This is a genomic window from Caulobacter sp. CCG-8, from assembly GCF_037402475.1.
In the GTDB taxonomy this organism is placed as follows: Bacteria; Pseudomonadota; Alphaproteobacteria; order Caulobacterales; family Caulobacteraceae; genus Caulobacter.
Genome location: NZ_JBBEUD010000018.1, coordinates 1 through 53814, shown reverse-complemented (window position 1 = coordinate 53814; position 53814 = coordinate 1). Strand labels below are relative to the sequence as shown.

General features: G+C 69.6%; 57 protein-coding genes (1 of these 57 only partly in view). 24 read left to right on the top strand and 33 right to left on the bottom strand.

Going from position 1 to position 53814, the window contains the following annotated elements; translation table 11 throughout:
- Positions 1–155: the 5' portion of a ribbon-helix-helix domain-containing protein gene (locus tag WAE60_RS17415; protein ID WP_337687690.1), read on the bottom strand. The gene continues 73 nt to the left of window position 1, outside the view; the window shows 155 of its 228 coding nt (coding positions 1–155); its start codon is at positions 153–155; the stop codon falls past the left edge of the window.
- A 159-nt stretch (positions 156–314) separates the two neighbouring features.
- On the opposite strand from WAE60_RS17415, the gene WAE60_RS17410 reads away from it, so the two are divergent.
- The 3 genes from WAE60_RS17410 (at position 315) to modA (ending at position 2340) form a co-directional block, all read left to right on the top strand.
- The gene (locus WAE60_RS17410; protein WP_231499533.1) at positions 315–1049 is read left to right on the top strand and encodes a ubiquinone biosynthesis protein COQ4; all 735 of its coding nucleotides are present in this window, start codon (positions 315–317) and stop codon (positions 1047–1049) included.
- Between the two features lie 8 nt (positions 1050–1057).
- Complete coding sequence (locus WAE60_RS17405; protein WP_029916153.1) at positions 1058–1450, top strand: nuclear transport factor 2 family protein; 393 nt, start codon at positions 1058–1060, stop codon at positions 1448–1450.
- A 125-nt stretch (positions 1451–1575) separates the two neighbouring features.
- On the top strand, positions 1576–2340 hold the full coding sequence (modA, locus tag WAE60_RS17400) for a molybdate ABC transporter substrate-binding protein (protein ID WP_337687689.1): 765 nt from the start codon (positions 1576–1578) through the stop codon (positions 2338–2340).
- Here modA and WAE60_RS17395 read toward each other — a convergent pair.
- A complete protein-coding gene (locus WAE60_RS17395) occupies positions 2337–3254 on the bottom strand; it encodes a LysR substrate-binding domain-containing protein (RefSeq protein WP_337687688.1) in 918 nt (305 codons plus the stop codon). The two genes, modA and WAE60_RS17395, sit on opposite strands and share 4 nt — an antisense overlap.
- A 95-nt stretch (positions 3255–3349) precedes the next feature.
- On the opposite strand from WAE60_RS17395, the gene WAE60_RS17390 reads away from it, so the two are divergent.
- Together WAE60_RS17390 and WAE60_RS17385 are read left to right on the top strand one after the other, a co-directional pair.
- Positions 3350–3511, top strand: coding sequence for a hypothetical protein (locus WAE60_RS17390; protein WP_337687687.1), 162 nt, complete (start codon positions 3350–3352; stop codon positions 3509–3511).
- A 94-nt stretch (positions 3512–3605) separates the two neighbouring features.
- Entirely contained in the window at positions 3606–4817 is a 1212-nt protein-coding gene (locus WAE60_RS17385) for a PQQ-binding-like beta-propeller repeat protein (RefSeq protein ID WP_337687686.1), read from the top strand.
- Between the two features lie 208 nt (positions 4818–5025).
- On the opposite strand, the gene WAE60_RS17380 is transcribed toward WAE60_RS17385, so the two are convergent.
- Together WAE60_RS17380 and WAE60_RS17375 are read right to left on the bottom strand one after the other, a co-directional pair.
- Positions 5026–5202, bottom strand: coding sequence for a DUF4169 family protein (locus WAE60_RS17380; protein ID WP_337687685.1), 177 nt, complete (start codon positions 5200–5202; stop codon positions 5026–5028).
- A gap of 3 nt (positions 5203–5205) precedes the next feature.
- Complete coding sequence (locus WAE60_RS17375) at positions 5206–6210, bottom strand: DUF6807 family protein (protein ID WP_337687684.1); 1005 nt, start codon at positions 6208–6210, stop codon at positions 5206–5208.
- A 178-nt stretch (positions 6211–6388) separates the two neighbouring features.
- Here WAE60_RS17375 and WAE60_RS17370 point away from each other — a divergent pair, with 178 nt between their 5' ends.
- Positions 6389–6625, top strand: coding sequence for a DUF2171 domain-containing protein (locus WAE60_RS17370; protein WP_029916167.1), 237 nt, complete (start codon positions 6389–6391; stop codon positions 6623–6625).
- A 90-nt stretch (positions 6626–6715) separates the two neighbouring features.
- Positions 6716–7357: a glutathione S-transferase family protein gene (locus tag WAE60_RS17365; RefSeq protein WP_337687683.1), complete on the top strand. Its 642-nt coding sequence runs from the start codon at positions 6716–6718 to the stop codon at positions 7355–7357.
- Positions 7358–7367: 10 nt separating this feature from the next.
- On the opposite strand, the gene WAE60_RS17360 is transcribed toward WAE60_RS17365, so the two are convergent.
- The 7 genes from WAE60_RS17360 to WAE60_RS17330 form a co-directional block, all read right to left on the bottom strand.
- Positions 7368–8864: a PepSY-associated TM helix domain-containing protein gene (locus WAE60_RS17360; RefSeq protein ID WP_337687682.1), complete on the bottom strand. Its 1497-nt coding sequence runs from the start codon at positions 8862–8864 to the stop codon at positions 7368–7370.
- A 10-nt stretch (positions 8865–8874) separates the two neighbouring features.
- Positions 8875–9465 (bottom strand): hypothetical protein, encoded by a 591-nt coding sequence (locus tag WAE60_RS17355; protein ID WP_337687681.1) that lies wholly within the window; start codon positions 9463–9465, stop codon positions 8875–8877.
- Between the two features lie 2 nt (positions 9466–9467).
- Positions 9468–11597: a TonB-dependent siderophore receptor gene (locus WAE60_RS17350; protein WP_337687680.1), complete on the bottom strand. Its 2130-nt coding sequence runs from the start codon at positions 11595–11597 to the stop codon at positions 9468–9470.
- A gap of 120 nt (positions 11598–11717) precedes the next feature.
- Positions 11718–12563, bottom strand: a complete 846-nt coding sequence (locus tag WAE60_RS17345; protein ID WP_337687679.1) for a DUF4019 domain-containing protein — start codon at positions 12561–12563, stop codon at positions 11718–11720.
- A gap of 175 nt (positions 12564–12738) precedes the next feature.
- Positions 12739–13332: a CAP domain-containing protein gene (locus tag WAE60_RS17340; protein WP_337687678.1), complete on the bottom strand. Its 594-nt coding sequence runs from the start codon at positions 13330–13332 to the stop codon at positions 12739–12741.
- A 93-nt stretch (positions 13333–13425) separates the two neighbouring features.
- On the bottom strand, positions 13426–13566 hold the full coding sequence (locus tag WAE60_RS17335; protein ID WP_197026746.1) for a hypothetical protein: 141 nt from the start codon (positions 13564–13566) through the stop codon (positions 13426–13428).
- A 123-nt stretch (positions 13567–13689) separates the two neighbouring features.
- On the bottom strand, positions 13690–14892 hold the full coding sequence (locus tag WAE60_RS17330) for a pyridoxal phosphate-dependent aminotransferase (protein WP_337687677.1): 1203 nt from the start codon (positions 14890–14892) through the stop codon (positions 13690–13692).
- A gap of 261 nt (positions 14893–15153) precedes the next feature.
- Between WAE60_RS17330 and WAE60_RS17325 the strand changes: the two genes are divergently transcribed.
- Positions 15154–15750 (top strand): carbohydrate binding domain-containing protein, encoded by a 597-nt coding sequence (locus WAE60_RS17325; protein WP_029916181.1) that lies wholly within the window; start codon positions 15154–15156, stop codon positions 15748–15750.
- 2 nt (positions 15751–15752) lie between these two features.
- Here the strand turns inward: WAE60_RS17325 and WAE60_RS17320 are convergent, their stop codons facing one another.
- The 3 genes from WAE60_RS17320 to WAE60_RS17310 form a co-directional block, all read right to left on the bottom strand.
- Positions 15753–16295 carry an NADPH-dependent FMN reductase gene (locus WAE60_RS17320; protein WP_337687676.1) on the bottom strand — a complete coding sequence of 181 codons (543 nt, stop codon included), beginning with the start codon at positions 16293–16295 and terminating at the stop codon, positions 15753–15755.
- 62 nt (positions 16296–16357) lie between these two features.
- The gene (locus WAE60_RS17315; protein ID WP_337687675.1) at positions 16358–17026 is read right to left on the bottom strand and encodes an AAA family ATPase; all 669 of its coding nucleotides are present in this window, start codon (positions 17024–17026) and stop codon (positions 16358–16360) included.
- Between the two features lie 188 nt (positions 17027–17214).
- Positions 17215–17880, bottom strand: a complete 666-nt coding sequence (locus tag WAE60_RS17310) for a ParA family protein (RefSeq protein ID WP_029916188.1) — start codon at positions 17878–17880, stop codon at positions 17215–17217.
- A gap of 234 nt (positions 17881–18114) precedes the next feature.
- Here WAE60_RS17310 and WAE60_RS17305 point away from each other — a divergent pair, with 234 nt between their 5' ends.
- Both WAE60_RS17305 and WAE60_RS17300 read left to right on the top strand, forming a co-directional pair.
- Positions 18115–18825 (top strand): TVP38/TMEM64 family protein, encoded by a 711-nt coding sequence (locus WAE60_RS17305; protein ID WP_337687674.1) that lies wholly within the window; start codon positions 18115–18117, stop codon positions 18823–18825.
- Between the two features lie 328 nt (positions 18826–19153).
- A complete protein-coding gene (locus tag WAE60_RS17300; RefSeq protein WP_029916191.1) occupies positions 19154–20728 on the top strand; it encodes a 2-isopropylmalate synthase in 1575 nt (524 codons plus the stop codon).
- Positions 20729–20791: 63 nt separating this feature from the next.
- On the opposite strand, the gene WAE60_RS17295 is transcribed toward WAE60_RS17300, so the two are convergent.
- The gene (locus WAE60_RS17295; RefSeq protein WP_029916192.1) at positions 20792–21265 is read right to left on the bottom strand and encodes a hypothetical protein; all 474 of its coding nucleotides are present in this window, start codon (positions 21263–21265) and stop codon (positions 20792–20794) included.
- A 127-nt stretch (positions 21266–21392) separates the two neighbouring features.
- Here WAE60_RS17295 and WAE60_RS17290 point away from each other — a divergent pair, with 127 nt between their 5' ends.
- The 6 genes from WAE60_RS17290 to rodA all read left to right on the top strand — a co-directional run bounded on the left by WAE60_RS17290 (position 21393) and on the right by rodA (position 28584).
- The gene (locus tag WAE60_RS17290; protein WP_337687673.1) at positions 21393–22277 is read left to right on the top strand and encodes a DMT family transporter; all 885 of its coding nucleotides are present in this window, start codon (positions 21393–21395) and stop codon (positions 22275–22277) included.
- 372 nt (positions 22278–22649) lie between these two features.
- Positions 22650–23693, top strand: a complete 1044-nt coding sequence (locus tag WAE60_RS17285) for a rod shape-determining protein (RefSeq protein ID WP_004623009.1) — start codon at positions 22650–22652, stop codon at positions 23691–23693.
- Positions 23694–23741: 48 nt separating this feature from the next.
- Entirely contained in the window at positions 23742–24857 is a 1116-nt protein-coding gene (gene mreC / locus WAE60_RS17280; RefSeq protein ID WP_337687672.1) for a rod shape-determining protein MreC, read from the top strand.
- A 1-nt stretch (position 24858) separates the two neighbouring features.
- Positions 24859–25368: a hypothetical protein gene (locus WAE60_RS17275; RefSeq protein ID WP_029916195.1), complete on the top strand. Its 510-nt coding sequence runs from the start codon at positions 24859–24861 to the stop codon at positions 25366–25368.
- 4 nt (positions 25369–25372) lie between these two features.
- Complete coding sequence (gene mrdA / locus WAE60_RS17270) at positions 25373–27430, top strand: penicillin-binding protein 2 (protein WP_337687671.1); 2058 nt, start codon at positions 25373–25375, stop codon at positions 27428–27430.
- Entirely contained in the window at positions 27427–28584 is a 1158-nt protein-coding gene (gene rodA, locus WAE60_RS17265; protein ID WP_029916199.1) for a rod shape-determining protein RodA, read from the top strand. Before mrdA ends, rodA begins: the two co-directional genes overlap by 4 nt.
- Before the next feature lie 12 nt (positions 28585–28596).
- Here rodA and WAE60_RS17260 read toward each other — a convergent pair whose 3' ends face one another.
- The 3 genes from WAE60_RS17260 to WAE60_RS17250 all read right to left on the bottom strand — a co-directional run bounded on the left by WAE60_RS17260 (position 28597) and on the right by WAE60_RS17250 (position 31115).
- On the bottom strand, positions 28597–29076 hold the full coding sequence (locus WAE60_RS17260; protein ID WP_337687670.1) for a DUF3224 domain-containing protein: 480 nt from the start codon (positions 29074–29076) through the stop codon (positions 28597–28599).
- Positions 29077–29178: 102 nt separating this feature from the next.
- Entirely contained in the window at positions 29179–30471 is a 1293-nt protein-coding gene (locus WAE60_RS17255) for a DNA polymerase IV (RefSeq protein WP_337687669.1), read from the bottom strand.
- On the bottom strand, positions 30468–31115 hold the full coding sequence (locus tag WAE60_RS17250; RefSeq protein ID WP_337687668.1) for a hypothetical protein: 648 nt from the start codon (positions 31113–31115) through the stop codon (positions 30468–30470). The genes WAE60_RS17255 and WAE60_RS17250 overlap by 4 nt, the downstream gene beginning before the upstream one ends.
- 123 nt (positions 31116–31238) lie before the next feature.
- On the opposite strand from WAE60_RS17250, the gene divK reads away from it, so the two are divergent.
- Both divK and WAE60_RS17240 read left to right on the top strand, forming a co-directional pair.
- Positions 31239–31607, top strand: a complete 369-nt coding sequence (gene divK, locus WAE60_RS17245) for a cell-cycle response regulator DivK (protein ID WP_029916211.1) — start codon at positions 31239–31241, stop codon at positions 31605–31607.
- A gap of 3 nt (positions 31608–31610) precedes the next feature.
- Complete coding sequence (locus WAE60_RS17240; protein WP_029916213.1) at positions 31611–32975, top strand: PleD family two-component system response regulator; 1365 nt, start codon at positions 31611–31613, stop codon at positions 32973–32975.
- 86 nt (positions 32976–33061) lie between these two features.
- On the opposite strand, the gene WAE60_RS17235 is transcribed toward WAE60_RS17240, so the two are convergent.
- The 4 genes from WAE60_RS17235 to WAE60_RS17220 all read right to left on the bottom strand — a co-directional run bounded on the left by WAE60_RS17235 (position 33062) and on the right by WAE60_RS17220 (position 35405).
- Complete coding sequence (locus WAE60_RS17235; RefSeq protein WP_337687667.1) at positions 33062–33853, bottom strand: glutaminyl-peptide cyclotransferase; 792 nt, start codon at positions 33851–33853, stop codon at positions 33062–33064.
- Between the two features lie 103 nt (positions 33854–33956).
- Complete coding sequence (gene rpmG / locus WAE60_RS17230) at positions 33957–34124, bottom strand: 50S ribosomal protein L33 (RefSeq protein WP_010920317.1); 168 nt, start codon at positions 34122–34124, stop codon at positions 33957–33959.
- An 81-nt stretch (positions 34125–34205) separates the two neighbouring features.
- Positions 34206–34655, bottom strand: a complete 450-nt coding sequence (locus WAE60_RS17225) for a DUF6265 family protein (protein ID WP_337687666.1) — start codon at positions 34653–34655, stop codon at positions 34206–34208.
- Between the two features lie 21 nt (positions 34656–34676).
- Positions 34677–35405, bottom strand: coding sequence for an NUDIX hydrolase (locus WAE60_RS17220; RefSeq protein ID WP_029916220.1), 729 nt, complete (start codon positions 35403–35405; stop codon positions 34677–34679).
- Positions 35406–35575: 170 nt separating this feature from the next.
- Here WAE60_RS17220 and WAE60_RS17215 point away from each other — a divergent pair, with 170 nt between their 5' ends.
- Positions 35576–36871, top strand: coding sequence for an amidohydrolase (locus WAE60_RS17215; RefSeq protein ID WP_337687665.1), 1296 nt, complete (start codon positions 35576–35578; stop codon positions 36869–36871).
- Positions 36872–36921: 50 nt separating this feature from the next.
- Entirely contained in the window at positions 36922–37971 is a 1050-nt protein-coding gene (locus tag WAE60_RS17210; RefSeq protein WP_337687725.1) for an SGNH/GDSL hydrolase family protein, read from the top strand.
- 127 nt (positions 37972–38098) lie between these two features.
- Here the strand turns inward: WAE60_RS17210 and WAE60_RS17205 are convergent, their stop codons facing one another.
- Together WAE60_RS17205 and rnr are read right to left on the bottom strand one after the other, a co-directional pair.
- The gene (locus WAE60_RS17205) at positions 38099–38290 is read right to left on the bottom strand and encodes a hypothetical protein (protein WP_029916226.1); all 192 of its coding nucleotides are present in this window, start codon (positions 38288–38290) and stop codon (positions 38099–38101) included.
- A 3-nt stretch (positions 38291–38293) separates the two neighbouring features.
- On the bottom strand, positions 38294–40615 hold the full coding sequence (gene rnr, locus WAE60_RS17200) for a ribonuclease R (RefSeq protein ID WP_337687664.1): 2322 nt from the start codon (positions 40613–40615) through the stop codon (positions 38294–38296).
- 77 nt (positions 40616–40692) lie between these two features.
- On the opposite strand from rnr, the gene WAE60_RS17195 reads away from it, so the two are divergent.
- Positions 40693–40995: a helix-turn-helix domain-containing protein gene (locus WAE60_RS17195; protein ID WP_337687663.1), complete on the top strand. Its 303-nt coding sequence runs from the start codon at positions 40693–40695 to the stop codon at positions 40993–40995.
- Between the two features lie 114 nt (positions 40996–41109).
- Entirely contained in the window at positions 41110–41859 is a 750-nt protein-coding gene (locus WAE60_RS17190) for a glucose 1-dehydrogenase (RefSeq protein ID WP_337687662.1), read from the top strand.
- A 42-nt stretch (positions 41860–41901) separates the two neighbouring features.
- Here the strand turns inward: WAE60_RS17190 and WAE60_RS17185 are convergent, their stop codons facing one another.
- The 9 genes from WAE60_RS17185 to ruvX all read right to left on the bottom strand — a co-directional run bounded on the left by WAE60_RS17185 (position 41902) and on the right by ruvX (position 51256).
- Positions 41902–42270, bottom strand: a complete 369-nt coding sequence (locus tag WAE60_RS17185; RefSeq protein ID WP_337687661.1) for a hypothetical protein — start codon at positions 42268–42270, stop codon at positions 41902–41904.
- 50 nt (positions 42271–42320) lie between these two features.
- Positions 42321–44999 (bottom strand): type I DNA topoisomerase, encoded by a 2679-nt coding sequence (gene topA / locus WAE60_RS17180; protein WP_337687660.1) that lies wholly within the window; start codon positions 44997–44999, stop codon positions 42321–42323.
- 163 nt (positions 45000–45162) lie between these two features.
- Positions 45163–45570: a DUF2442 domain-containing protein gene (locus tag WAE60_RS17175; protein WP_029916233.1), complete on the bottom strand. Its 408-nt coding sequence runs from the start codon at positions 45568–45570 to the stop codon at positions 45163–45165.
- A gap of 259 nt (positions 45571–45829) precedes the next feature.
- A complete protein-coding gene (gene dprA / locus WAE60_RS17170; protein ID WP_337687659.1) occupies positions 45830–46930 on the bottom strand; it encodes a DNA-processing protein DprA in 1101 nt (366 codons plus the stop codon).
- Entirely contained in the window at positions 46930–47592 is a 663-nt protein-coding gene (gene plsY, locus WAE60_RS17165; RefSeq protein ID WP_337687658.1) for a glycerol-3-phosphate 1-O-acyltransferase PlsY, read from the bottom strand. The genes dprA and plsY overlap by 1 nt, the downstream gene beginning before the upstream one ends.
- 172 nt (positions 47593–47764) lie before the next feature.
- Positions 47765–48226, bottom strand: coding sequence for a hypothetical protein (locus WAE60_RS17160; RefSeq protein ID WP_051696020.1), 462 nt, complete (start codon positions 48224–48226; stop codon positions 47765–47767).
- A 10-nt stretch (positions 48227–48236) separates the two neighbouring features.
- The gene (gene pyrC, locus WAE60_RS17155) at positions 48237–49541 is read right to left on the bottom strand and encodes a dihydroorotase (RefSeq protein WP_337687657.1); all 1305 of its coding nucleotides are present in this window, start codon (positions 49539–49541) and stop codon (positions 48237–48239) included.
- Between the two features lie 154 nt (positions 49542–49695).
- The gene (locus WAE60_RS17150) at positions 49696–50697 is read right to left on the bottom strand and encodes an aspartate carbamoyltransferase catalytic subunit (RefSeq protein WP_337687656.1); all 1002 of its coding nucleotides are present in this window, start codon (positions 50695–50697) and stop codon (positions 49696–49698) included.
- A gap of 73 nt (positions 50698–50770) precedes the next feature.
- A complete protein-coding gene (gene ruvX / locus WAE60_RS17145; protein ID WP_029916246.1) occupies positions 50771–51256 on the bottom strand; it encodes a Holliday junction resolvase RuvX in 486 nt (161 codons plus the stop codon).
- 115 nt (positions 51257–51371) lie between these two features.
- Here ruvX and gatC point away from each other — a divergent pair, with 115 nt between their 5' ends.
- The gene (gene gatC / locus WAE60_RS17140) at positions 51372–51659 is read left to right on the top strand and encodes an Asp-tRNA(Asn)/Glu-tRNA(Gln) amidotransferase subunit GatC (protein WP_029916248.1); all 288 of its coding nucleotides are present in this window, start codon (positions 51372–51374) and stop codon (positions 51657–51659) included.
- Entirely contained in the window at positions 51659–53131 is a 1473-nt protein-coding gene (gene gatA, locus WAE60_RS17135; protein WP_337687655.1) for an Asp-tRNA(Asn)/Glu-tRNA(Gln) amidotransferase subunit GatA, read from the top strand. Before gatC ends, gatA begins: the two co-directional genes overlap by 1 nt.
- The last annotated feature ends 683 nt before the right edge of the window (positions 53132–53814 follow it).

Genomic DNA, 53814 nt, shown 5'->3' with positions numbered 1-53814 from the left:
TCGCCGCGTCCGGCGTCTATGCGCTGGATCAGGGCGGCGACGCTGATCCTGTCGGCGCCGGCCGCCTGCTGCAGCACGGCCCAGAACTCGGGCTCCAGGGCCAGGGAGGTCGCGTGGCCGGCCAGGTTGATCGAACGCTTCTTCAAACTGCCCATCGTGCCTGTCCCCTGTTGCTCTCGGATCACGTCGCAGATCGGGGGTCGCTGAACCCTCTTGAATAAAAATGACGCCATGTCATCTTTACCGGGTCAGCAGGAGCATGCCTCATGATCGCAGCCGCGCAAGTGCTCGGTGAGCCAAAGGCCCGCCAACCGATGAAGCGAGGGCGCCAGGCCTTCACCCTGCAGCCTTTGCGGGCGCTGCGGGCCGTGCGGCGCCTGATCGCCGACAAGGAGGACACCGCCCAGGTGTTCGAGATCATGCGCGCCCTGGCCGGCAACGCGATCCCCAGGGGCTACACGCGTTTGCTGAGCACGCCCGAGGGCGGCCGCATCGCCTACGAGCGCGACGAGTTCGCCGAGCGGCTGTCGGACCCGGCCTGGCTGGCCCAGTTCGGCCCGGGCACGGTGGGCGCGGCCTATCGCGAGTTCATCGCCCCGCGCGGCCTTTCGGCCGAGGGCCTGGCCGAGGAGAGCCGCAAGGTGCCCGAGGCCGACGTCGACGCCGCCCACCCCCTGGCCTGGTACGCGCGGCGCATGCGCGACGTGCACGACGTCTGGCACGTGCTGACCGGCTACGGCACGGACGCCCTGGGCGAGGTCTGCGTGGTGGCCTTCTCCTACGCCCAGACCCGCAGCCTGGGCTTCGCGGTCATCGCCCTGGCCGGCGCGCGCCAGTTCCAGAAGGCCCGACTGGGCCAGCCCTACGGCAAGGCCGTGCGCGAGGCCTGGCGCAATGGCCGCGCGGCGGCCTGGCTGCCGGCGGTCGACTATCCGGCCCTGTTCGCCATGCCGCTGGACGAGGCGCGCCGCACCTACAAGGTCGCGCCCAACACCGCCTATCAGGCCATCCCGGCCGAATATCGCGACCGCTTCAGAGAGGCCGCGTGAGCCCAAGGATGAGCGAGGCCGCCAACCGCGCGGTCGCCGAACGCTACGCCCAGGCGTGGCGGGACGGCGACCTGGCGGCCCTGCGCGCCTGCTACCATCCCGACTTCACGCTGCACTATTTCGGCGACCATCCGCTGGCCGGCGACCATGTCGGCCTGGCCGCCGCCCTGGCGACCCTGGCCGAGGTCAGCCGCCGGACCCGTCGCAGGCTGGTCCGCATCGTCGACGTCACGGCCGGTCCCGAGCGGGCCGTGGTCATCGCCCGCGAGGCGTTCGAGCGCGACGGCGTCGTCACCGAGCTGGACCGCGTGCTGGTCTACCGCATCGCGGACGACCTGCTGGCCGAGTGCTGGGTCTATGACGGCGACCAGGCGCTGGTGGACGGCTTCCTGCGCGGCTAGCGGGCCGGTCCAGAATTTCTCATATCGCGTGCGTCTGTCGAAGCGTCGCCGAGGCTTGACCTTTTCCAGCGTTCGGTAGTTCAACTACATAACGCACCGAGCGTCGGCCTCCCGAGAGATTCTGCATGATCACCCGTCGCTTCCAGATCGTCGGCCTGGCCCTGTTCGGGGCGGCCCTGGGGCTCGGCGCCGCGCCCGCCCTGGCCGCCGACACCCAGGTGGCCGTCGCGGCCAACTTCACCGAGCCGGCCAAGGAGATCGCCGCCGCCTTCAAGGCCAAGACCGGCCACACCGCCACGCTCAGCTTCGGTTCGTCCGGCCAGTTCTACACCCTGATGGCCCACGGGGCGCCGTACGAGGTGTTCCTGTCGGCCGACGCCGACCGCCCGAAGAAGGCTGAGGAGGAGGGGCTGGCCGTGCCCGGCACGCGCTACACCTACGCCTTCGGCCGGCTGGTGCTGTATTCGAAGACGCCCGGCCTGGTCGACGACAAGGGCGCGGTGCTGAAGACCGACAAGTTCGCCAAGCTCTCGATCGCCGATCCCACCGCCGCGCCCTACGGCCTGGCGGCGGTGCAGACGATGCAGAAGCTCAAGGTCTACGACGCCCTGACGCCCAGGATCGTCAAAGGGTCCTCGATCACCCAGGCCTATCAGTACGTGGCCACCGGCAACGCCGAGCTGGGCTTCGTGGCCCTGTCGCAGGTGATCGCCGAGCCGGGCGGTTCGCGCTGGCTGGTGCCGACCGCCGACCACGCGCCGATCGAGCAGCAGGCGGTGCTGCTGAAGACGGGCGAGAAGAACCCCGCCGCCCGGGCGTTCCTGACCTTCCTGAAATCGCCGGCCGCCGTCGCCATCATCAAGCGCTACGGCTACCAGGTCCGCCGCTAGCGGACGCCGAAGCGTGCGATCAGCGGATCGGCCGCCGCCTGGTCCAGGATCCAGTCGCGGAAGGCGGCGATCTTGCGCACGCGGCGGCGCTCGACCGGATAGGCCAGCCAGTAGCCGCCGCCATAATATGCGGTGATGTCGAAGGGCGCGATCAGCCGACCCTGGGCGATCTCCTGGGCGAAGAAGATCGGCGAGCCCAAGGCGAAGCCCTGATCGGCCAGGGCGCTGGCCACCTCCAGCGCCTGGGCGTCGGCCGACAGGCGCGGCGGGGCGCGATCGTCGCGGGGATCGACATCGGCCGCCTCGAACCAGCGCACCCAGAAGTCCGGCGAGCCGATGCGCGGGGCGTGCAGCAGGTCGGCCGGGCGCTTTATTCCGCCCGACCGGGCCAGCACCGTCGGCGTGCACAGCACGGTCTGGACCGAGGGGATCAGGAAGTGCGCCTCCATGCCGGGCCAGTCGCCGCCGCCGGCGCGCAGGGCCAGGTCGAACGGCTCGCGCTGCAGGTCGACCACCCGGCTTGAGGCGTCCAGCCGAACGGCGATGCGGGGATGGGCGATCTGGAAGCCGCCCAGGCGCGGCGCCAGCCACTGGCCGCCCACGCTCTGGACGGTGGTGATCGACAGAATCCCTTCCTCGGCGTCGACCAGGTCGGACACGGCGGTGCGCAGGACGCTCATCGCCTCGCTGGCGGCGCGCGACAGCCGCTCGCCGGCCGGGGTCAGGGTCACCTCGCGGGGCAGGCGGGTGAACAGCGGCTGGTCCAGGCGCTGCTCCAGGGCCTTCACCTGCCAGCTGACGGCGGCCTGGCTGACGCCCAGTTCGTCGGCGGCGCGGGTGAAGCTCTTCAGGCGCGCGGCGGCCTCGAAGATCCGGATGGCGCTGAGCGGCAGGCTGGCGAGGATGTCTGGCATAAGTAACGCTTATGATTAGGCAAGGAAGCCGCGTTTGTCACCTAACGATGTTCGCGAGAAATTCCCATCATCGTAACGCTGAGGAGGCGACGGTGATGGACGAAGCGATCAAGACCCATAAGGAAACCACGTTCGGCTGGGTGCTGGCGATCCAGGAGATCGTCGCGGCTTGGCGCGCTTGGCTGGGCCGCCTGGCGCGCAAGCAGGCGGCCGAGGCCACGCGGACCGCGTCGCGCCGCCCGATGGCCCCGCGCTGAGCGAACATCGATCTTCCAGGCGCGCGCGACTCGGCTATGGGTGGCGCGAAAGGGCGGCGCTCGCCGAGCGACCGGCCCGCCGGGGGAGACGTCGATGTTGCAGGATCGTGGTCGCGCCTGGGCCAGGGCGGGGGCGCCGATGATCGCGGCGCTGGGCGTCAGCCTGGCCTTCGGGATCGGCGTCGTCCGCGCCGAAGAGAACAGCTGCCAGTTCCGCAACGGCCCCGCCCACCTGGGCGTCCAGCCCGGACCCGCGCCGGCCAATATCGACGGCCTGGCCTGGAAGGTTTCGTTGGGCGGCCCGATCGTCGCCAGCCCGATCCTGTGCGACGGCGTCCTCTATGTGGGGGCCAAGGACGGCGGCCTCCACGCGGTGGAGCCGGCGACCGGCAAGACCCGCTGGCGCTTCGTCGCCGACGCCCCGGTCACCGCCAGCGCCGCGATCGCCGATGGCCTGGCCTATTTCCAATCGGACGCGGGCACGATCTACGCGGTGCGGACAGCCGACGGAAAGCCGGCCTGGAGCCGCAAGACCGGCGCCGACCTGCCGTTCATGAACTACAAGCCCGGCGTCGACTTCTGGGACTACTGGACCTCGTCGCCCCTGGTCGCCGACGGTGTCGTCTATATCGGCGGCGGCGACGGGGTGGTGCGGGCGCTGGACGCGCGAACGGGCCGGGTGATCTGGACCTACGCCACGCGCGGCCGGGTGCGGGCGACGCCGGCCACCGACGGCAAGCGGATCTATGTCGGCAGCTTCGACGGCGCGATGTACGCCCTGGACCGCGCCGACGGGACGCTGGCCTGGTCGTTCCAGACCGAGGGCAACAGCGATTTCAAGATCGGCTCGATCCAGTCCTCGGCCGCCGTGGCCGACGGCAAGGTGCTGTTCGGCAGCCGCGACTACCGCCTCTACGCCCTGGACGCCCAGACCGGGAAGCCGGCCTGGATCGCGCCGCACAAGGGCTCGTGGGTGATCGGCTCGCCGGCCGTGATCGATGGCAAGGCCTGCGTCGGCAGTTCGGACTGGAAGGTCGTCCAGTGCGTCGACCTGAAGACCGGCCAGGAGCTGTGGCGGGTCGAGGTGGGCGCGCCGGCCTTCTCCTCCCCGGCGGTCGTCGGCCAGACCCTGGCCGTGGCCACCCTGGGCGGGTTGCTCTGGCAACTGAACCTGGCCGACGGGAAGACCGTGTCCGGCTTCGGCAGCGACGGTCGGCTGATCGGCACGGCCTGGATCGAGGGCGGCGCGATCTATGTCGGGTCCGAGAACGGGACGCTGTACGCGCTGACGGCGGAGGGGAAGTAGGGGGAGGGCGGGCGGTTCCAAAACGCTCACAAACAGCTCGTCATCCCGGGCCTTGTGCCCGGGACCCCGCTATCCGCCGCAAGTGCGGGAGCGTGGCGCGCCAGCGCGCCACTTCACTTCACCGTCAGCTGAACCAGGGATCCCGGGCACAGGGCCCGGGATGACGGAGCAAGGGAAGGTCGGGCCAGGGCGACGGCGCTGCCCAGGCTCAATCCTCCCGCTTAGCCCCGTCCAGGTCCCGCTTCAGCTTCTCCGCCCGGGCCGCGTCCAGGGTCTTGTCGGCCTTGGTGCGGCCGAACTTGGCGCGGTTCTCGGCGGCCTTGGTCTTGGCGTCGGTCTTGGCCTTGGCCTTGCGGGCCTGGTTCAGGTTGAGGATTTCGGCCATGGCCTAGCCCTTCTTCTTCGGTCCAGCGGGGGGCGGCGTCGCCGGCCGCAGGATCAGCGTCGACTGCAGGCGTAGGGTCTCGCCCTTCTTCAGCACGAACGGCGCCCGTCCTGGGAAGACGCAGTTCTGCATCGACAGTTCCTTGCGCAGGATCCAGCGGGTGATCGGCGCGCCGTTGGCCCTGCAGGCCAGGCCCACCGTCCAGGCCGGCGCGCCGTCGCCCGCGGTCCAGGCGAAGCCCATGGCCTTGCCGGCCTCGACCGGTCCGACGGCCGGGGTCACGGTCTTGCCGCCCGAGCCGAAGTTCAGGCGGTCGGGCTTGATCAGCCGCACCGAGAAGCCGCCATAGCCCTTGGCGTCGTCGCTGCCGCCCAGGGCCAGGGTGTCGCTGCGGGCGGTGATAACGGTGTCGAAGTCGATGCGCCGCGCGCCGTCCTTCAGCGGGTAGACGCGGACCTTGGTGGTCTCGCGGGCCACATAGTTCACCTCGGGCGTGGAATTGACGATCCAGTCGGCGTTGACCACCAGGGTCCCGCCGCCGGCCGCGTCGCCCTTGAAGCGCTTTTCGCGGACGTTGAAGGTCAGGCCCTTCATGAACCAGCCGTCGGCGACGTTTTTCCCGTCGACCAGCACCTGGTGCCAGCTCCAGAACGCGCCGCGCTGGTGCAGGTGGTCGGCGGGCCGGTCCTCGGTCAGCACCGCGCCGTCGGGCGCCCAGATCGGGTGGACGTAGTTCAGCCGCCCCGGCTCGCGGGGATCGGCGGCGGCCGTGCGGTAGAACAGGACGCTCTTGCCGCCGTCGGTGATGGTCACGCCGTCGGCCGCGAACACCGCATCGACCCGGGGCAGGGGCGTGACGGGGGGCGGGGCGGGCGCCGGAGCGGTTTCGGGCGCCGCCGGGGCGGCCGCCGCCGCGACGGGCGCGGCCTCCGCCGCCTGGGCCCAGGCGGTTCCCGTCCAGGCCGTCGCGCCGGTCACGACGAGCAGGGCGGCGAGCGGTCGGATCATCGGTGTTTCCTCAGGCGGGGACGGTGGTCTTCCGAGTGATAGCCAGGAACGCGACCCGCGCAAAGTCGCAACCTTGACTAGAACATAAAGCGAACACTTCGCATCCGCAAGTCCGTTGGAAACTGCGCTGCGGGCTCGGCCGTTGCCCTCCCGAACGTCCATCAAAAGGAGGATCCCCATGATCGACGCCTCGCAACTCCGCGAACATCTGGAAGTGGTCGGCTCGGACGGCGGCCACGTCGGCCGCGTGGACCACGTGGTCGGCGGCGAGATCGAGCTGGCCAAGCTGGACCTGGGCGGCGGGCTCAAGCACCACCTGATCCCGATCACCTGGGTCGACCATGTCGACGAGGACGGCGTGCACCTGAACCTGACCAAGGACGACGCCAAGGCCCGCTGGCGCGAAAAGCACTAGGTCGCGCGCCGCAAGCCGTTCGCGGCAAGCCGATTGACAGCTTGGCCGCGCTGACCGATCCCTCGCCCCGCAACGGGTGAGGGATCGCGCATGTACCAGCTCTACTACAGCCCCGGCACGGCCAGCCTGGCGGTGCACTGGATGCTGATGGAGATCGGCGCGCCCTTCGAGCTGGTCCTGACCGACACGGCCACCGGCGCCCAGAAGCATCCCGACTATCTGAAGCTCAATCCCAGCGGCGTGGTGCCGACCCTGATCGTCGACGGCGCGCCCGTCTGCGAGGTGGCGGCGATCCTGATGCTGCTGGCCGAGCGCCATGCCGAGGCGAGCCTGGCCCCGGCGGCCGGCGCGCCCGGGCGGGCCGCCTATCTGCAGTGGATGGTCTATCTGGCCAACACGGTGATGCCGGCCTTCCGCGTGTGGTTCTATCCGCACGAGCCGGCAGGCGAGGACGGGGCCGAGGCGGCCACGGCCGCGTCGCGGGCGCGACTGGAAGCGATCTGGGACCGCATCGACGCCCATCTGGCCCGCCAGGATGGTCCCCATATGCTGGGCCAAGGGTTGTCGGCCGTGGACGTCCTGGCGACCATGCTGATGCGCTGGTCGCGCAACATGCCCAGGCCCGCGACCGAGTGGCCCCACATCGCCCGCTACCTGTCCCGCATGCGCGCCATGCCGTCGCTGCGCGAGGTCCATGCCCGCGAGGGGCTGACGGACTGGATCGACGGCTAGGACTTTCGGGCTAGGCGGCGGCCCGCGCCAGCGGCTTGCGCCAGGGCGCGATCACCGCCGCCAGGGCCAGCAGGGTCAGGTTCACGCCCAGCGAGACGCCGCCGAAGGCCAGTCCGCCGAACTTCACGGCCTGGACGACGACGACCGCCGCCAGGATCACGCTGGTGGCGATCCGTAGGCTGACGATCCAGAAGCGGGCGTCCTTGACCGCCACGGCGGCGGCGACCAGCACGGCCAGCGGCGCCCAGAACGTCCAGACCGGCGGGACCTTCAGCGCCAGCTGCAGGGCGGCCGACAGGGCCAGGGTCGCGGTCGAACCCCAGACGATGGCCGCCCAGGCCTTCTCCAGGCGCTCGGCGGGACGGCCCCGGTCACGGCGGCGGGTCAGCCAGATGGTCACGCCGCTGCTGGTGACCACGCACAGGGCCGCGCCCAGCAGGCCGTAGGCGATCTTGACCGGCAGGCCGCCGAACGAGCCGAAGTGCAGCGGATAGGACGAGGCGAAGACCTGCTTGCCCAGGCCGTCGTCCGACAGGCCCAGCTTCCTGGTCATGCGGCCCTGGACGTCGAAGGTGTAGCGCTCGGCGTAGATCAGCCGCTTGGGCATCAGGGCGTTGACCTCGACCAGCTGGCCCCTGGTGCCCAGGGCGGTCAGCGAGATCAGGGTCGGCTTCAGGTCCGGCTTGCCGTCGAACCAGGCCAGGGTGGCGACCAGGTCGGGGAAGGGGGCGGGCGCCGGGTCGGCCTTGGGGACCTCGCCGTAGATCGGGGCCGTGACCTTGGCGACGTCGCCCTTGGTCGTCACCCCGGCCACCGCGAACAGCAGCAGGGTGGCCAGGCCGATATAGGCCCCGGTCCAGGCGACCACGAGGTGGAACGGCGCGCCCCAGACGCTGAGGCGGTTGTGCAGGTCGGCCTGGGACAGCCGCTTGGCGCCGGCCCAGCGGAAGGCGAAGGCGTCGCGGAAGATCTTGGGGTGGGCCAGGAAGCCGGAGACGATCAGGCCGGTCAGGGCCGCGCCGACCAGGCCCACCACGATCAGGCCGATCGTCTCGGTTAGGTGCAGATAGATGTGCAGGTGCTCGAGGAAATGCGCCCAGGGCGCGCTGGCCTCGCCGGCGATCCGGCCCTGGGCGTCGGCCACGAACACCTGCTCGCCGACGAAGGCGTGGAGGCGCGGCATGTCCGGCGTGGGCAGGCCCATATAGACGACGCCGGCCTTGGGATGGGCCTTGGTGATGGCCTCGGCGAAGGCCTGGACGGCCTGCGGGCTGGCGACGGTCTGGGTCGGGGCGGCGGGTTCTTCCCACAGCTTCAGCTCGTTGAGGAAGACGGCGACCGTGCCCGACAGGCAGACGATGTAGATCAGGGCGGCGGCCACGAGGCCCAGGCCCGAATGGCCCGACAGCACGGTGCGCACGAAGGCCGGCGGGACCTTGGGCCAGATCGACGGGCGGTTTGCCGGTTCGGTCTTCTCGGCGGTTTCGGGCGGCGTGGCGGCGTCCATGGCGATGTTCCTAGTGCGGCCGCAGGACGACGGCGAGGGCGCAGACGGCGGTGAAGGCGACCAGGATCGCCGTGGTGCGCAGCAGCTTGCGGTCGGCGCAGGTCCAGACCATCGCCCCGGCCAGCACCAGGGGCGCACCGAAGGCGGCGGTGACCAGCTTGTCTGCCGGGGCGCCGGGCGTCCACAGCGCCATGGCGACGCCGGAGGCGACGGCCGCGGCGGTCGAGACCGGCAGGGCCAGCAGCACGGTGGCGACGGTGCGGGGCCAGGTGGTGGCCGGACCGGTGGCGGGGTCGGCGCCGCCCGCCGTGGCGCGGATCGGCTTGGCCTTCTTGCCGTGCGGCAGGGTCCAGCGACCGCTGACGACGATGAAGACGGTGGCGGCGACGGCGACCAGCAGGGTCGAGATCGCCACGCCGCGGTCCCCGCCGGCCCAGGGCCCCAGCAGGGCGGCGGCGACGACGAGCAGGGCCCAGCCGCCGGCGATCAGCCCGCCGCGCGGCTTGGGATTGCGCTTCCAGGCCAGCCACAGCAGCCAGACGCCGACGGCGACCGCCAGGGTCGCCGTCCAAGCCAGAGCGATCTGGAGCGTCGGGGTCATGGCTACCAGCTGCGCTTGAGGCCGACCTGGACGGTCCGCTGCTCGCCGAACCAGCACCAGTCGGCCGAGTAGCACGACGAGACGTAGCGCTTGTCGAACAGGTTGGTGGCGCTGCCGGTGGCCTGCCAGCCCTCGAGCGACGGGCTCAGCTTGCTCAGCTCGTAGCTCAGGGTCAGGTCGACCAGGGTGTAGGAGGGCGACTTGAACGAGTTGATGTTGTCGCCCCAACTGGGGCCGACGTAGCGGACGCCCAGGCCGCCGGCCAGGCCGTCCAGCGCGCCGGGGAAGTCGTAGTCGACGAAGGCCGAGGCGGTCTTCTCGGCGACGCCCACCGGGGTCAGGCCCAGCAGGCCGTCATTGCTCTTGGTGTACTCGACGTCCAGCTTGGTGGCCGCGGCGGTCACCTTCAGGCGGTCGGTCAGCTTGGCCCGGCCCTCGAACTCGACGCCGCGCGAGCGCAGTTCGCCGCCCTGGACGCTGAAGTTCGGGTGCACGGGGTCGGCGGTCAGGGCGTTCTTGCGGTTGATCTCGAAGGCGGCGAGCGTGGCGTAGATGCGCTTGTCCGGGGACTCGTACTTCAGACCGGCCTCGACCTGGTCGCCGGTGACCGGGTCGAACGGCTTGCCGGAGAAGTCGGTCTGGCCCTGGGGCTCGAACGACTGTGACCAGCTGGCGTAGGGCGCGAAGCCGTTGTCGAAGTGGTAGAGCACGCCGACGCGGGCGGTGGTCTTGCCCTGGTCGATCGTGGTCGGGAAGGGCGTGGCGCCCAGGGCCAGGGTCTCCTGCTTGACGTCGTCGCGGCGCAGGCTGACCAGCGCTACCAGGTTGCCGTACTTGATCTGGTCCTGGGCGTAGTAGCCGATCTGCTCCTGCTTGATGCGGCTGTCGGAGGCGTAATAGCCGTTACCCGCCACGCGCGGATCCAGGATCGTCTGGCCGTAGACCGGCGCGAAGATGTCCAGGTTCGGGGCCGTGCCCAGGCCGAACTGCACCTTGGCCATCATGTGCTGGTAGTCGACGCCCAGCAGCACGTCGTGGGTCAGGGCGCCGGTGGCGAAGTGGGCGCTCAGCTGGTTGTCGACCGCGAAGCCGTCGTTGCTCTCCAGCGAGGCCGCCGTGCCGCGGGTCAGGGTGCGGTTGTCGGCCAGCAGGCCGGCGGCGTAGACCGACTCGTAGTTGGCCTCGACTCGGGTGTAGCGAAGGTTCTGGTGGACGGCGAAGACGTCGTTGAACCGGTGCTCGGCCAGGTAGCCGATCTGGGCCTGGGTGCGGTTGTAGGCCTCGAAGTTCGGGTCGCCGTCGTAGAAGTCCGGCTCCAGCTGGCCCAGCGGGTTGGCGAAGGCCGAGCCCTTGGACGGGGCCGAGCCGTAGGAGTTGGACTTCGGGTCGTGCTGGTAGCGGCCCAGGACGGTCACGGTTGTGGCGTCGTCGGGACGCCAGGTGAACGACGGCGCGACCAGGATGCGTTCGTACTCGGTGGTCTGGGCCTGGCCGTCGCCCTGACGGTAGATGGCCAGCAGGCGGTAGGTGTAGCGCGGATCGCCGGCGATCGGGCCGGTGGTGTCGATCGAGGCGTCGACCAGGTCGCGGCTGCCGACGCGGACCTCGAACTCGCCGCCGGCGACCTCCTTGGGGGTCTTCGAAACGAAGTTCAGCAGGCCGCCGGGCGGCGAGTTGCCGTACAGCACCGAAGCCGGGCCCTTGAGGATCTCGATGCGCTCGACCGAGGCGGCGTCGACCTGGGCGTCGGCGTACCAGCCCGGATACTGGCTGGACAGGCCGTCCAGGAAGGTGGTGGTGACGTCGAAGCCGCGCAGCTTGAACTGGTCGTAGCGGGTGACCGAGCCGCCGCGGGTCTCGGGCGTGACGCCGGCCACGTAGCGCATGGCCTGGTTCAGCGAGGTCAGGCCCAGCTGGTCGATCTTCTCGCCAGTGATGATCGAGACCGACTGGGGCGTCTCGACCAGCGGGGTGGCCAGCTTGCTGGCGGTCGAGCCGACGGTGTCGTGGGCGCGGGCCGTGACGGTGACGCCCTCGACCGAGGTCTTGTCGTCGGCCGGAGCCTCCGCCGCCATCACGGACAGGGGAACGGCGGTCGCCAGCAGGGCGAGCAGCAGGGCTTTGGACTTCACGACGACCTCAAACGCTAGTGAGACTTATTCTTAATCGCGCTGCTTAAGGTGAGGCTCGTTCAGTTGCAAGTCATTCTCATCACGTAAGGTCATATAAATGGGCGCGCGCGGTCGCGGCCCTTATCGGCCCGACTTCAGGCTCTGCTCCATCCGGGTGTTCAGGTCCTGGAAGGATCGCACCAGGTCGTCGCACGACGCCTTGTCCGCCTCGCACAGGACCTGCATCCGCAGCGACGTCCCGCCGTCGACCTCCACGGCCTGGCGTTTCACCGCCGCCGGATAGGCCGGATGGCCGGGCGGCGCGAACGACCAGACCGCGCTCGACGCCTCGTCGAAGGCGACTGTCCAGCCGTCGCGGGTCGAGAATTCGATGTCCTTGCGCCGGTGCAATCCTTCCAGGGCGGCGGCGACCGTGGCGTAGCCGATGGTGCTTTCGGTCGCCTCGGGAAGGGGCGCGTTGACTTGGGGCGCGTCGGTTTGGGACGCCGCGAAGTTCGGGCAGTTGGCCGACAGGCGCGCCCAGGTGGCGTCCAGTTCGGCTTTCGAAGACTTCTGGGCGGTGGCGTTGTCGATATAGTTATCTTCCTGGCGCATGACGTGGAACACGCCGCCGGTCGCGGGCTGGTGCAGGATCAGATAGCCGCAATGGCGATCCACCCGCTGGAAGCGGCTGACCAGGTCGATCGCCGCATAGACGCCGGGATAGGGCGCGGCGGACGGATCCTTGCTCCAGGTGACAGTGGTGATGCGTCGTTCGACGACATCGCCCGCGTCGGCCCTGAAGCGGTCCGCGGTACGGGAAAACGCGTCATAGGGAAGCTGGCTCTGGTGCTCCTTGGTCAGGAACCCATAGGCTTCCCGGGTTCTGCCGCCATCAAGGGCCGCCAGGAAAGCGGCTACGGTCTTGCGCGCCGCGTCTTCCTGTTCTGTGGACGGGATCCAGCCGGGGGCCGAGTCCGAGCTCACATTGACCTGACGGGACGCGCCGGAAGCCGGAGCCAGTGCGTGTGCGGCCCCGACCGGCGTCGCCGAAAGGAGCGCGGCGAAGGTCACGAGGAGGACAGTCGAAGGCTTGGACATAAGGCCAAGCTACACCGTGGGTTGGGCGAGGCAACCGCCCGTGGTCCTCCCCCGCGACCGCCTAGCGCTGGGCCAGGGCGCCGGCGAAGTCGATCACGCACATGGAGCCGTAGGCGCGGTGCGGGCCGCAGGCCACGCCGGCCAGCTGGTAGCCGGTGGCGAAGATGTTGCGGCGGTGGCCGCGGCCCGGCACGCCGCTGTCGATGATCAGTTGGCGGACGACGTCGCGGGGATCGTCGTAGCCGTACGAGATGTTCTCGGCCGACACGCCGGCCCAGACGCCCTGGCCGCGCAGGCGCTGGCCCAGGCCGCCGGCCGCGCCGTGGCCGACGTCGCCCCGCGCGCCCTGGGCGGCGGTGTGCTGGTAGGCGGCCGCGGCGATGCGCCGGTCGTCCTTCAGCGGGGGCAGGGGAGACTGGCGCTCCAGGAATTCGATGGCGTCCGCGACGGCGGCGGGATCGTCGGCGTCGCGGAGCTCGCGGCGCAGTTCGCGAGCGTATTCGGCGGGCCGGGCGCGGGCGAAGTTCATCTCGTCCAGCACGGCCTCGTCGAGGCGGGTGGAGGTCAGGGACGCCGATCGGGCGGCGGGCGTCAGGACAAGCAGAAGCAGGCCGGCGAGCGCCGGGACGAAGGCCATGCGGCCGGAAATGCGCATGCGCGCTCCCCGTGAATCAGACGCCCCCGGGTCTGACCTAGCATGCTCCGTCGATGCGTGCAGTCGCGCGGAATGTCGCGGCGAGCCTTTCGCTCAGCGAGGATCGCCCGGCGGCTTGGAAGCGGCTTCGGCGGCCTTGGCGGCGGCCTTTTCGGCGGCCTTCTGTGCGGCCTTTTCGGCCTTCAGCCGATCGCGTTCCTGACGTTCGAAGGCGTAGTTGGGCGTGCGCGGCATGACGAGGGTCTCCCTGTTCCGCTAGGAACGCGGCCAGGGGGAAACGGTAGCGCGGATCGAATTGGATTTACAGCCGTCATCCTCGCCGGAGGGCGAGAATGACGGCCGCGGAGGCTCAGGCGCCTATTTCACGCTGGCGCAGAAGCGCTGGATGCGCGCGCAGGCGTCTTCCAGCACGTCGTTGCTGGTGGCGTAGCTGATGCGGAAGAACGGCGACAGGCCGAACGCCGCGCCGTGCACCACGGCCACGCCCTCGGCTTCCAGCAGTTCGCCGGCGAAGTCCTCGTCGGTCTCGATGACCTTGCCCGACGGCGCGGTCTTGCCGATCAGGCCGGCGCACGACGGATAGACGTAGAACGCGCCTTCCGGGGTGGGGCAGTGCAGGCCGGTGGCCTGGTTCAGCATCGACACGACCAGGTCTCGGCGCTCCTGGAACAGCTTGGCGTTCGGCTTGATGAAGTCCTGCGGGCCGTTCAGGGCCTCCAGCGCCGCCCACTGCGAGATAGAGCAGGGGTTGGACGTGGTCTGGCTGATCATCTTGCCCATGGCCTTGATCAGCGCTTCCGGGCCGGCCGCGTAGCCGATCCGCCAGCCGGTCATCGAATAGCCCTTCGAGACGCCGTTCATCGTCAGTGTACGGTCGTAGAGCTTGGGCTCGACCTGGGCGATGGTGGTGAACTCGAAGTCGTCGAACACCAGGTGCTCGTACATGTCGTCGGTCAGCACCCAGACCTGCGGGTGGCGCAGCAGGACCTCGGCGATGGCCTTCAGCTCGGCGCGCGTGTAGGCGCCGCCCGAGGGGTTGGACGGGCTGTTGATGATCAGCCACTTGGACTTGGGCGTGATCGCCGCTTCCAGCGCTTGCGGCGTGATCTTGAAGCCGCTCTCGGCGGTGGTCTCGACCGAGACGGGCGTGCCGCCGGCCAGCAGGGTCATGTCGGGATACGACACCCAGTACGGGGCGGGGATGATGACCTCGTCGCCCGGGTTCAGGGTGGCGACCAGGGCGTTGTAGATCACCGGCTTGCCGCCCGGAGCGACGTGGACCTGGCTCGGATTGTAGTCCAGGCCGTTCTCGCGCTTGAACTTGGCGCAGATGGCGGCCTTCAGCTCGGGCATGCCGTCCGGGTCGGTGTACTTGGTCTTGCCGGCCTTGATGGCCGCGATGGCGGCGTCCTTGATGTTGTCGGGGGTGTCGAAGTCCGGCTCGCCCGCGGACAGGGCGATGATGTCACGTCCAGCCGCCTTCAGGGCGCGCGCCTTGGCGCTGATCGCGATGGTGGCGGACGGGGCGATGCGCCGCAGGGCGGCGGACTCGAGCGACATGGTTCAGGACTCCCCTGGGAGGACGTGGACTCGAAAGCCCGGTTTCAGGATTGCGGCGGTCTTTACGCCCGCGCTTGCCGCGGTGCAACGCAACAAAGGGCCGAAAGCGTGGGGTTCTTGCGCGTTTCGAACACTCAAGGTACCGCTATCATACAAATACGAGAGGCCGCGCCGCAGGGCGGGCGGTCCAGGAGGAAACGACCAGCATCGTCCGCCGTCGGCGGGGGATCGACGCACGCCGCGTCTCATGAAGGGGGAAACATGACGAAGATCGCGATCCTGGCCGCCGTGGCGGCGCTGAGCCTGTCCGCCGCCGCGCCGCCGGCGGCCCGCGCGGCCGAGCCGGCCGCCCAGGGCATCATGAAGTACGCCATCAACAAGCCGTCCGTGGCCTGGAACGTCTACGGGCCCGGCCAGACCAATGCGCCGGTCAAGGACAAGGCGGTGGTCGGCGGGAACGGCGTGCGGGTCCAGGTCACGTCGCCGACGCCGGACAAGCCCTGGGACAGCGCCGCCGGCCAGGCCGTCAACGGCAAGATCGCCAAGGGCGACATCGTCACCATCGCCTTCTGGGCCAAGGCCGAGCCGGTGGACGGCGGACCGGCGACGGCCAACATCACCTCGGTGCGTGTCCAGCAGGCGGCCGAGCCCTGGGGCGGGATCGTCGAGGGCAAGGTCGCGGTCACCAGCGGCGACTGGCAGATCTACACGGTCAGCGGCCGCGCGAGCATGGACGCCGACAAGGGCGGGGCGGGCGTCGCCCTGCACCTGGGCTCGGCCAAGCAGACCGTGGTGCTGGGCCCGCTGTTCGTGCTGGACTTCGGCCCGAACTACGACCCGTCGATGGCGGCGAAGTAGGGCTACTTCCCGGCCGCCCGCATGTGGTCGATGAACGCCGTCAGGTGCCGGCCCAGATAGGCCAGGGTCTTTTCGTCGATCACCTGGCCGTTCTCGATCTTGGTGTGGGCCTGGCCGACCAGCATCTCGCTGAGCGGCCAGTACTCGGCCGAGACCTTGCGCAGCGACTGGCGCAGGGCGTCCTGGCCGCGGACCGTGCCGGTGACGCCCGGCGAGGCGCCGACGATGCACGCGGTCTTGCCCGCCAGGGCGGAAGGCGAGCCGCGCGAGGCCCAGTCGATGGCGTTCTTCAGCCCGCCCGTGATCCCGCCGTTGTATTCGGGGCAGGCCAGCAGCAGGGCGTCGGCGCCGCGGATGGCGTCCTTCCAGGCCGTGACCGGCTCGGGGTCGCCCTGGTCCTCGACGTCCTGGTTGAACAGCGGCAGGTCGTGCAGGCGGAAGATCTCGATCGTCACGCCCTCGGGCGCGCATTCCTGGGCGGTGCGCAGCAGGGCGGTGTTGAACGAGGCGGCCCGCAGGCTGCCGGAGACGCCGAGAAGTTTCATGGAAAAGGCTCCGCCGCTGATGGCGCGAACCTAGTCAGCGTCGCCGCGGAACGAAAGCTGGATCAGGCGGTCAGGACGGTCCGCATCGCGGTTTCGCCCAGGCTGCTCCCGAGACCGCTCACCTGCGCCTCGACATGGGTCCACAGGCGCTCCAGGTCGCGGGCGGCAGGGCTGTCCGGCTCGTGCTCGGCCACGCAGCGGCCTTGCGCCATCGCCTTCTGGAAGGCCTCGCGCGAGCGCAGGCCGTGCGGGGCCAGCGGCAGGCCGCAGAACCGCAGGGCCTCCATGATCTCGGGGAAGGCCACCGGGGCCACTTCGGGCCGGTTGGTGTGGGCCTGGTTCAGCACTACCAGCCCGCCCTTGCCCAGGCGCCGGACCGCTTCGGCGGTGCGCACGATCGGGGCCAGGTCGAGGAACGAAGGGCGACCCGCCACCAGGCAGAAGTCGGCGACGTTCACCGCCTGGGCGACGTCGGCCTCGGGCGCGGCGGGGGTGTCGATGAACAGGTAGTCGTAGCCCTCGCGCATGGCGTTGGACTTGGTCATGAACAGCTTGCCGGCGGTGATCTCGGCCAGGGCCGGCCCCGGTGCGGGACGAGCCCGCAGGGCGTCCGACGCGGACCGCTGCGGGTCCATGTCGGCCAGCAGAACCCTGTGACCGGCCAGATAGGCCATCAGCGCCAGGTTGACGGCCAGGGTGGTCTTGCCCGATCCGCCCTTTCGGGAAAGCACAGTAATTGTCTTCACGACGTGCACTCTTTGCCCATACCGAGCGACTGGAGGCCGCAAGGTTCCCCAAGGTGGCCAAGTGTTATGGTCAAGATGTAAACAGAACTTCAACCTGCGGATTATCTGGCGTTTACGGTAAAATTGCTACAAACCATTGGCCTTGCTGCGAAAATGCCGCAGCGGTGACAGGTTCAGCCGGCGCGGGCGTCGCGTCCGCGGCCGTCCAAGGCCAGCAGGGCGGCCACGTGGCTCCACAGGCGGTCGATTTCCTGGGCGGCCGGGGCCTGCGGATCCCACTCGGCGACCGACAATCCCCGGGCGATCGCCTGCTGGTAGATCGCCCGCGACCGCAGCCCGACCGGGGCGATGGGCAGGCCGCAGAAGCGCAGGGCCTCGATGGCCTGCTGCACGCTGGCCGGCTCCAGTCCCGAGCGCCTGGACGGCGCCTGGTTCAGCACGATCAGCCCCGCCTTGCCCAGGCGCCGGACCATCTCGGCCGAGCGCGCCACCGAGGCGATGTCGAGGAAGGTCGGCCGGCAGACCAGCACGCACAGGTCGGCCGAATTGACCGCCACGGCCACGTCGGCGTCCGGCGCGGCGGGGGTGTCGATCAGCATCACGTCGTAGGCGTCGTGCACGGCTTGCGACCGGGTCTGGAACAGCTTGCCGGCGTTGATCTCGGCCAGGCCGGGGCCGGGCTCGGCGCGGGTCCGCAAGGCGTCGGACGCCGAGCGCTGCGGGTCGAGGTCGGCCAGCAGGGTCTTCCAGCCCGCCAGGTGGGCGGTGAGGCCCAGATTGATCGACAGGGTCGTCTTGCCGGCCCCGCCCTTGCGGGAGATCACAGCCAGGGTCTTCACGTGGGACGCTCCCCCCAACGCATCCCGTACAGAGCGCTTTCCGCAAGGTCGGGAGCCTGTGGATAACTTAGCCGCGCCTTACGACAGCTTCGCAACGGGAATGTCGCCTCGCGGGAAACTTAACCTTGCCGCGGACCCGTCCCACGGGAAGCTTGACGAGAAAATGAGCGGCCGATGGGCGATTTGCGTCCGCGGCGTGCTTGACCGGGCGTTGGGCATGGGCGAGGCAGGCGCATGCTTCGTCGCCTGATCGACTTCTTCACCAACATGGACGCCAAGGCCTGGCGCACGGTCGCGGTGTCGTTCGTGCTGTTCGGCGGGGTGGGCGTGGTCTTCCTGTTCGGGGCCCAGCTGCTGGGCCTGAACGGCGAGGTGACGGTCGAGCAGTGGCTGGGCGCGGCGCACGGGCCCTGGGCCCTGCCGGTCGCGGTCAGCGCCTTCGCGGTCCTGGCCTTCATCGGCGTGCCCCAGTTCGTGCTGATCGCGGCGGCGGTGGTGGCCTTCGGGCCCTGGACCGGTTTCGCCTACAGCTGGATCGGCACCCTGGTCTCGTCCCTGGTCGGGTTCTGGCTGGGGCGGGCGTTCGGGGGGCGGCTGCTGAAGGACCTGGCCGGCGACGGCGTGGCCAAGTTCATGAAGCTGATCGGCCGCAACGGCTTCCTGGCCAGCCTGATCGTGCGCCTGGTGCCCTCGGCGCCGTTCATCGTCGTCAACATGGCGGCCGGCGTCACGCCGATGAAAATCCGCGACTTCGCCGCCGGGACCGCCGTCGGCATCATCCCGAAGATCGCCCTGACCGCCTTCGCCGGCAATTCGATCGTCCAGGCCCTGAAGGGCGGCGGCAAGCAGCACATCGTGATGCTGGTGATCGCCGTCGCGGTTTGGATCGGCGCCGGCCTGATCGCCCGGAACTGGCTGAAGAAGCGCGAGGAAGCGGCGGACTAGGCGAGGGCGGTTCGCGCGTCTCGGCGCGATCTCCGGGGCGTTTGACGCGTGAACCTCGCCAAGTCGTGGTTGAGTTGACCCGGTGCCCCACCCGTGCGGGTGAAAACTTGCTCCGCATGCGGCGAATTGATCGATTAACGCAAAATGCTTGCCGCTTTTCGGGGCGCTGTGTAGAAAGCGAACCATGAACGTCGCGCGCCAACTGCTTTCGCTTCGGCTTACCAACCCCTGGGCGCTCTAGGGGCCGCGCATCGTCGTGGCCGGGCGCGCAGGGGATGACTGACCCAATCGCCGCCCGCACGCAGACACCTTCCGACGAGTAGATCCCATGAGCTCCGTATCGCCCGCCGCTTTTGAAAAGCGCGACAACGTCGTCATTTTCGACACCACCATGCGCGACGGCGAGCAATCGCCCGGCGCCTCGATGTCGCATGACGAGAAGCTGGAACTGGCCAAGATCCTCGAGGAGATGGGGGTCGACGTCATCGAGGCCGGCTTCCCGATCGCCTCGAACGGCGACTTCGAAGCGGTCCGCGAGATCGCCAAGATCGTCAAGAACTCCACCATCGCCGGCCTGTGCCGCGCCCACCAGGTGGATATCGACAGGTGTGCGGAGGCCCTGAAGGGCACGCAGCGCGGCCGCATCCACGTGGTGATCGCCACCAGCGACCTGCACATGAAGCACAAGCTGCAGATGGAGCCGGACGCCGTCATCGACGTGATCGCCCGCTCGGTCGGCCACGCCCGCAACCTGCGCGACGACGTCGAGTGGTCGGCAGAGGACGCCACCCGCAGCGACCGCCAGTTCCTGCGCCGCGCCATCGAGACCGCCATCAAGGCCGGCGCCACGACGATCAACCTGCCCGACACCGTCGGCTACACCTATCCGTCCGAATACGCCGACCTGTTCAAGTGGATGGTCGAGAACGTCGACGGCGCCGACCGGGTGGTCTTCTCGACCCACTGCCACAACGACCTGGGCCTGGCCGTGGCCAACAGCCTGGCCGGCGTGCAGGGCGGGGCGCGCCAGGTGGAGTGCGCGATCAACGGCCTGGGCGAGCGGGCCGGAAACGCCGCCCTGGAAGAGATCGTCATGGCCCTGAAGGTGCGCGGCGACCGCCTGCCGTTCCAGACGGGCATCGACACCACCCACATCACCCGCGCCAGCCGCTACGTCTCGGCCATCACCGGCTTCCCGGTGCAGTACAACAAGGCCATCGTCGGCAAGAACGCCTTCGCGCATGAAAGCGGCATCCACCAGGACGGGATGCTGAAGAACCGCGAGACCTACGAGATCATGACCCCGGAATCGGTCGGCCAGGCGCCGTCCAGCCTGGTCATGGGCAAGCACTCGGGCAGCCACGCCTTCCGCGCCAAGCTGAAGGACCTGGGCTACGAGCTGGGCCAGAACGCCCTGAAGGAGGCCTTCGGCCGCTTCAAGGACCTGGCCGACCGCAAGAAGCACGTCTACGACGACGACATCATCGCCCTGGTCGACGACGCCCTGGCGCGCGGCTCCGAGCGCATCCGCGTCACCCACCTGCGCGTGGTGGCCGGCACCGACGGCCAGTCGGCCGAGCTGACCCTGGAAGTCGACGGCGAGACCAAGACCTCGGAGGCCTCGGGCGACGGTCCGGTGGACGCCGTGTTCAACGCGATCCTGGCGATCGTGCCGCACAACGCCGCCCTGCGCCTGTTCCAGGTGCACGCGGTGACCGAAGGCACCGACGCCCAGGCCCAGGTCTCGGTCCGCCTCGAGGAAGACGGCCGCATCGCCACGGGGCAGGCGGCCGACACCGACACCCTGACCGCCTCGGCCAAGGCCTATGTGAACGCCCTGAACAACCTCATGGCGCGCAAGGAAAAGAGCCGGCCGGAAGCGGCGATCGCCAGCGGCTTCTAGCCACCGCTGGAGCGCGCTGAACGCGCTCCAAGTGCTTGACGTAGAGCCTTCCGAAGGAAGGCTCTAGGCCGCTTCCCGCTTCGAGAACGGCCGCGTCGCCAGAAGCTCCGCCGACAGGCAGGCCTGGGGTTCCACCTCCAGGCCCAGGGCCCGCAGATCCTCGCACAGCGCCCGGCGCGGCTCCTGATCCAGGAACGCGCCGGCGTCGATGACCATCGCCCCGCCCGGGCGGAGCATGGTCAGGGTCGAGGCCGCGGCGGCGCGCGCGTCGGCCACGGTCGAGCAGCCCACGATCAGCAGCACGTCGCTCTGTTCGTCGGCCGCGCGGCAGGTGGCCCGGCGGGCCGCCTCGACCCGGTCGTAGCCCTTGCGCCAGAGCACGCTCATCGCCTCGCCCGCCTCGGGCCCGGTCACCGCGACGAAACACAGCGGCGTGGCCTGGGCGACGGCGAGCATGCGCCCGAGCGTGTTGTGGATCCCCTCGGTCGGAACGCCGAGCAGGAACTGCGCGGCCTGACGGAACGGATGGGACGACATGGTCGAGAACCTCTGACTGGTCGCGCCCGTCACCGGACGGGCCGACGGCCAGGGTGTGCGCCCAAGCGGCCTAAGACCTCCATTCGGAAACACGCCGTCCGCATAAGGGCGGCATAAGGATGATCCGATGATCTGGATTCCCATCACCATCGCCGCCTCGTTCGCCCAGGTGGCCCGCAACGCCGCCCAGCGCTCGGTCATGGGCGACACGGGGCCCTGGGGCGCGACCCTGGTGCGGTTCCTGTTCGGCCTGCCGTTCACGGCGGTGTTCGTGGCGGTCGCCTTCGCCCTGACGCGGGGCGAGCAGCCGCACGCGACCCCGGCCTTCTGGGCGGCGGCCCTGCTGGGCGGGGCCAGCCAGATCGCCGCCACGGCCGCCCTGCTGGTGGCCATGCGCCGCGCCGGCTTCGCGGTGGCCACGGCGGTCCAGCAGAGCTCGATCCCCCTGGCCGCCCTGCTGGGCCTGCTGGTCTATGGCGAGAAGCTGAGCGCCCTGGGCTGGACCGGCGTGGGCCTGGCCAGCGTGGCCCTGCTGGTGGTCACCTGGCCGCGCACCGGCGCGTCGGGCGAGAAGCCCGTCAGCGGCGCGGTCTTCGCCCTGCTGTCGGGCCTGGCGTTCGGTTTCTGCCTGAACGCCTTCCGCCAGGCCGGCCACGCCCTGGAGCCCGGCCATCCGATCTTCGCCGCGGTGGTCACCCTGATGACCGTGCAGATCGCCCAGACCCTGGCCCTGGGCGCGTTCCTGGCGGTCACCGACCGCGCCGCCCTGGTCGCCGTGGCCCGGGCCTGGCGGCCGTCGCTGGGGGCGGGGTTCTGGGGCGCGGCGGCCTCGGCCGGCTGGTTCATCGCCCTGGCCCTGGCGCCGGCGGGGCAGGTGAGGGCGGTCGGGGTGGTCGAGGCGCCCATCGCGGCCTTCGCGGGACGCCGCCTGTTCGCCGAGAGACTGACCGCCGTTCAGATGATCTTCGGCCTGATCGCGGCGGCCGGGGTGGCCATGGCCGCGCTCGGCTAGAAAACGCCATGTTTCTGGGATGAAACCCCCGGCGCCGCCGTTCTGCGAAAACAGGTGATCCAGGGGCTGTAATAGACCTTGAATTCAACGCTTTCGCAGGGCAAACGGGCTTCGTCGGCAGCTTTGTGGCAGTCAGACGACGGCGCGGCGGGGAGCCTGCGCTCCCGTCGTGCGGCAGGCGCTCGTCAATGGGACATAAGCCCGCATTTTGCGGGAATCATGTTGTCCTCCTTTGGAATTGAAGTAGGAGCCATCTTTTCCCTTCGCCTTCGTCGCTTCGGCGACGCAAATGGCTCCGTTTCCGCCTACCGCCATCTTCTCTTTCTAAAGACCCGTCGCCTTCGCCCCCCTATCCCTCAGTCAGGGCTTTCAATGTTTTCTTCCCTCTTCGGCGTCATCTCCAACGACATCGCCATCGACCTGGGCACCGCCAACACCCTCATCTACATGAAGGGCAAGGGCATCGTCTTGAACGAGCCGTCGGTGGTCGCGCTGCGTAATGTCGGGGGCCGCAAGATCGTCCACGCCGTGGGGATCGAGGCCAAGCAGATGCTGGGCCGCACGCCGGGCCACATGGAAGCCATCCGCCCGATGCGGGACGGCGTCATCGCCGACTTCGAAGTCGCCGAGGAGATGATCAAGTACTTCATCCGCAAGGTCCACAACCGCAAGGGCTTCGTGAACCCCAAGGTGATCGTGTGCGTGCCGTCGGGCGCCACCGCCGTGGAACGCCGCGCCATCAACGACAGCTGCCTGAACGCCTCGGCCCGCCGCGTGGGCCTGATCGACGAACCGATGGCCGCCGCGATCGGCGCCGGCCTGCCCATCCACGAGCCGACCGGCTCGATGGTCGTCGACATCGGCGGCGGCACCACCGAAGTGGCCGTGCTGTCGCTGTCGGGCATCGTCTATTCGCGCTCGGTCCGTGTCGGCGGCGACAAGATGGACGAGGCGATCATCAGCTACATGCGCCGCCACCATAACCTGCTGATCGGCGAGACGACCGCCGAGCGCATCAAGAAGGAAATCGGCACCGCCCGCGCCCCGGCCGACGGCGAAGGCCTGTCGATCGACGTCAAGGGCCGCGACCTGATGCAGGGCGTGCCGCGCGAAGTCCGCATCTCGGAAAAGCAGGCCGCCGACGCCCTGGCCGAACCGGTCGGGCAGATCGTCGAGGCCGTGAAGGTGGCCCTGGAAGCCACCCCGCCGGAACTGGCCAGCGACATCGCCGACAAGGGCATCATGCTGACCGGCGGCGGCGCGCTGCTGCGCGGCCTGGACGCCGAGATCCGCGACCACACCGGCCTGCCGGTCACCGTGGCCGACGATCCGCTGTCGTGCGTGGCCCTGGGCTGCGGCAAGGTGCTCGAGCATCCCAAGTGGATGAAGGGCGTGCTTGAATCGACTCTCGCCTAGGCGTCAATTCAATCTGGACGCCGCGGGGGGCGTCGGGAGAACTAGTACGTGCCCTTTCGCGAAGGTCCGCTCGGTGACCTGAAAGTGCCGCTGACGTGGACCGCGGCCGTGGCGTTGATCGTCGCGGTCGTGATCGCGGTGGCGTTCCTGCTGGCCGATCGGCGCGAGACCCTTCAGCAACAGGCCTACGGCGTCACCCGCCAGACGGTCGACACGGTGTCCAAGCCGGTCAGCGGCGTGATCGCCGCGCCCGGCCGCTGGACCGGCCTGGGCGTCGACTTCATCAGCAGCTACTTCTTCACCGCCTCCGAGAACCGCCGGCTGAAGGCCGAGCTGAAGGAGATGCGCGGCTATCGCGACATGTACTTGGCCGAGGTCGACAAGAACCAGAGCTACCAGTCGCTGCTGGGCCTGCGCACCGATCCGCCGATTCCGATGGTCGCCGCCCGCGTCGTCAGCGACACCCGCGGACCCTTCGCCAACACCCGCCTGGCCGACAGCGGCTCGGAAAAGGGCGTGGTGGTCGGCAATCCGGTGATGAACGAGCGCGGCCTGGTCGGCCGCGTGGTCGGCGTGGCTCACGGGGCCAGCCGGGTGCTGCTGCTGACCGACATCGCCTCGCGCACGCCGGTGATGATCGACCGCACCAACGCCCGCGCCATCCTGACCGGCGACGGCGGTCCCAATCCCAAGCTGGAATATCTGCGCGGCGTCGATCCGATCAAGGAAGGCGACCGGGTCGTCACCTCGGGCGACGGCGGCGTGGTGCCGCGCGGCCTGCCGGTGGGCGCGGCGGTCAAGGGCCTGGACGGCCGCTGGCGCGTGGTGCTGTTCGCCGACGACGCGGCCATCGACTATGTCCGCATCCTGCTGTTCAAGGACTTCTCGCAGCTGGCCGACCAGAAGGCGCTGCTGACCCGCAGCCTGCCGCCGGTCACCACCGAGGACCCCGACGTCTCGATCCTGGGACCGACCGCGACCGCCCCCGCCAAGCCGCCGACCCCGACCGCTCCGGCGACGGCCACCACGCCGACCGCGACCCCGGCCGCCCAGGGCGCGACGCCGCCCGCCGCCAAGCCGCCGACCACCCCGGCCCCGAAACCCGCGACGCCGAAGCCGACGCAGAAGCCGACCACGGGCCAGCCGGCCGGCGGGGCGATCTAGGATGGGCGGCGCGCGGCCTCTGCATCCCGGCCGCTGGCTGGGCGTGCCCGCGCTGTTCTGCGTGCTGGCGACCATCGCCTTCGCCGCACCGATCCGCATCTTCGGCCTGCAGCTGCCCGAGCCGGTGTTCGCCATGGTCCCGGCCTTCGCCTGGGCCCTGATCCGCCCCTCGATCCTGGCGCCCTTCGCCCTGCTGCTGCTGGGCCTGTTCCTGGACATGTTCTGGGGCGGGCCGACCGGCCTGTGGGGCCTGTCGCTGCTGATCGCCTACGCCACGGCCCTGACCGGCCGCAACATGATGACCGGCCAAAGCCGGCCGATGATGTGGGCCTGGTTCGCCGGGGTCACCGCCGTGGCCATGGCCGGCGGCTTCCTGTTCAGCATGCTGGACAGCCTGGCCATGCCCAGCCTCCTGGCCGTGTTCTGGCAGTTCCTGGTCACGGCCCTGTTGTTCCCGTTCGCCCACCGGCTGATCGACCGGTTCGAGGACGCGGACGTTCGGTTCCGGTGACGCCATGAGCGAACCGTCAATCTTCTTCTTCGAGGTCAACGAACGTCAGGGCGTGTTCCACCGCCGGGCGTTCCTGATGGGCGGCCTGGCCGGCGGCGGCCTGCTGGCCCTGGGCGGTCGCCTGGCCCAGCTGCAGCTGGTCGAGGCCCGCCGGTACCAGAAGCTGTCGGCCGGCAACCAGTTCAACTACCGCCTGACGCCGCCGCCGCGCGGCCTGATCCTGGACCGCAACGGCGTGGCCCTGGCCTCGAACCGCCCGAACTTCCGGCTGATGGTCAGCAAGGAGTCCAAGGACTTCGACGTCGAGGCCACGCTGGACGACCTGGCCAAGCTGGTGCCGATCGACGGCACCCGTCGCGCCCGCCTGATCAAGGACATCGCCCGCGCGCCGAAGAAGGCCCCGGTGGCGGTGATGGAGGACATGACCTGGGAGGAGTTCTCCCGCGTCAACATCCGCGCGCCCGAGCTGCCCGGCGTGACCGCCGACATGGGCGAGGTGCGGGTCTATCCGTTCGGCGGCGCCTTCGCCCATGTGATCGGCTACGTGGCCAAGGTCTCGGACCGCGACCTGGAGAAGGCCAAGGACGAGCCCGACCAGGACCTGCTGCACCATCCGGGCTTCCGGATCGGCAAGCAGGGCGTGGAGAAGGCCCTGGACCGCGAGCTGCGCGGCCGTCCCGGCGCAACCAAGGCCGAGGTCGACGCCCAGGGGCGCGTGGTCCGCCTGGACCCCGAGGGCGACATCCCGCCCACCCCCGGCAAGGAAGTGCGCCTGACCCTGGACGCCGATATCCAGAACCGGGCGCTGGAGGTGATGGGCGACGAGAGCGGCGCCATCGTCGTGATGGACATCCGCAACGGCGACCTGCTGGCCATGGTCTCGGCCCCCAGCTTCGACGCCAACCGCTTCGTGAAGGGCCTGTCCGGCCCCGAGTACAAGGCCCTGGCCGAGTACGAGCGCAAGCCGCTGCTGGACAAGGCCCTGACCGGCAACTTCCCGCCCGGCTCGACCTTCAAGCCGACCGTGGGCCTGGCCGCCCTGACCGCCGGGGTCGATCCCGAGGTGCGGGTCAATTGCGGCGGCAGCTGGTACTACGGCGGCCGCACCTGGCGGTGCTGGGAGAAGCGCGGCCACGGCTCGCAGAACCTGCACGACGCCATCAAGAACAGCTGCGACATCTACTTCTACCAGACCGCCCTGAAGATCGGGCCGGACGCCATCGCCAGCGCCGCGCGGGCCATGGGCTTCGGCCAGGTGTTCGACATCGGCATCCCCGGCCAGAAGAAGGGCCTGGTGCCCGACCGCGAGTGGAAGAAGCGGGCCTTCAAGAAGAATCCGGCCAACCAGATCTGGTTTCCGGGCGAGACGCCGTCCTACGGGATCGGGCAGGGGGCGCTGCTGGTCAACGCCCTGCAGCTGGCGGTGATGACCTCGCGCCTGGCCAACAGCAAGAAGGCGCTCAATCCGCGCCTGATCAAGTCGGTCGGCGGCGTCGAGCAGCCCAGCGGGGCGGCCGTGCCCGACCTGCCGTTCACGCCCGAGCATCTGGCCTATGTGCGCGGCGGCATGGAGGCCGTGGCCAACGACGTGCGCGGCACCGCCTATCGCCAGAGCCAGCTGGGCCTGGGCGACGTCAAGATGGCGGGCAAGACCGGCACGGCCCAGGTCCGCAGCTACGACAAGGTCGCCGACCGCAAGAGCACCAACGTCGCCTGGCGGCTGAAGGACCACAATCTGTTCGTGGCCTTCGCCCCCTATGACGATCCGCGCTACGCCGTGGCCGTCATCATCGAGCACGGCGGCCTGGGCGGCGCCACCGCCGGCGCCCCGCGGGCCCGCGAGGTGATGCGCGTGGCGCTGCTGAAGGACCCCGAGGTCCGCGCCCGCATCGAGCGTCCCATGCCGCTGCCGCCGGAACCGGATGACGCCGCCGCGGACGGTTCGGTCGAGGGCGCCGCCCCCGACGATCCGACCGTGGGCGCGCCGCCGCCATTTCCAAGTGGTGGGGCGCAGACCACGCCTATCGTTCCCGCGCCTCCCGTCCCTGGAGCTCCCCGATGACCCTCAGCGGCGGCCTCAGCCGGCCCGGCGAACGCGACCGGCCGATCATCAAGTTCATGGAGATCGACTGGACCCTGTGTCTGGTCCTGTGCCTGATCGCCGGCACCGGCGCGCTGATGCTGTTCTCGATCGCCGGCGCCTCGTGGGAGCCGTGGGCCGACAAGCACCTGCTGCGCTTCGGCATCTATTTCGTGATGATGATCCTGCTGGCGATGGTGGACCTGCGTGTCTGGTTCACCCTGGCCTATCCGATCTACGGCGTGGCCCTGCTGCTGCTGGTGGCGGTGGAGGCGGTCGGCGACGTGTCTCTGGGCGCGCAGCGCTGGCTGGCCATCGGACCGCTGCGCTTCCAACCGTCCGAGATCATGAAGATCGGCGTCGTCCTGGCCCTGGCCCGCTACTATCACGGCCTGTCGGCCGACAGCGCCCGGCTGTCGTGGAAGCTGCTGATCCCCGCCGCCCTGATCGGCGCCCCGACCCTGCTGGTCGCCCACCAGCCCGACCTGGGCACCGCGGTGCTGATCGCCCTGCCGGGCCTGGCGGTGATGGTGCTGGCCGGCCTATCGCTGCGCCTGATCATCGTCGGGATCGTGGCCGGCCTGGCCGCCTTGCCGCCGTTCATCTTCTTCGTGCTGCACGACTACCAGCGCAACCGGATCCTGACCTTCATGGACCCGGAGAAGGACCCGTCGGGCAACGGCTACCACATCATGCAGTCCAAGATCGCCCTGGGCTCGGGCGGCCTGCTGGGCAAGGGCTTCGGCCTGGGCTCGCAGAGCCAGCTGAACTTCCTGCCGGAAAAGCAGACCGACTTCATCTTCGCCACCCTGGCCGAGGAGTTCGGCTTCCTGGGCTGCGTCAGCGTGCTGTTCCTGTACGGCGTGGCGATCTTCATGGCCCTGCGCATCGCCTCGATCAGCCACAGCCACTTCGGACGCCTGTCGGCCGCCGGGGTGACCGCCACCTTCGCCCTCTACGTGCTGATCAACGGCGCGATGGTGATGGGCATGGCGCCGGTGGTGGGCGTGCCCATGCCGATGCTGTCGTACGGCGGCACCGTCATGCTGACGGTCATGGTCGGCTTCGGCCTGGTCCAGGCCGTGCGGGTGCACCGCTATACCGAAGTGACCAGCGGCAAGGGCTCGCTGATGTAGTCGGCCGGGCGGCTACTGGCCGTCCAGCGTGTAGTCCATGACGTAGAAGTGCTTGCCGTCCTTGATCTCGATCCTGAACGTGCCGGCCAGCCCTTTCAGCGCGCCGCCGCCGGAGTCGGGCACGATCATCACGTCCATCACCCGCTGGTCGCCCTGCATCCAGCCGTGCTGGACGACGGCGAAGCTGCCGGCGCGGCCGTCCAGGGTTCCGGTGATCCGCTCCACCGCCACATAGGCCGCCGAGGTCGGCACCGACCCGCCGGCCGCCAGCATCTCGCCCTTGCTGGTCGCCGTCAGGGCGCCGGCATAGGTCTTGTCCAGGGTCAGCCGGCTGAGCGTCGAGCCCCCATCAGGGCCCTTGTCCTCGGTCGCCGGGACGATCTTGACCTCGAAGGTCCCGGTGGCGTGGTGCGGCGCGGCGGCCAGGACGGACGACGGGCCGGTCGAAGCGGCCGCGGCGAGGGCGGCGAAGGTCAGGTGGCGGAAGATCATCGGGCGATCCCTGATTGAGACCTCGAAATCCTTGCGGGACGGCAAGGGTCTTTCAATCGGAATGCTGCGAACGACCTGATCGCGTCCGCCAGCGGCGGCGCTTCAGTCGTCCTTGGCCTCGGTCGGCGTCTTGGCCGGGGCCGCGCCCTTCAGCGCCCGTCCCGTGACCACGGCCGCCGCGCCGAACTTGCCCCGCAGCCCGTCGATGACCGTCTCGCTCTTCAGCGCCCGGCGCTCGTCGCCGGCGAAGAAGTCGTCGGCCGCGCCCTCGGCGGGGACGAAGTCGGTCAGGCCCGCGCCGATCAGGCGGTAGTGCAGGCCCTTGGGTTCCGCCGCCAGCAGTTCGCGGGCCACCTGGAACAGGGTGCGGGCGGTCTGGGTCGGGACGGGCAGGGTGCGGCGGCGGGTGTGGATCTTGAAGTCGGGCGTGCGCAGCTTCAGCGTCGCCACCCGTCCCGCCACCCCGCCGGCCCGGGCCTGGCGGGCGACCTTCTCGCACAGGGGCCACAGCTCGTCCTCGAGGTCCTCGCGCTTGTAGAGGTCGTCGTTGAAGGTGGTCTCGGCGCTGATCGTCTTGCGCTCCTGGTCGGGATCGACCAGCCGGGTGTCGCGCCCGTGGGCCAGGTGGTGCAGGCGCAGGCCGCCCGAGCCCAGCACCTTGACCAGCCATTTGAGGTCGGCGTTGGCGATGTCGCCCACGGTGCGCAGGCCCTCCTGGGCGAGGGCGGTCACCGTGGCCGGGCCCACCCCGGGCAGGATCGACACCGGTCGCGGGGCCAGGAACGCCTCGATCCCGGTCGCCCCGATCACCGAAAAGCCGCGCGGCTTGTCCAGCTCGGACGCGATCTTGGCCAGGAACTTGTTGGGGGCCAGGCCGATCGAGACGGTGATGTTCACCTCCTCCTCGATCGCCTTCTGCACCCGCGCCAGCATCACCGCCGGCGGTGCGCCGTGCAGGCGTTCGGTGCCCGAAAGGTCGATCCAGGCCTCGTCCAGCGACAGCGGCTGCACCAGGGGCGTCAGGGCCTCCAGCTTGGCCATGATCCGCCGGCTCTCGTGCTTGTACTTGGCGAAGTTGGGCTTGATGACCACGGCCTGCGGGCACAGCTTCAGCGCCTTGTACATCGGCATGGCCGAGCGCGGGCCGCTCATGCGGGCGATGTAGCAGGCCGTCGTCACCACCCCGCGCTTGCCGCCGCCCACGATCACCGGCTTGTCGCGCAGGGACGGGTCGTCGCGCTTCTCGACCGACGCGTAGAAGGCGTCGCAGTCCATGTGGGCCATGGAAAGCCGGCCCAGCTCCTCGTGGAAGACCACGCGCGGCGAACCGCAGGCCGGACAGCGCGAGACCTTGGCCTCGCCCGTCGCCAGGCAGTCGCGGCAGAGCGCTTTCATTTGAACAGCGTGCGCTCGATGGCCGTCTTCAGGTCCGGCCACAGGTCGATGCGGGCGTGCCGCTCGGGATCGGAGGGGGCGAGGGGGCGCAGGCGCTCGTCGGCCACCATCTGGAAGCGGGTGACCCACGGCGCGCTCTCGGCCACCGAATCCAGTTGCGGCAGCAGGTCGTCGACGAACACCGAGGGCGAGGCCGTGCGCTGCGCCAGGTGCGCCGCCGACGGTCCCTTGGGACCGCTGTTGATCACCAGCGGATAGTCGAAGCCGTGGGTCTTCAGCCAGCGGGCGCGCGACTGGCGGCCGTGCTCGGGGGCGTTGGTCAGGATCACCACGTCGGCGCGGGTCGACAGGTCGGCCAGGGCGTCGGCCGCGCCCTCGGCGGGCAGCAGGTCGTCGGCCCCGTCGCGGAAGAAGTCGTTGAACAGGGCCCGGCCGGCGATCAGGTCCAGGTGCTCGGTCTCGCCCGGGCGGTAGATGTTCTGGAACAGGGCGAAGCGGTCGAATCGCAGCTCGAATCCATGGCGCCCGATGAACGTTCCGAAGCCATGCATGAAACGCGCGAGCACCTCGTCCACATCGACGATGACCAAGGGCGCGTCAGGGCGCACCGTGCAGGCTTCGAGGTCTGAAAAACAGGGTTCCATGATCTACGGTCGGCGGGGGTAAAACGCGATTAGCGCGGGCTTAAGGATATTCGTGCGATCTGGAATCCAGAAGCGACGCGAATCCCTCACGCATCGCCACGGACCGGAATGGTCGGGGTCAGGATGACGAAGAAGGTCCTCATCGTCGAGGATAACGAGCTGAACATGAAACTCTTTCATGACCTGCTCGAGGCCCAGGGTTACGAGACCCTGCAGACCCGCGAGGGGCTGCAGGCGCTGTCGATCGCCCGCGAGCACCGTCCGGACCTGATCCTGATGGACATCCAGCTGCCCGAGATCTCCGGCCTTGAAGTCACCAAGTGGCTCAAGGAGGATGACGATCTGTCACATATCCCCGTCGTCGCCGTTACGGCATTCGCCATGAAGGGCGACGAGGAGCGCATCCGTGAGGGCGGGTGCGAGGCCTATATCTCCAAGCCCATCTCGGTGTCGCACTTCCTGGACACCATCCGCCGGTTGCTGGAGAGGTAGGCCGTGAGCGCGCGCATCCTGGTCGTCGACGACATCGAGGCCAATGTCCGCCTGCTCGAGGCCAAGCTGACGGCCGAGTACTACCAGGTCTCGGTCGCCTATGACGGGCCCACCGCCTTGGCCCTGGCGGCCAGCGAACTGCCCGACGTGATCCTGCTGGACGTGATGATGCCCGGCATGGACGGCTTCACCGTCTGCAAGAAACTCAAGGAAGACCCCGCCACCCGCCACATCCCGGTGGTGCTGGTCACGGCGCTGGACGGCCGCGCCGACCGCATCCAGGGCCTGGAGGCGGGCGCCTCGGACTTCCTGACCAAGCCCATCGACGACGTCATGCTGTTCGCCCGGGTGCGCAGCCTGACCCGCTTCAAGCTGGTCCTCGACGAACTGCGCCAGCGCGAGGCCTCGGGCCGCCGCATGGGCGTGATCGCCGGCGCCGCCTCGCGCCTGGACGGCCTGGGCGGCCGGGTGCTGGTGGTCGACGACAACGAGCGCCAGGCCCAGCGCGTGGCCGCCGAGCTGGCGGTCGAGCACCGCCCGGTGGTCGAATCCGATCCGATCAAGGCCCAGATCAGCGCCGGCGGTCCGGTCGACCTCGTGATCATCAACGCCGCGGCCAAGGGCTTCGACGGCCTGCGCTTCGCCGCCGGCCTGCGTTCGGACGAGCGCACCCGCCACCTGCCGATCCTGGCCATGGTCGATCCGGACGAACGCCCGCGCATCGTCAAGGCGCTGGAGATCGGGATCAACGACGTCCTGCCGCGTCCGATCGACCCGCAGGAGCTGTCGGCCCGGGTCAAGACCCAGATCCAGCGCAAGCGCTACACCGACTATCTGCGCCAGAACCTGGACCACAGCCTGGAGCTGGCCGTCACCGACCAGCTGACCGGGCTGCACAACCGCCGCTACATGGCCGGCCAGCTGGACTCCCTGGTCAAGCGCGCGGCCCTGGGCGGCGACCCGGTCTCGGCCCTGCTGATCGACATCGACCACTTCAAGAAGATCAACGACACCTTCGGCCACGACGTCGGCGACGAGGTGCTGCGCGAGTTCGCCCTGCGCCTGGCCTCCAACGTCCGCGCCGTCGACCTGCCTTGCCGCTACGGCGGCGAGGAGTTCACGGTGATCATGCCCGACACCCAGCTGGCCGACGCCCTGCGCATCGCCGAGCGGATCCGCATGCACGTCTCCGGCTCGCCGTTCCACGTCGCCCAGGGCGCCGAGGTCCTGACCGTGACCATCTCGGTCGGCGTCTCGGCCAGCAGCGGCCCCAACGACACCCCCGAGACCCTGATGAAGCGGGCCGACGAGGCGGTGTACGAGGCCAAGAAGTCCGGCCGGAACCTCGTGGTGGGGAAGGCGGCCTAGCAGGGCCGGGGACATGCCCTCGGGCGTGTCCCCATCAGCATCCGCTGAGCCTGGAATTGGGGACACGCCGCAAGGGCACGTCCCCGTCAGCGCTTCGGCGCCACCAGCCTGATCTCGTACAGCCGCGGCCACAGCTTGCCCGTGACGATCAGCTTGTCGGCCTTGGCGTCGTAGGCGATGCCGTTCAGGACGTCGGCCCGGGCCCGCTCCTCGGGCGGCAGCAGGCCGGTCAGGTCGATCCAGCCCTTCACCTTGCCCGTGGCAGGGTCGATGCGGGCGATGCGGTCGGTCTGCCAGATATTGGCCAGGATCTCGCCCTTGACCCATTCCAGCTCGTTCAGCTGGTCCACCGGCCGGCCTTCGTCCGTGACGGTGACGCCGCCGGTCTCCTTGAGGGTCTCGGGGTCGATGAACCGCAGGCGCGAGGTCCCGTCGCTCATGATAAGCCGCTTGTCGTCGCGGGTCAGGGCCCAGCCTTCGCCCTGGTAGGCGAATTCGCCGCGGGTCTCGAAGTCGTCGATGCCGTAGACGAAGCCGATCTGGTCCTTCCAGGTCAGCTCGATCAGCTTGTCCTTCCAGTCGACGATGCCTTCGCCGAAGTACTGGCTGGAGATCTGGCGCTCGTTCTCGACGCTGCCCGTCTCCAGCACGATCTTGCGGATCGACGAGGCGCCCTGCAGGCCGGTGCTCTCGTACAGGAACCCGTCGCGCAGGAAGAGCCCCTCGGTGAAGGCGTTGGGATCGTGGGGATAGGTGCGCACCACCTCGTAGCCGTAGACCGGCGTGGCGGCGTGGGCGCGAGCGTGAGCCAGCGGCGAACCAGCGCCAACAAGCAAGAGAACGGCCAGCCGGAGGGCCTGAAGCGGGAGTCGACGCATGGCCCAGCTAGGCCTTTCCCTGACGGCGAAAACAAGACGGCTGAACGAAAAACGCCCGACCTTGCGGCCGGGCGTCTTGTCGCATCACGAAGGGTCGGCAGACCTACTTGATCTTGCCTTCGCGGAATTCGACGTGCTTGCGGATGACCGGATCGTACTTCTTCAGCACCATCTTCTCGGTCTTGGTGCGGGCGTTCTTCTTGGTCACGTAGAAGAAGCCGGTGTCCGCCGTCGAGTTCAGGCGGATCTTGATGGAAGCCGGTTTGGCCATGGTCGAATCCCTGCGATGGTCGCGCAGGTCCCTACGCGGTCGAATTAAGAGGCGCGGAACATACTCAGCGGCGCGCCAAAGTCAATTGCCGGTCGCGCATCGTTTGTACGGGAAATCGACGCTCCTGGCCTGGCCGCCCATCTGGCCCTCGATCCGGCCGGTCACGGCGTCGGGCGCCAGGCGACGATAGATCACCCGCTGGGGGAAGTCGTGGGCCGGGTTCTCGAACACCGCCTCGTCCGCCGTCAGGCTCTTGAGCGGGAAGGTCGCCTTCTCCTGGCCCGAGGGCTCGGCCATGTAGGCCAGCGAGCCGTCGGCCTCGACGATGCGGGTGTATTCGTACTCGCGCAGCTTGCCGTCGCGCGTGGTGCGGCCCAGGCCCAGCATCACGCCGCCTCCGGGCGCCATCCACAGTTCCTCGACGACGCCGCCGTTCGGCTTGGTCTGGATCCAGCAGCCCTTCAGCCAGGCCATCTGGTCGATGGTCGCGGACGGGCCGGCGAGGGCGGCGGCGAGGGCGAGAGCGAGCATGGGCGGCCTCGTAAGGGCGCCCTAGAGATAACTCAACTGCCGCGCCCCGCGCAGGAAGCGCATGAACGGGGCCGGGCGTCCAGGGTCGGCCAGGCGCTGGGCCACCTCGTGGACCACGAAGCGGGTGATGTTGGGCAGGTCCAGTTCGCGGGCCTGGTCGAAGTCGAACCAGCCGATCTCGTCCAGCTCGCCGCAGTCGGGCTGGCGCTCCAGGCTCAGCAGGGCGCTGGCTGGGGCCATGAAGAACCGGGCGTCGAAGCGGCGGGTGCGATAGGGCGGGGTGATGGCCCGGGCCACGAAGGCCAGCGGCGCCAGGTCGGGCAGGGCCCCCTGGGCCAGGAACGGCCGCCAGGCGCCGCCGGCGGGTCTTGCCGGGGCTTCCTTGGCCAGCAGCAGGCCGGTCTCCTCGAAGGTCTCGCGCACCGCCGCCAGGGCCAGGGCGCGGGCCAGGCGGGCGGGGTTGGCGTGGCGGGGCTCCAGGCCCAGGCGCGCGGTCGTGTCGGGGGGCAGCTCGCTGGCCGAGGGCGCGGCGTAGTCGGCGCGGTCGACGCGGCCGCCGGGGAACACCCACTTGTCGGCCATGAAGGCCAGGCCCCGGTTGCGGCGACCCATCAGGATGCGGGGCTTCTCCCCATCGTCGCGCACGACGATCAGGGTGGCGGCGTGGCGCGGCTTCAGCACGCCGGCGGCCGGATCGCGGACGTCGCCGTCGTTGCGGGTGTCGAATTTGGCGTCGATCGGCTCGTCCATGCGGAGAGCTTAGACCCGACTCAGCACGACACCAGCCGTCCGTAGGGGCAAGGAGTGCTTTGGGGACACGCCCGAGGGCATGTCCCCAGCTCGAGACGGGGACATGCCCTTGCGGCGTGTCCCCAAACCGTCTCAAGCTCCTCCGGGGATTTCAGAAATCGAGGGATGGCATGTTCGCAAGGGTTTCGGCGCTGGCTCTGATCGCCGCGCTATCGGCCGCGCCGGCCATGGCCGCCCCCTCGACCGCCCAGGTGGCCGCCGCCACCAAGGCCGTCCAGCCCAAGGTCGTGGCCTGGCGGCGCGACATCCACGAACATCCCGAGCTGGGCAACCAGGAGGTCCGCACGGCGGCCCTGGTCGCCAAGGAGCTGCGCGCCCTGGGCTTCGAGGTCCGCGAGGGCGTGGGCCGCACCGGCGTGGTCGGGGTGCTGAAGGGCGGCAAGCCCGGTAAGGTCGTAGCCCTGCGCGCCGACATGGACGCCCTGCCGGTCGAGGAGAAGACCGGCCTGCCGTTCGCCTCCAAGGCCACGGCGCAGTGGGAAGGCCGGACCCTGCCGGTCATGCACGCCTGCGGCCACGACACCCACGTGGCCATGCTGCTGGGCGCGGCGACCGTGCTGGCCGGCATGAAGGCCGACATCCCAGGGACCGTCGTGGTGCTGTTCCAGCCGGCCGAGGAGGGCTCCCAGGCCGGCGAGGAGGGCGGGGCGGGCCTGATGATCCGCGACGGGGCCCTGGACCATCCCAAGGTCGACGCCATCTTCGGCCTGCACATCGGCCCCGGCGACGCCCACGCCCTGAACTACCGGGCCGGCGGCTTCTATGCGGGCTCCGACCGCCTGACCATCACGGTCAAGGGCAAGCAGACCCACGGGGCGCGGCCCTGGGCGGGCGTCGACATGGCCAGCGTGGCGGCCGACATCGTCCAGTCGTTCAACCAGATCGCCGCCCGCCAGGTCGACGTCGGCGCCTCGCCCACGGTGCTGACCGTGGCGACCATCAACATGGGGGTGCGCAACAACATCATCCCCGAAGACCTGACCATGACGGGCACCCTGCGCACCTTCAATCCTGAGCGCCGGGCCGAGGTGATCGACAAGGTCGAGAAGACCGTGGCCGCCATCGGCGACCGCTATGGCGCGAAGGCCCAGGCGGTCTTCACCCAGCCCTATCCGGTCACCCGCAACGACACGGCCCTGTCGGCCTGGGTCAAGCCGGTGCTGGAACAGGTCTCGCCGGGCAAGGTCGATGACCAGGCGGCCCTGGTGACCGGGGCCGAGGACTTCTCCCGCTACGGCGAGAAGGTGCCGGCCGTGTTCATCCAGCTGGGCGGCCGCCCCGCCAACGTGCCCGCCGCCACGGCCCCGGCCAACCACTCGCCCTATTTCGACGTCGACGAGGCGGTGTTCGAGACCGGGGTGAAGGCCGAGGTGCTGCTGGCGCTGGACTATCTGGCCCGGAAGTAGCGCCTGGAATCGGCGTCTTGGGGCGCTTCGAGGAGATCCGCTTGAGATACGTGTTCCTGGCCGCCGTTGCGGCCCTGTGCCTGGCGAGCCCCGTCTCGGCCCAGACCGCCCTGACGCCCAACATCGGCGGGCGGGTCGTGGCCCAGCCCGACGGCGTCTACGCCTTCGGCTGGCCCGGCGTCTATTTCGAGGGGCGCTTCACGGGGCGGTCCGTTGAGGTGGCGATCGATCCGCAGCTCGAGGTGCTGGCCGTCAGCATCGACGGCAAGGTCCGCAACGAGGTGGCCATGCCGGGCGTCGCGCACCTGACCTACGACGACCTGGGACCGGGCGAGCACGTGGTGCGGGTCGACAAGCTGACCGAGAGCCAGACCGGTTCGGCGCGGTTCCTGGGCTTCACCGTCGGCAAGCGCGGCCAGGCCCTGCCGCCGCCGGTCCGCGCGCGCAGGATCGAGTTCATCGGCGACTCCCACACCGTCGGTTACGGCGTGCGGGCGACCAAGCACAGCTGCACCCAGGCCGAGATTCACGACCAGACCGACACCAGCCTGACCTTCGGTCCGCTGCTGGCGCGCCGGCTGGACGCCGATTACCGCATCGTCGCGTTCTCCGGACGGGGCGTGGTGCGCAACTACGGCGGCGCGGCGCCGGGCCAGACCTTGCCGGCGCTCTATCCGCGGATGATCCCGGGCGAGGCGGCGCCGGTCGTCGATCCGGCCGAGGCCTGGCGGCCCGACCTGATCGTTATCGGTCTGGGCACCAACGACTTCTCGACGCCCGTCGCGCCCGGCGAGGCCTGGGCGGACGCCGAGGCCCTGCACGCCGACTACCGCCAGGCCTATGTCCGCTTCATCGGCGACCTGGCCAAGCGCCAGCCCCAGGCGCGCTTCCTGCTGATCGCCGGCGACAGCTTCGCCGCCGACGTCGAGGCGGTGGCCAAGACGGTGGACGCGACGACGCCCGGCCTGGCGACCCCGGTGCGGATCACCGGCATGGACCTGGGGGCGTGCGACTGGCACCCGTCTGTGGCCGACCAGAAGATGATGGCGGATCGGCTGGAAGAGGCGGCCAAGGCGGTTCCGGCGTTTTCAGCACACTAAGGTTGTCATCCCGGAAGCCTCGCAGAGGCTGTCCGGGACCCAGGGGACTGGACTGAGGTCTTGCGGTTCACCTGGGTCCCGGACAAGCGCTGCGCGCTTTCCGGGATGACAACGAAAAAGGCGCGCCTTAGTCCTCAAAGGCCTCGGCGATGAACGGCACGGAGGGGTGCAGTCGTTCCGCGAGACAAGCGCCGTGAACCACGATGCCTTGCGTCGCTCCGTCCTCGACGTTCAAGCCGCTGATCGCGAGCGACAACGCGATGTCATCGGATGCGATATCCGAGCCGCAGAAGCCGCAAATGTAGCTCGACCGAGCCATACCCTACCGCCGCTTCCCGCGCCGGACGCCCTTCGGCAGGCCGCCGCGCGGCTTGACCGGCGTCCGCGCCCGCACGCCCAGCCGGGGTTGCGGCGCCTTCGGATCGCGCGGAAGCGCATCCGTCAGCATCTCGAACACCAGGCCGCCGGTCACGGGCGTGGCCTCGCGCAGCCGCACCTCGACCGCCAGGCCCAGGGGGAAGCGCTTGCCGGTGCGCTCGCCGACCAGGGCGTGCATGCGGTCGTCGTGGACGAAATATTCCTCGCCCAGGGTCGAGACCGGCACCAGGCCGTCGGCGCCGGTTTCGTCCAGCTTCACGAACAGGCCGAAGCGGGTGACGCCGGTGATCCGACCGGTGAAGGTCGCGCCCACCCGGTCGGCCAGGAAGGCGGCGATGTAGCGGTCGGTGGCGTCTCGCTCGGCCGCCATGGCCCGGCGCTCGGCGTGGGTGATGACCTCGGCGGTGTCCTTGATCTGGGCGATGTCCTGGTCGGTCAGGCCGTCGTCGCCCAGGCCCAGGGCGCGGATCAGGGCCCGGTGCACGATCAGGTCGGCATAGCGCCGGATCGGGCTGGTGAAGTGGGCGTAGCGGGCCAGGTTCAGGCCGAAGTGACCCATGTTGTCGGCCGAGTAGTGGGCCTGCATCTGGGTGCGCAGGACCACCTCGTTGATGACCGCCGCGTGCGGGCTCTCGCGGGTGTCGTCCAGCAGCTTGTTGAACCGCGCCGTCGTCGGGGCCTGGCCCTTGGACCAGGGGATTTCCAGCGTCTGCAGGAACTCGCCCAGGTTCATCACCTTCTCGTCGCTGGGCGTGTCGTGGACGCGGTAGATCAGCGGCATGCGCTTGGCTTCCAGCGTCTCGGCGGCCGAGACGTTGGCCTGGATCATCATCTCCTCGATCAGCTTGTGGGCTTCCAGGCTGGCGCGGCGGGTGATCGACTGGATCTCGCCCTCCTTGATGACGATCCGGCGCTCGTCGCTCTCGATGGCCAGGGGCGAGCGGGCCTCGCGGCCCTTGCCCATCAGGCGGAAGGCGGCCCACAGGGGCCTCAGGATCGGGTCCAGCAGCGGTCCGGCCTTGTCGGGGTCCTGGCCGGCGGGCGGGGGCACGCCGTCGATGGCGGCCTGGGCCTGCTCGTAGGACAGCTTGGCGGCCGAACGCATCAGGCCGCGCACGAACTTGTGGCCCTTCTTGCGGCCGCCGGCGTCGAACACCATCCGCACGGCCAGGGTCGCGCGGTTCTCGCCCTCGCGGAGCGAGCACAGGCCGTTGGACAGGGTCTCGGGCAGCATCGGCTCCACCCGGTCGGGGAAGTAGACGCTGTTGCCCTTCTCGCGGGCGTCGCGGTCCAGGGCCGAGCCGGGGCGCACATAGGCCGCCACGTCGGCGATGGCCACCCAGACGATCCAGCCGCCGACGTTCGAGGCGTCCGGATCGGGATGGGCGTAGACGGCGTCGTCGTGGTCGCGGGCGTCCACCGGATCGATGGTCACGAATGGCAGGTCGCGCAGGTCGTCGCGGCCCTGCAGGGTCGGCGGCTGGGCGGCCTTGGCTTCGGCCTCGGCCTCTTCCGAGAAGCCGGTCGGGATGCCGTGGCTGTGGATGGCGATCAGCGAGGCGGCGCGCGGGTCGTCCTCGCTGCCCAGCACCTCCAGGATCTTGCCGAACTTGGGCCCGTAGCGCGAGCCGGCGCCGCTGACCTGGGCCAGGACCAGGTCGCCCTCCTTGAGGTCGGCGGCGGCCTGGTTGTCGATCAGCAGGCTTTCCTTGGACTTGCGGTCGACCGGCTCGATGCGGGTCTCGCGACGCGCCTTGCGCACCACGCCCAGGATCTTGTGGGCGCTCTGGCCCAGGCGCTTGATCAGCCGGGCCTCGGTCTCGCCGTTCTCCAGCGTCTCGAAGCGGACCAGCAGACGGTCGCCCATCCCCGGCGCGCCGCCGGCCGCCTCGCCCTTGCCGGGCGCCAGGCGGACCTGGGGCGTGTCGTCGGAATCCTTGGTCAGGCGCACATAGAGGTCGCCGTCGGCGTCGCGCTCCACCACGTCGACCACGCCGACCGGGGGCAGGGCGCCGGCCTGGGCGAAGCCCTTGCGGCCGCGCTTGCCCAGGCTGCCGTCGGCCTCCATGGCCCGCAGCATCTCGCGCAGGGCCCGGCGGTCGGCGCCCTTCAGGCCGAAGTGGCGGGCGATGTCGGCCTTTCCGCTCTCGCCGGCGTCGCGCAGGAAGGCCAGCAGGGTCTCGCGATCCGGCAGGCCGGCGGGCGGCTTCGCGCTCTTCGACGCGGCGGGGAACTTGGAGGACTTGGGCGTACGGGGTTTGGCCATGACGCACGTCTAGCGCGTCGAGGTCCCGATGTCGTCACTCCCCGGGGCCATTTGCTTCCGGCGCGGGCGCATCGCATATGGGGGACATGGAAGACGCGCCGCGCATCGTGCTGGACGAACGCCAGGTGAACCTGATCGCCAAGGCCTTGGCCGAACCGCGCCGCCGCCAGATCCTCAAGGAAGTCGGCGCCGCCAGCGAGCCCACGCCATGCGGCGCGGTGGCCCAGCATGTCGCCGTCAGCGCCGCCACCTTCTCGCACCACATGAAGGAACTGGAGACGGCGGGGCTGATCCGCATCTGCCGCCAGGGCAAGTTCGCCTTCCTGGTCCTGCAGCGCGACGTCCTGAACGCCTATCTGGCCCAGCTCGCCGAAATCTGACTCCGCCCGCGAAAAAACTCGCGGTCCCGTCCGTTGAATCACTTCGATACATATCTAAGTATCGAAGCGTTCGCCGCTCAAGGCGACCGGCCAACGGCCGAACGGAGAGAGATCATGAGCAAGCTTTCAGGCAAGACCGCCGTCGTCACGGGCGCGTCCAAGGGCATCGGGGCCGCCATCGCCAAGGCCCTGGCCGCGGAAGGCGCGGCGGTGGCCGTCAACTACGCCTCCAGCCGCGAGGGCGCCGACAAGGTGGTGGCCGAGATCACCGCCGCCGGCGGCAAGGCCATCGCCGTCCAGGGTTCGGTGGGCAAGGACGGGGACGTCGTGCGCCTGTTCGACGAAACCCAGAAGGCGTTCGGCGGCGTCGACATCCTGGTCAACAACGCGGGCGTCTACGCCTTCGCGCCGATCGAGGAGGTGACCGAGGCCGAGTACCGCCGCCAGTTCGACACCAACGTCCTGGGCGTCCTGCTGGCCACCCGGGAAGCGGCCAAGCGCTTCGGTCCGGACGGCGGCAGCGTGATCAACATCAGCTCGGCGGCGACCACGGTCGATATCCCGACCGCCTCGATCTACACGGCCACCAAGGCCTCGGTGGACTCCATCACCCGCGTCCTGGCCAAGGAACTGGGTCCGCGCAAGATCCGGGTCAACAGCCTCTCGCCCGGCGCGGTCGAGACCGAAGGCACCCACGCCATGGGCATCATCGGCAGCGATCTCGAGACCCAGATGGTCGCCCAGACCCCGCTGGGCCGCATGGGCCAGCCGTCCGACATCGCGCCGGTGGCGGTCTTCCTGGCCTCGCCCGAGAGCTTCTGGATCACCGGCGAGATCATCGCCGTGGCCGGCGGCAACCGCTAGCCGGCCGGTGGAGGCGCGCCGAGCGTCCGCTCGGCGCGGCCTTCAGTACAGGTCCTCGATCCGCTGCGGCGTGGCCTGGGCCGGCGGCGGTTCGGGCTTCTTCTCGACGGGAGCCGGCGTAGCGGGCGGGGTCTCGACGACCGGCGCCTCATCGGCGGGGGTCTCCGCGACCTCCTCGACCGGCTTGGGCTTCTCGACGACGGGCGGCGGGGGCGGGGCGATCTCGGCCACGGCCGGGGTGGCGTCGCGCACCGGCACGCCCGAGACCTCGGCCAGGGGCGCGGTCGAGACCGCCTGGTGGTCGGTCTTGTCCAGGGCGCCCTTGAGGCCGAACACGAAGCCGCCGACGCTGACGGCCGACAGGATCACGACCACGAGGGGCAGCGGCAGGGGGCGTTCGAGCGACGTCATGGACTGAGCTTAACCCCCAATTTTCCCCCGACCAAGGGCGCCGAGGCGCGTCACGCCTCGGCTTTGGCCTTCTTGGCGGCGGGCTTCTTGGCCGCCGCGGGCTTCTTCGCGGCCGGCTTCTTGGCGGGGGCCTTCTTGGCCGGAGCCTCGCCGTCGGTCGCGGCTTTCGCCTTGGCCGGAGCCTTCTTCGCCGCCGCTTTCTTCGCCGGCCTCTTGCCGCCGCCGCCCTTGGCGACGCGGTCGGCGATCAGGGCCACCGCTTCTTCCAGGGTCAGGGCCGCCGGATCGGCGCCCTTGGGGACGTTGGCGTTGGTGTCGCCGTGCTTGATGTAGGGCCCGAAGCGGCCCGACAGCACGCGGATCGGCTTGCCGTCTTCCGGGTGGTTGCCCAGCTCGGCCAGGGCGGCCGCCTGGCCGCGCTGCGGACGCCCGCCGCCGGCCCGCTTGTCGGCCAGCAGGCTGACGGCGCGGTTCAGGCCGATGTCGAAGACGTCTTCCGGGTTCTCCAGGTTGGCGTAGGTGCCGTCGTGCAGCACGAACGGCCCGAAGCGTCCGAGGCCCGCCGTGATGACCTTGCCGTCGTCCGGGTGCTTGCCGACCTCGCGGGGCAGGGACAGCAGGCGCAGGGCCTTCTCCAGGTCGACCGCCGCCGCCGTCCAGCCCTTGGGCAGGGACGAGCGCTTGGGCTTGTCGCCGCTGTCGGCCGCCGCCAGTTCCTCGACATAGGGGCCGAAGCGGCCGTTCTTCAGCCACACCGCGCGGCCGGTCTCGGGATTGATCCCCAGCTCCTTGTCGGCCGTCTCGGCCTCGCCTTCGCCCTCGCCGCTGGTGGCCAGCTGGCGGGTGTAGCGGCATTCCGGATAGTTCGAGCAGCCGATGAAGGCGCCGAACTTGCCGGTCTTCAGCGACAGTTGCCCCGTGCCGCAGGTCGGGCAGGCGCGCGGGTTCGACCCGTCGCCCTTGTCGGGAAAGATGTGCGGGCCCAGGGCCTCGTTCAGGGCGTCCAGGACGTTGGTGGTGCGCAGCTCGGCGATCTCGCCGACGGCGGCCGCGAAGTCCTTCCAGAAGTCGCGCAGGAACTGCTTCCAGTCCAGCTTGCCGTCCGACACCAGGTCCAGCTGCTCTTCCAGGGCCGCCGTGAAGTCGTACTCCACGTAGCGGCGGAAGAACTGCTCGAGGAACGCGGTGACCAGCCGGCCCTTGTCCTCGGGGATGAAGCGCTGCTTCTCCATGCGGACATAGGCGCGGTCGCGCAGCACGGTCAGGACCGAGGCGTAGGTCGAGGGGCGGCCGATGCCCAGCTCTTCCATCTTCTTGACGAGGCTGGCTTCCGAGTAGCGCGGCGGCGGCTCGGTGAAGTGCTGGTCGGCGCGGGCGTCCAGCACCTTGGCGGCAGCGCCTTCCTCGATGGCCGGCAGGCGGGCGCTGTCCTCGTCGCCCTCGTCGTCGCGGCCTTCCTCGTAGACGGCCAGGTAGCCGGGGAACAGCACGACCTGGCCCGTGGCGCGCAGGCCGGTCTGGCCGTCGGCGCTCTCCAGGTCGACCGTCGTGCGCTCGATGCGGGCGCTCTCCATCTGCGAGGCGATCATCCGCTTCCAGATCAGCTCGTACAGGCGGCCCAGGTCCGGCTCCAGGCGCAGCGAGCCGGGGTTGCGGCGCAGGCTGGTCGGCCGGATGGCTTCGTGGGCCTCCTGGGCGTTCTTGGCCTTGGCCTTGTAGTAGCGGGGAGTCTCGGGGACGTAGGTCTCGCCGTAGACGTTGCCGATCACGCTGCGCGCCTCGGCGATGCCCTCGGGCTCGACCGACACGCCGTCGGTCCGCATATAGGTGATCAGGCCGACGGTCTCGCCGCCGATGTCGATGCCTTCGTACAGCTTCTGGGCCGCCTGCATGGTGCGCTGGGCGCTGAAGCCCAGCTTGCGGGCGGCTTCCTGCTGCAGGGTCGAGGTGGTGAAGGGCGGGGCGGGCGAGCGCTTGCCGGGCTTCTTCTCGACGGCGGCGATCTTGAACACGGCCTTCTGCACCGCGGCCTTGGCGGCCAGGGCCGAGCCTTCGTTGGCCAGGTCGAACTTGGTGAGCTTCTTGCCCTCGTGCTTGACCAGGCGGGCCAGGAACGGCTCGGCGCCGGCCGTGACGTCGGCCTCGACGGTCCAGTATTCCTGGGTCTTGAAGCGCTCGATCTCCAGCTCGCGATCGACGATCAGGCGCAGGCAGACCGACTGCACGCGGCCGGCCGAACGGCTGCCGGGCAGCTTGCGCCACAGCACGGGCGAGAGGGTGAAGCCGACCAGGTAGTCCAGGGCGCGGCGGGCGAGGTAGGCCTCGACCAGCTCCATGTCGATGTCGCGCGGATTGGCCATGGCGTCGAGGACGGACGCCTTGGTGATGGCGTTGAAGGTGACGCGCTGGACGGCCTTGTCCTTCAGCGCCTTCTTCTTCTGCAGCACCTCCAGCACGTGCCAGCTGATGGCTTCCCCTTCGCGGTCGGGGTCGGTGGCCAGGATCAGGCGGTCGGCCCCCTTCAGGGCGTCGACGATGTCGGACACGCGCTTGGTGGCCTTGCCGTCGACCTCCCAGCTCATGGCGAAGTCGTTGTCCGGCTCGACCGAACCGTCCTTCGACGGCAAGTCCCGGATGTGACCGTACGAGGCGAGAACCTTGTAGTCGGACCCGAGGTACTTGTTGATGGTCTTGGCCTTGGCCGGGCTCTCGACGACGACGACGTTCATTAGGACCTTGATGCCTGGGAAAAGGGTTCGTCCTCCAGGGCGAACCGAGGCGGCGAGGGCCGGAAAGTGGGGGCGTCCCCAGGGGTCTGTCAACGGCGGCCGTGGCCGACCGCGCATTTGGTTCCCGGCTCTCTCTATAGAGAGAGGAATATTTGGGCGTCGCTCAGCGGCTGGCGGTCTTGCGCGGGCGACCGCCCTTGGCCCCATTGGCGCGGGCGGCGGCGGCCTTGGCGGGAGACGTGCCGCGACCGGCGATCCGGGCCATATGGGCCTTCGTGCCGAAGACCCCGGCGGCCAGACCGGGAATCGACAGATCGACGTCCAAGTCTTCCCAGTGCAGGCCGTAACCGGCGCCAAGGATGACGACCTGGGCCAATTGTTCGTCGGTGGCGTTTTCGAGCCCCTGCCCCAGGCGCGCGGGAAAGGCGAAGGCAGAACCGTTGGTCAGCTCGATGAGGATACGTCCCGTCGCCCGGTCGTAGCGGGCGGAAGCGGCTCTGGGTTCGGTCAAGGCGAGTTGCTCGCCAAGCGCTGCGGCTGCGTCGAGTTCAGCGTCGGTTGGGTCAGCCATGAAGTTCGTTCCATCGCAGTAGCAGGTCGTCCCGCTGCGCGCGGATAATCGCCAGGGCTCGGCGGGCCTCGGCTCGGTTCATGCCTTTGGTCCAAACCACTCTTGGCTCTTCGTCGGGACCCAGGAGTTCGATCTTTGCTTCTCCATCTCCGAACACGTGAACATGAGCCGGAGGATGGTCCTCCAGATAGATGACGACCCTCATCCCCGACGCTCGGTGGACGGTGACCATCTCAATTTAACCCATCACGTTCGGTTTTCAAGTTCCTGCCACCATCCCGCCCGGCAACAGTTCGGCCCGTTCGGCCAGGGCCAGTTCGACCAGGGCCGCCATCACCGCCGAGGTCGGGGCCCTGGTGGCGCGGACCAGTTCGTCGCGGGAGACCGGGGTGGGGGAGAGCAGGCGGGCCAGGTCCTCGCGCAGGGCGTCGTGGTCGACTTCGGCGCCCTCGTCCTCGGGAACGTAGGGCCGTTCGCGTTCGCGCAGGTGGGCCTGGCCCGACAGCGAGCGCAGCACATCCTCGACGCCCTCGCACAGGATCGCGCCCTGGCGGATCAGGTCGTTGGGGCCCTTGGCGCGGGGATCGAGCGGCGAGCCGGGCACGGCGAAGACGTCGCGGCCCTGTTCGGCGGCCAGGCGGGCGGTGATCAGCGAGCCGGACTTCAGCTCGGCCTCGACGACGATCACGCCCAGGGACAGGCCCGAGATGATGCGGTTGCGGCGCGGGAAATCCTTGGCGATGGCCCGGCGGTCGGGGGCGCTCTCGCTGACCACGCAGCCGCCTTCGCCGGCGATGCGGGCGTGCAGGGCGGCGTGCTCGGGCGGGTAGATGTCGCTGACCCCGCCGCCCAGCACGGCGATCGTGCCGGTGGCCAGGGCGCCCTCGTGGGCCGCGCCGTCGACGCCGCGGGCCAGGCCCGACACCACCACATAGCCGTGCCGGCCCAGCTCGGCGGCCAGCTGGCGCGCGAAGCGCTGGCCGCCGGCCGAGGCGATCCGCGCCCCGACGATGGCCAGGCTGGGCTGGGACAGGAGCTCGGCGCGGCCCAGGGCCCACAGCACCGGCGGCGGCGGGTCCAGGGCGGCCAGGCGGGGCGGGTAGTCGGGCTCGCAGGCGCAGATCAGCCGCGCGCCGAGGCGGGCGCCGCTTTCCAGCTCCTGGAGGATCTCGGACTCGGGCGGCGGACGCAGGGGCGTGGCGCGGCCGGCGCGGCGGGCCAGGTCGGGCAGGGCGGCCAGGGCGCGCTCGGGCGAGCCGAAGCGCGAGATCAGATGGTCGAAGGCGACGGGGCCGACCGTCTCGGTGCGCGCCAGCCTGAGCCAGGCCAGGCGCTCTGTGTCCGAGAGGCCCCGCGTCATCAGCCGGCCAAGTCTGTGTCTGGGGTCGGCGGCTCTTCAGCCGCCTTCTTCTTGCCGATGCGGGGCTCCTGGCCCTTCAGCAGCCGGCTGATGTTGTCCTTGTGGCGGATGAAGATCAGCACGGCCATGAACAGGCACAGCACCGTGAACGGCGCCGCCTGGTCGGTGGCCAGGGCGAAGGGCGCGGCCAGGGCGGCGGCGACCAGGGCGGCCAGAGAGCTGATGCGGAACAGGGCGGCCACGGCCAGCCAGGTGACGGCGGCCAGCAGGCCCACCGGCCAGCAGGCGGCCAGCAGCACGCCGTAGAAGGTGGCCACGCCCTTGCCGCCCTTGAACTTCAGCCAGACGGGGAACAGGTGGCCGGTGAAGGCCGCGCCGCCGGCCAGGGCGATGATCGCCGGGTTCCCGTGGCTCAGCCAGCGGGCCAGCAGCACCGCCACGATCCCCTTGCCGGCGTCGCCGATCAGGGTGATGGCCGCCAGGTCCTTGCGGCCCGAGCGCAGCACGTTGGTCGCGCCGATGTTGCCCGAGCCGATCTGCCGGATGTCGCCGGCCCCGCCCAGCCGCGTGGCGATCAGCCCGAACGGGATCGAGCCCAGCAGATAACCGCCGAGGATCGTGAGGCCGAGGGTCAGGTAGACGGCTTGGGCGAGATCTTGCACGGAATGCGACCTATGGATGTGGTGAAGCTGCCCGGCGAGACGGGCGCATGGCAAGGGCGAAAACGCCGGTTTCGGGTTTATAGCGGCGCTCGGGGCGAGGGCTCTAGCGTTTTCGGGGCGGCGTTGATGTTGAAGGGGTTTGCTCGCCAAGTCTGGGCGCGCACTGATCTCGTCAGTCCAGCCTTGGTTTCTCGACCCGATTGCGTAGTGGGGTCGCCAAGGCACCGCAAACCAGGCCCGACACCCCGCCTATGGCGAGTAGCGGCGCCATTTGGACGGGGGCGCTGAGAAGAGGCGCGATGCAGACAAGGCCTGTCGCCACGGCGCCGGCGACGCCACAGGCCAATATGAACCAAGGCGCTCTCAGGTCCTCGAAAAGATGGACCGCCGCCAGGCCCGTCAGAAGCGCCGGCAAGCCGCCGAAGAGATAGCTGTAGAGCGACACTCCCAGGAGCAGCCACGGCGAGGCCAGAAGTCGCCGAGCCAACGAGTCCTCGCCGCTCAGCAAATCCCAAGGAAGCATGGAGACGTAGCCAACTAGCGGTCCGAGCACGACAAAAAGGGCGATCACGTAGAAGCCCTTCGCGCCTCTCAAGGCCCCCATGTTCTTCCGGTCTTCGAGCGGATCGGCCATCCTGGTTAGGCTACCCCTCCGCCCGATGCACCACGCGGCCGTCGACGATCGTCATCAGCACCTGGCCCTGCAGCCTCCGCCCGTCGAACGGCGAGTTCTTGGACTTCGACAGCAGCTTGCCGGCGTCGATGATCAGCGGGGCGTCCAGGTCGCACAGCACCAGGTCGGCCGGGGCGCCGGGGGCGATGCGGCCCGACTGCAGGCCGATCAGGCCGGCCGGGGCCAGGGTGACGGTGCGGATCAGGTCGACCAGCGGCAGGCGCTCGTCGTGATAGAGGCTCAGCAGGGCCGGCAGCAGGGTCTCCAGGCCCACGGCGCCGGGGGCGGCCTCGTCATAGGGCAGGCGCTTGTCCTCGGCCGGGGCCGGGGCGTGGGCGCTGACGACGATGTCGATCAGACCGCTGGCCAGCGCCTCGATCAGCGCCTGGCGGTCGTCCTCGCCGCGCAGGGGCGGGGTGACCTTGGCGAAGCTGCGGTAGTCGCCGATGTCCAGTTCGTTGAACGACAGGTGGTTGATCGACACGCTGGCGTGGACCCTCAGGCCCTTCTGCTTGGCGCGGGCCAGGGTCTCCAGGGCCTGGGCGCTGGTGACCTGGTCGACCAGCAGGCGGCCGCCGGTGGCCTCCAGCAGGGCGACGTCGCGCTCCAGCATGATCCGCTCGGCCATCGGCGAGATCGAGGGCAGGCCCATGCGGCCGGCGAACTCGCCGCCGGTCGCCGCGCCGCCCTTGGCCAGCCAGGGGTCCATCGGCCGGTGGGCCAGCAGGGTGTCGAAGCCCTTGGCGTAGGTCAGGATGCGCTGCATGACCTTGCTGTCGACGATCGGCTTGTCGGCGTCGGTCACGTAGACGCAGCCGGCCTCGCGCATCAGGCCGATCTCGGCCATCTGCTCGCCCTTCAGCCCCTTGGTCGCGGCCCCGGCGCACAGGATGCGGGCGGCGTCGATGTCGCGCGAGCGGCGCAGGATGAAGTCGACCACGCTGGGGTCGTCCACGGCCGGGTCGGTGTCGGGCTGGACGACGAAGCTGGTCACCCCGCCGGCCGCGGCGGCCTTGGCGGCGCTGGCCAGGGTTTCCTTGGTCTCGGCCCCGGGCTCGCCGGTCTTGACCCGCAGGTCGATCAGGCCGGGGGCCAGCATGGCCCCGCCGCAGTCGACGACGCGGACGTCCTTGGAAAGCTTGCCGAACTCGCGGCCCTTGGCGACGTCGGAGATCACGCCCTCGGAGACGATGACGACGCCGGGGCCGTCATAGCCGCTCTCGGGATCGACCAGGCGGGCGTTGATCAGGGCGAGGGGAGGCGATGAACCAGTCATCAAAAACCTCCGCTCATCCCGGCGAATGCCGGGACCCAGATGGAATGGCTTTGAGGCGGGTTCCATGAACGCCGAGTTCTTCCAATCATCCCCTCGGCCTTGGGACCTGGGTCCCGGCATTCGCCGGGATGAGCGGAAAATAAAGGAAGGGATCTCACTTCCCATGCTCCTCAAGTCGATGCGCAAGGGAGGCCAGGACGGCCATGCGGGCGGCGACGCCCATCTCGACCTGGTCCTGGATCAGGCTGATCTCGGGATCGTCGGCGACGTCGGAGTCGATCTCGACGCCCCGGTTCATCGGGCCCGGGTGCATGACCTTGGCCTTGGGCGCGGCGCGGGCCAGCTTCTCGCGGTCCAGCCCGTAGAAGCGGAAGTATTCGCGGGTCGAGGGCACGAAGGCCCCCTGCATGCGCTCAAGCTGCAGGCGCAGCATCATCACCACGTCGGCCCCGGCGATGCCGGCCTTCATGTCGTGATGGACGGTCACGCCCCAGCGCTCGGCCTGGGCCGGCATCAGGGTGGGCGGGCCGACCAGGCGGACGCTGGCGCCCAGGGTGTGCAGCAGGGCCACGTTCGAGCGGGCCACGCGGCTGTGCAGCACGTCGCCGCAGATGGCCACCGTCAGGCCCGAGACCCGGCCGAAGGCGCGGCGGATCGACAGGGCGTCCAGCACCGCCTGGGTGGGGTGCTCGTGCTGGCCGTCGCCGGCGTTGATCACGCTGCCGCTGACCTTCTGGCTGAGCAGCGAGGCGGCGCCCGACGAGGCGTGGCGCACCACCAGCAGGTCGGGGCGCATGGCGTTCAGGGTGACGGCCGTGTCGATCAGGGTCTCGCCCTTGGTGATCGACGAGGTGCGCGGGCTCATGTTGACGACGTCGGCGCCCAGGCGCTTGCCGGCGATCTCGAACGAGCTCTGGGTGCGGGTGCTGTTCTCGAAGAACAGGTTCATCAGCGTCCGCCCCTTGAGGATGTCGAGGGACTTGGTCGTCTGGCGATTGAGGGCGACGAAGGCGTCGGCCAGGTCCAGCAGATCCGTGGCCTGCAAGGCGTTCAGGTCGCCGGCCGACAGGAAGTGGCGGCGGGGGAACGAGAAGATGCGCTGACGGATCGTCTCGATCGGATCGGCGGGCTCACGGGGCGGGGGTTTTGCCGTCATGAGTGCGCGTCATAGGCGGGTTTGGCGTCGCGGGGAAGGGCGATGCGTGAAACCCTCTCCTCTGGGAGAGGGCTTAGGAAGACGCCTCGCGGATTCCCCGCATCCGCTCCAGCGCGCCTTGCAGGATCCAGCCGGCGGCCATCTTGTCGACGACCTCGCCGCGGCGCTTGCGGTTGACGTCGTGCTCGTCGATCAGCACGCGGGTCACCGCCGCCGTCGACAGGCGCTCGTCCCAGAAGGTGATCGGCAGGTCGGGGCGCAGGCGCAGCAGGTTGCGGCCCAGGGCGCGGTTGGACTGGCAGCGCACGCCCTCGGTGCCGTCCATGTTGATCGGCAGGCCGATGACGATCCCCGCCGCCTTGCGGCCGTCCATCAGCTTGAACAGGGTCTCGGCGTCCTGGGTGAACTTGGCCCGGGCGATGGTGGCCAGGGGGCTGGCGACGGTCAGGGTGACGTCGGACACGGCCACGCCGATGGTCTTCTCGCCAGGGTCCAGGCCGACGATCGGCTTGTAGTCGGGGATGGCGGCGGCGAATTCGGCGATGTCGAGAACGGGCATTCGTCCTCATATCACGGGGAAGCGCTCCCCCGACAAGAGAACCGCGAACAAGGGAACGCTTGTCAAAGCGCCCCTCGCACGGCTAACCCACGCGCTTGGAATTCAGGAGGCCCCCATGGCCATTGACGCCGCCACCGTGCGGAAGGTCGCGCGGCTCGCGCGCATCGCCGAACCCGAAGAGCGCATCGAGGCCCTGGCCCAGGAGCTCAACGGCATCATGACGTGGATCGAGCAGCTGGCCGAGGTCGACACCGACGGCGTCGAGCCGCTGACCAGCGTCGTGCACGCCGGCCTGCCGCTGCGCGACGACGTGGTGACCATGGGCGGCGACGCCGAGGTGGTCACCTCCAACGCCCCCAAGTCGGTGGGCGGCTTCTTCGTGGTCCCCAAGGTGGTCGAATAATGAGCGCGCTGACCTCTCTCACCCTGAAGGGCGCGCTGGACGGCCTGGAAGCGGGCGAGTTCACCTCGGTCGAGCTGACCACGGCCCACATCGAGGCCGTCGAGGCCGCGCGCGGCCTGAACGCCTTCCTGTTCGAGACGCCCGAGCAGGCCCTGTCGATGGCCGCCGCCTCGGACGCCCGCAGAGCTCTTGGCGCCGGCCGTCCGCTGGACGGCATCCCGCTGGGCATCAAGGACCTGTTCTGCACCGAGGGCACGCCGACCACGGCCGCCTCGCGGATTCTCGAGCCGTTCGTGCCGGAATACGAGTCGACCGTCACCAGCCAGCTGTGGCGCGACGGCGCGGTGATGCTGGGCAAGCTGAACCTCGACGAGTTCGCCATGGGCTCGTCGAACGAGACCAGCGCCTACGGCCCCGTGGTCAATCCCTGGCGCAAGTCGGGCTCCAACCAGGCCCTGACCCCGGGCGGCAGCTCGGGCGGCAGCGCCGCGGCCGTGGCCGCCGACCTGTGCCTGGGCGCCACCGCCACCGACACCGGCGGTTCGATCCGCCAGCCCGCCTCGTTCACCGGCACCGTCGGCATCAAGCCGACCTACGGCCGCTGCTCGCGCTGGGGCACGGTGGCCTTCGCCAGCTCGCTGGACCAGGCCGGCCCGATCGCCAAGACCGTCGAGGACGCCGCGATCCTGCTGAAGTCGATGTCGGGCCATGACCCGAAGGACTCCACCAGCCTGGACGTCCCGGTTCCGGACTTCGCCGCCTTCGTCGGCAAGTCGGTCAAGGGCCTGCGGATCGGCGTTCCCAAGGAATACCGCGTCGACGGCATGCCGGCCGAGATCGAGAAGCTGTGGGCCGACGGGATCGAATGGCTGAAGGAGGCCGGCTGCGAGATCGTCGAGATCAGCCTGCCGCACACCAAGTACGCCCTGCCGGCCTACTACATCGTGGCCCCGGCCGAGGCCTCGTCGAACCTCGCCCGCTACGACGGCATGCGCTACGGCCTGCGGGCCGAGGGCGGCAACCTGACCGAGGTCTACGAGAACACCCGCGCCGCCGGCTTCGGCGACGAGGTCAAGCGCCGCATCCTGATCGGCACCTACGTGCTGTCGGCCGGCTATTACGACGCCTACTACCTGAAGGCCCTGAAGGTGCGCCGCCGCATCGCCGAAGATTTCGACAACGCCTGGCAGAAGGTCGACGCCATCCTGACCCCGACCGCGCCGTCGGCGGCGTTCGGCCTGGGCGAGAACAGCAACGACCCGATCGCCATGTACCTGAACGACGTGTTCACGGTGACCACCAACCTGGCGGGCCTGCCGGGCCTGTCGCTGCCGGCCGGCCTGGACGCCAACGGCCTGCCGCTGGGTCTGCAGATCATCGGCAAGCCGCTGGACGAAGGCACGGTGTTCTCGGTGGCCGGGGCCATCGAGAAGGCCGCGGGCTTCAAGGCCAAGGCCGACAAGTGGTGGTGATTGGGTGACCGACCACCATCCGCGATTTCCGGAACATCCTAGCCTACACTCTACGCTAGGATTCTGGTCGCAGTTGGCTCGAACTAGCAGGCAGTTTGAAGCTCTAAAGCCTACCTATGACCCCGAAGAAAAGTCGTACGATTCTTTGGACCGATTTTTCTTCTTCTTCTTGTGTTTTTATTCTCTGCAAGATTGGTTGAAAGTTTACACGCCTGAGGCCCATGAGATTTGGAAAAATCGGTTCAAGGGTCTTCTGGAGTGGAAGATATGTCGGGATATCAGCAACAGTTTCAAGCATCTGAAACTGTCTGAGCCGTCCTTGGACATGCAGCTTACGCTAATTCGAGATTACCAGCTTGGTGAAAAGCATCAGATTACTGTTCTCGCAGATGGCCGATCGATCCCTCTAATGGACGTGGCCGCTCGGCTTTGGTCGAGTGTCGGCGAGTTTGTCCGTGATGCCGAGCAATATCTTCCTCCCCGGGGACGCGGCACTGAGAGCGAGATATCGGGCGGATAGTTGTGAAAAAGGGCGGCCCCGCGAGGAGCCGCCCTTTCTTTTTACGCTACGCCTACAGCTACATCGGGGCGTCGGGCGTGACCGGCGTCACCGGGGCCGGAGCCGGGGTGGGCGCCGGGGCGGCCGGGGCCGCGATCACCGGCGTCGGCGCCGGGGCGGCGAC

What these genes read in the sequence shown, in the direction of transcription:
- WAE60_RS17410 (WP_231499533.1), top strand. Translation starts at nt 315, where the DNA reads ATGAAGCGAGGGCGCCAGGCCTTCACCCTGCAGCCTTTGCGGGCGCTG.
- WAE60_RS17405 (WP_029916153.1), top strand. Translation starts at nt 1,058, where the DNA reads ATGAGCGAGGCCGCCAACCGCGCGGTCGCCGAACGCTACGCCCAGGCG.
- modA (WP_337687689.1), top strand. Translation starts at nt 1,576, where the DNA reads ATGATCACCCGTCGCTTCCAGATCGTCGGCCTGGCCCTGTTCGGGGCG.
- WAE60_RS17395 (WP_337687688.1), bottom strand. Translation starts at nt 3,254, where the DNA reads ATGCCAGACATCCTCGCCAGCCTGCCGCTCAGCGCCATCCGGATCTTC.
- WAE60_RS17390 (WP_337687687.1), top strand. Translation starts at nt 3,350, where the DNA reads ATGGACGAAGCGATCAAGACCCATAAGGAAACCACGTTCGGCTGGGTG.
- WAE60_RS17385 (WP_337687686.1), top strand. Translation starts at nt 3,606, where the DNA reads ATGTTGCAGGATCGTGGTCGCGCCTGGGCCAGGGCGGGGGCGCCGATG.
- WAE60_RS17380 (WP_337687685.1), bottom strand. Translation starts at nt 5,202, where the DNA reads ATGGCCGAAATCCTCAACCTGAACCAGGCCCGCAAGGCCAAGGCCAAG.
- WAE60_RS17375 (WP_337687684.1), bottom strand. Translation starts at nt 6,210, where the DNA reads ATGATCCGACCGCTCGCCGCCCTGCTCGTCGTGACCGGCGCGACGGCC.
- WAE60_RS17370 (WP_029916167.1), top strand. Translation starts at nt 6,389, where the DNA reads ATGATCGACGCCTCGCAACTCCGCGAACATCTGGAAGTGGTCGGCTCG.
- WAE60_RS17365 (WP_337687683.1), top strand. Translation starts at nt 6,716, where the DNA reads ATGTACCAGCTCTACTACAGCCCCGGCACGGCCAGCCTGGCGGTGCAC.
- WAE60_RS17360 (WP_337687682.1), bottom strand. Translation starts at nt 8,864, where the DNA reads ATGGACGCCGCCACGCCGCCCGAAACCGCCGAGAAGACCGAACCGGCA.
- WAE60_RS17355 (WP_337687681.1), bottom strand. Translation starts at nt 9,465, where the DNA reads ATGACCCCGACGCTCCAGATCGCTCTGGCTTGGACGGCGACCCTGGCG.
- WAE60_RS17340 (WP_337687678.1), bottom strand. Translation starts at nt 13,332, where the DNA reads ATGCGCATTTCCGGCCGCATGGCCTTCGTCCCGGCGCTCGCCGGCCTG.
- WAE60_RS17335 (WP_197026746.1), bottom strand. Translation starts at nt 13,566, where the DNA reads ATGCCGCGCACGCCCAACTACGCCTTCGAACGTCAGGAACGCGATCGG.
- WAE60_RS17330 (WP_337687677.1), bottom strand. Translation starts at nt 14,892, where the DNA reads ATGTCGCTCGAGTCCGCCGCCCTGCGGCGCATCGCCCCGTCCGCCACC.
- WAE60_RS17325 (WP_029916181.1), top strand. Translation starts at nt 15,154, where the DNA reads ATGACGAAGATCGCGATCCTGGCCGCCGTGGCGGCGCTGAGCCTGTCC.
- WAE60_RS17320 (WP_337687676.1), bottom strand. Translation starts at nt 16,295, where the DNA reads ATGAAACTTCTCGGCGTCTCCGGCAGCCTGCGGGCCGCCTCGTTCAAC.
- WAE60_RS17305 (WP_337687674.1), top strand. Translation starts at nt 18,115, where the DNA reads ATGCTTCGTCGCCTGATCGACTTCTTCACCAACATGGACGCCAAGGCC.
- WAE60_RS17300 (WP_029916191.1), top strand. Translation starts at nt 19,154, where the DNA reads ATGAGCTCCGTATCGCCCGCCGCTTTTGAAAAGCGCGACAACGTCGTC.
- WAE60_RS17295 (WP_029916192.1), bottom strand. Translation starts at nt 21,265, where the DNA reads ATGTCGTCCCATCCGTTCCGTCAGGCCGCGCAGTTCCTGCTCGGCGTT.
- WAE60_RS17290 (WP_337687673.1), top strand. Translation starts at nt 21,393, where the DNA reads ATGATCTGGATTCCCATCACCATCGCCGCCTCGTTCGCCCAGGTGGCC.
- WAE60_RS17285 (WP_004623009.1), top strand. Translation starts at nt 22,650, where the DNA reads ATGTTTTCTTCCCTCTTCGGCGTCATCTCCAACGACATCGCCATCGAC.
- WAE60_RS17275 (WP_029916195.1), top strand. Translation starts at nt 24,859, where the DNA reads ATGGGCGGCGCGCGGCCTCTGCATCCCGGCCGCTGGCTGGGCGTGCCC.
- mrdA (WP_337687671.1), top strand. Translation starts at nt 25,373, where the DNA reads ATGAGCGAACCGTCAATCTTCTTCTTCGAGGTCAACGAACGTCAGGGC.
- rodA (WP_029916199.1), top strand. Translation starts at nt 27,427, where the DNA reads ATGACCCTCAGCGGCGGCCTCAGCCGGCCCGGCGAACGCGACCGGCCG.
- WAE60_RS17260 (WP_337687670.1), bottom strand. Translation starts at nt 29,076, where the DNA reads ATGATCTTCCGCCACCTGACCTTCGCCGCCCTCGCCGCGGCCGCTTCG.
- WAE60_RS17255 (WP_337687669.1), bottom strand. Translation starts at nt 30,471, where the DNA reads ATGAAAGCGCTCTGCCGCGACTGCCTGGCGACGGGCGAGGCCAAGGTC.
- WAE60_RS17250 (WP_337687668.1), bottom strand. Translation starts at nt 31,115, where the DNA reads ATGGAACCCTGTTTTTCAGACCTCGAAGCCTGCACGGTGCGCCCTGAC.
- divK (WP_029916211.1), top strand. Translation starts at nt 31,239, where the DNA reads ATGACGAAGAAGGTCCTCATCGTCGAGGATAACGAGCTGAACATGAAA.
- WAE60_RS17235 (WP_337687667.1), bottom strand. Translation starts at nt 33,853, where the DNA reads ATGCGTCGACTCCCGCTTCAGGCCCTCCGGCTGGCCGTTCTCTTGCTT.
- rpmG (WP_010920317.1), bottom strand. Translation starts at nt 34,124, where the DNA reads ATGGCCAAACCGGCTTCCATCAAGATCCGCCTGAACTCGACGGCGGAC.
- WAE60_RS17225 (WP_337687666.1), bottom strand. Translation starts at nt 34,655, where the DNA reads ATGCTCGCTCTCGCCCTCGCCGCCGCCCTCGCCGGCCCGTCCGCGACC.
- WAE60_RS17220 (WP_029916220.1), bottom strand. Translation starts at nt 35,405, where the DNA reads ATGGACGAGCCGATCGACGCCAAATTCGACACCCGCAACGACGGCGAC.
- WAE60_RS17215 (WP_337687665.1), top strand. Translation starts at nt 35,576, where the DNA reads ATGTTCGCAAGGGTTTCGGCGCTGGCTCTGATCGCCGCGCTATCGGCC.
- WAE60_RS17205 (WP_029916226.1), bottom strand. Translation starts at nt 38,290, where the DNA reads ATGGCTCGGTCGAGCTACATTTGCGGCTTCTGCGGCTCGGATATCGCA.
- rnr (WP_337687664.1), bottom strand. Translation starts at nt 40,615, where the DNA reads ATGGCCAAACCCCGTACGCCCAAGTCCTCCAAGTTCCCCGCCGCGTCG.
- WAE60_RS17195 (WP_337687663.1), top strand. Translation starts at nt 40,693, where the DNA reads ATGGGGGACATGGAAGACGCGCCGCGCATCGTGCTGGACGAACGCCAG.
- WAE60_RS17190 (WP_337687662.1), top strand. Translation starts at nt 41,110, where the DNA reads ATGAGCAAGCTTTCAGGCAAGACCGCCGTCGTCACGGGCGCGTCCAAG.
- WAE60_RS17185 (WP_337687661.1), bottom strand. Translation starts at nt 42,270, where the DNA reads ATGACGTCGCTCGAACGCCCCCTGCCGCTGCCCCTCGTGGTCGTGATC.
- topA (WP_337687660.1), bottom strand. Translation starts at nt 44,999, where the DNA reads ATGAACGTCGTCGTCGTCGAGAGCCCGGCCAAGGCCAAGACCATCAAC.
- WAE60_RS17175 (WP_029916233.1), bottom strand. Translation starts at nt 45,570, where the DNA reads ATGGCTGACCCAACCGACGCTGAACTCGACGCAGCCGCAGCGCTTGGC.
- dprA (WP_337687659.1), bottom strand. Translation starts at nt 46,930, where the DNA reads ATGACGCGGGGCCTCTCGGACACAGAGCGCCTGGCCTGGCTCAGGCTG.
- WAE60_RS17160 (WP_051696020.1), bottom strand. Translation starts at nt 48,226, where the DNA reads ATGGCCGATCCGCTCGAAGACCGGAAGAACATGGGGGCCTTGAGAGGC.
- pyrC (WP_337687657.1), bottom strand. Translation starts at nt 49,541, where the DNA reads ATGACTGGTTCATCGCCTCCCCTCGCCCTGATCAACGCCCGCCTGGTC.
- WAE60_RS17150 (WP_337687656.1), bottom strand. Translation starts at nt 50,697, where the DNA reads ATGACGGCAAAACCCCCGCCCCGTGAGCCCGCCGATCCGATCGAGACG.
- ruvX (WP_029916246.1), bottom strand. Translation starts at nt 51,256, where the DNA reads ATGCCCGTTCTCGACATCGCCGAATTCGCCGCCGCCATCCCCGACTAC.
- gatC (WP_029916248.1), top strand. Translation starts at nt 51,372, where the DNA reads ATGGCCATTGACGCCGCCACCGTGCGGAAGGTCGCGCGGCTCGCGCGC.
- gatA (WP_337687655.1), top strand. Translation starts at nt 51,659, where the DNA reads ATGAGCGCGCTGACCTCTCTCACCCTGAAGGGCGCGCTGGACGGCCTG.